Source organism: Streptomyces sp. NPDC005438 (genome assembly GCF_040606315.1).
GTDB lineage: Bacteria > Actinomycetota > Actinomycetes > Streptomycetales > Streptomycetaceae > Streptomyces.
This window is the reverse complement of record NZ_JBEXEP010000001.1, coordinates 459,157-516,827: the sequence shown is the minus strand read 5'-3', so window position 1 is coordinate 516,827 and position 57,671 is coordinate 459,157. Positions and strand designations below refer to the sequence as shown.

Here is a 57,671-nt window from a genome sequence, read left to right as displayed (position 1 = left end):
CGGCATACACCACCCGAAACCTTCCGGTTCCAGCACCAACGGCCACCGGGGAAGGCGACGGCCGGGGCGGTGCGGAGGTGACCCCTCCCACCAGCCGACCGAACCGCACCGGTTCCGCCCCGGACGCCGAGGGCGACCGCGCGCCGGGCCCGGCCGACGGCGGCGCCTACCTGCGCTTCCCCCACCTCCACGGCGACCTGCTGTGCTTCGCCTCCGAGGACGACCTGTGGGTGGCCCCCCTGCCCGAGGAGGGGGACGAACCCGGCCGGGCCTGGCGGCTGACCGTGGACCGCACCCGGATCGGGCACCCCCGGTTCTCCCCGGACGGCACCCGGGTCGCCTTCACCACCTGGCGCAGCCTCGACCCGGAGATCCACCTCGCCCCGGTGGAGGGCGGGCCGGCGGTACGGCTGAGCTACTGGGGCTCGCCGGACACCCGGGTGTGCGGCTGGACCCCGCCGGACGCCGAGGACCGGGCCGACATCCTGGCCGTCAGCTCGCACGGCCAGCCCTTCTCGTACTTCAGCTGGGCCTACCGGGTCGCCCCCGAGGGTGGCCCGGGGACCCGGCTGCCCTGGGGGCCCTGCTCGGGGGTGGCGATGCGGGAGGTGGACGGCCGGCGTCGCACCCTGCTGCTGACCGGTACGCCCCCGCACGAGCCGGCGGGCTGGAAGCGCTACCGGGGCGGCGCCATCGGGCGGCTGTGGCTGGACGGCGAACGGCTGCTGCCCGGCCTGTACGGACACCTGGACTGTCCGATGCTGGTGGCCGGACGCGTCGCCTTCCTCTCCGACCACGAGGGGGTGGGCAACCTCTACTCCTGCCGTACGGACGGTACCGACCTGCGCCGGCACACCGACCACGCCGACTTCTACGCCCGCCACGCGGCCACCGACGGCCACCGCGTCGTCTACCAGTGCGCCGGCGACCTGTGGCTGGTCGAGGACCTGTCCCCCACGGCCGTGCCGCGCAGGCTGCGGGTACGGCTGGGCGGCCCCCGGGCCGGGCGGCGGCGCTACCAGGTGCCGGCCGCCAACCACCTGGACTCCCTGGCCGTGGACACCACCGGCCGGGCCAGCGCGGTCTGCGTACGGGGCAGCCTCTACTGGCTCACCCACCGGGACGGGCCGTCACGCACCATCGCCGACACCCCCGGCGTACGGGTACGGCTGCCGGAGATGCTGGGGGACACCGGACGGATCGCCTACCTCACCGACGCCGAGGGCGAGGACGCCATCGAGGTGGCCTACCTCCCCCGCGCCTCGGGCCCGGGAACGCCCCGGCGGCTGGCGGCCGGACGGCTGGGCAGGGCACGGGAGTTGGTGGCCTCCCCGGACGGCCGCACCCTGGCGGTGGCCTCCCACGACGGGCGGCTGCTGCTGGTGGACGCCTCCGAGGAGGGCGAGGGGGAGGTCAGCGAGCTGATCGACTCGGTGAACGGCCCGGTGCACGACCTGGCGTTCTCCCCCGACTCCCAGTGGCTGGCCTGGGCCCACCCCGGAGTGGGTCGCTCGCTGAGCCAGATCAAGATCGCGAAGCTGAGCGACCCGCGCACGGCGGAGGGCGCCGCCTGTTCCTCCGTCCTGGACGTGACCAACGGCCGGTTCGAGGACGAGCAGCCGGTGTTCACCCAGGACGGCCGCTACCTGGCGTTCCTGTCCTGGCGCGGCTTCGACCCGGTGTACGACGTCCACACCGGCGACCTGTCCTTCCCCCTGGGCTGCCGGCCCTACCTGGTACCGCTGTCCTCGGCCACCCACTCCCCGTTCGCGCTGTCGGCCGAGGGCCGGCCGGCGGCGGGCGGGCTGGACCCGGACGACTCCGGTGGGGAGTACGGCATGGTGCTGGTGGAGGCGGAGGGGCTGGAGAACCGGGTCACCCCCTTCCCGGTCGCCGCCTCCAAGTACTCGGCCCTGCGCCCGGTGAGCGGGGGCGGACTGATCTGGCTGCGGTACCCGATCTCGGGCGCGCTCGGGGAGACCTTCGTCAACCCGGCCGACACCTCCGGCCGGCCCACCCTGGAGCACTTCGACCTCACCCGGGCCAAACGGACCGAACTCACCTCCGGGGTCGACTGGTTCGCGGTGAGCGGCGACGGCAGCCGGCTGGTGGTCAACGACGCCGGCAGTCTGCGGGTGGTCCCCGCCGACGAGCTGGCCGACCTGGACACCACCACCTCCATCGACCTGCGCCGCATCCAGCACGAGGTGGACCCGGCCGCCGAGTGGCGCCAGTCCTACGAGGAGGCCGGACGCCTGATCCGCGCCTACTTCTGGGACCCGGGCATGTGCGGGATCGACTGGGCGGCCGTACTGGACCAGTACCGCCCCCTGGTCGAACGGGTCGCCTCCCCCGAGGAGTTCGCCGACCTGCTGCGCGAGGTACTGGGCGAACTCGGCACCTCGCACGCCTACGTCACCCCGGCCCGGCGCAACGAGGGCCCGCCCCACTACCAGCGGGCGATCGGCCTGCTGGGCGCCGACCTCGACCGCGCCCCGGAGGGCTGGCGGCTGACCCGGGTGCTCCCCGGCAACTCCTCGGACTCCAAGGCCCGTTCGCCCCTGGCCGGTACCGGGGTGCGCGAGGGGGCCCTGCTCACCCACGTCGACGGCCGCCCGGTGGACCCGGTGGCCGGACCCGGTCCGCTGCTGGCCGGGGCGGCGGCCACCACCGTGGAACTGACCTTCGCCGGCGAACCGGACGCCGAGGGACGCCGCCCACCCCGAAGGGTGGCGGTGGTGCCGCTGGTGGACGAACGCCCCCTGCGGTACCAGGACTGGGTGGCCTCCCGCCGCGAGGTGGTGCGGGAACTGAGCGGGGGCCGCTGCGGCTACCTCCACATCCCCGACATGGGCGGCTCGGGGTGGGCCCAGTTCAACCGCGACCTGCGGATGGAGGTGTCCCGTCCGGCACTGATCGTCGACGTACGGGGCAACGCCGGCGGCCACATCAGCGAGTTGGTGATCGAGAAGCTGACCCGGACCATCCTGGGCTGGGACCTCACCCGCAACGCCCAGCCGGTCTCGTACGCCAGCAACGCCCCCCGGGGTCCGGTGGTGGCACTGGCCGACGAGGCCACCTCCTCGGACGGTGACATGATCACCGCCGCCTTCCAGCTGCTGGGGCTGGGGCCGGTGGTGGGCACCCGTACCTGGGGCGGCGTGGTCGGGGTGACCGGGCGGCACCGGCTGGGCGACGGTTCGGTGATCACGGTGCCGATGAACGCCGCCTGGTTCGACGCCTACGGCTGGAGTGTGGAGAACGAGGGGGTCAGCCCCGACCTGGAGGCCCTGCGCGGCCCCCTGGACTGGGCCGAGGGCCGCTACACGGTGCTGTCGGAGGCGGTACGCACCGTGCTCGGGCTCCTGGAACGCCATCCGGCGTCCACTCCTCCCGACTACAGCAAGGTGCCCGACCGCCGACGCCCCCGACTGCCGCCGCGCTGACCGGAGTTGGGCCAGGCGTTCCGGGGCGGAAAGCGGGACCGTAAAGCCCGGAATGCGGATGTTTTTCCCACATGCCAGGCTTGACGGGTCCAACCCACTCACGCACCCCTGGGAGACAGTCATGGGCCTCGGAGACAAGTTCAACGAGAAGAAGGAAGAGCTGAAGAACCGCGCACAGGAGCAGATGGGCGGCGGCGACCGGGACGACGACCAGCGGCGCGAGCAGAGGGAGCAGCGGGACGTCGGCCAGGGTGGCGAGATGGGCCAGGAGCAGGGCTCCCAGGACATGCGCCGTCAGGGCATGGACCAGGGCGGCGGCATGGGCGGAAGCGGTACCAGCGGTGACATGGGTGGCCGGTCCGACCGGGGCGGCATGGGTGGAAGCGGCTCGGGCGGCGGCTCCGGTGACATGGGCCAGTCCGACCGGGGCGGCATGAGCGGCGGCTCCGGCGACATGACCCGCGAGCAGCGCGAGATGGGCGACAGCGGCATGGCGGACGACATGGGCGGCCAGTCCGACCGGGACCGGCGCTCCGGCTCCGACGACCCGCAACGCTCCCGCCGAGGAAACATGGACGGGATGGACGAGGGGGACGACCGCCGAGGAGCCTGAGGACGCTCAAGCGATCCGGGCGGGAACGCGCCTCCCCCTCACACCGGGGGCACGCGTCCCCGCCCGTCGCCGTCCCCCGGGCCCGCTCAGCGCGCGGGGCCCGCCGTCCGGTCGGCCTCGTCGGCCGCTCCCCCGGCGCCCACCAGGCCGGTACGCACCCCCTGGGCGCGCAGCCGTGGCTCAAAGTTCCGCATCCTCCCCTTGCCGACCAGGGTGATCAGTGAGGGCAGGTAGGGGCGGACGCCCTGCATCCCCCGCAGCCACCACTGTCCGTAGACATGGGCCGACCTGCGGTGGACGCCGTCCACCAGCCGGTCCACCGAGGGCCCCAGCGGATAGGTCTTGTTGGCCGGCCAGGGAAGCTGCTGCCGCAGGTCCCGCATCACCTCGTCCTCGTCGGCCCCGCGCACCATGTCGGTGTCGGTCCAGCTGAGGTAGCCGACACCGACCCGTACGCCCTTGTGCGCGACCTCGGCCCGCAGGCAGTGGGCGAAGGCCTCGGTACCGGACTTGGAGGCGCAGTAGGCGCTCATCATCGGCGCCGGGGTCATCGCCGCCAGGGAGGCGATCTGGAGGAAGTACCCCCGGGAGTCGACCAGTTGGGGCAGGAAGGCCCGGGCGGTGACCGCGCCGCCGATGAGGTTGACCTCGATCACCCGGCGCCAGGAGTCGGGGTCCGAGTCGATCAGCGGCCCGCCGGTGGCCACCCCGGCGTTGGCGACCACCACGTCCACCCGGCCGAACCGCTCCTTCACCCCGGCCGCCACCTCGGCCATCCGGTCCGCGTCGGTGACGTCCGCGAACCAGTGGTCGGAGTCGGTGTCCAGGGCCGCGCTCACCTCCTTCAACGCCTCCCGCTCCAGCCCCACCAGGGCGATGCGGGCGCCCCGGGCGGCCAGCTTGCGGGCCAGCAACTCACCCACTCCCCGGGCCGCACCGGTCACCACCACGACCTGTCCGTCCAGCGTGCGTACGGTCATGCCGCGTCCCCCTCCACCGTGCTGGTCGCCTCCGCCGCGTCGGCTTCCCCGGGCGACAGGTACCGCCGCGCCAGGTCCACCAGCGCCTCGGTGACGGTGTCCGGTTCCTCCGTGGGCGTCATGTGGCCGCGCCCCGGCATCAGTTGGAGCCCGCCCTCGCAGCGCGGCAGCCAGTCGGCCAGCTCCGCCCCGTGCCGCTGCGGGGTCAGCTTGTCCGAGGTGCCGAACAACACCCGGGTGGGCTGGGTCAGATGGGGCACCTCCGCCGAGAGGTCCAGCCGGTTGAGCACCCGACCCCAGGCCGCGCGGGACCTGCGGTCGGTGGCCTGCACCACGGTGGCCGAGGCCCGCGCCTGCTCCCGGGTGGAGTCCGGGCCCATGATCGCGTACTTCAGCACGGCCTGGCTGACCGGAGTGACCGGGCCCATCGGCAGGCTGGAGTTCAGCAGCCTCCGTTGCAGCCAGGTACGCAGCCGGGGCCGGCCGAAGGGCACCACGGTGGCCTGCCCGACCAGCCGGTGCGCCCCGGTGCTGCACAGCATCAGGGCGGCGGCGTGCTCGGTGAACTGGGGCCGGCGGGCGGCGGCCATCAGGGTCATCGCGCCCATGGAGTGGCCGCCGAGGACCACCCGCTCACCCTCGTCGAGGGCGGCGTCCAGCACCGCGCACAGGTCGTCGGCCAGCACCGAGCTGCCGTACAGCCCGGAGTCGGGCAGGGGTGAACGGCCGTGACCCCGCTGGTCGTAGGCCACCACCCGGTGCCCCCGCGCGACCAGGTCCCGGATGACCGGCGCCCAGAACACCGTGGAGCAGCACCAGCCGTGCACCAGCACCACGGTGGGGTCGCCCTTGCGGCCGTGGGTCTGGACGTACAGCCGGGAGCCGTCGGCGGAGGTCGCCGTCAGCTCACCGGCCGGTACGGGTGGGGCGTACCGTCCCCGCAGCCTGCCGCCGTGTCCGCTCATACCGCCACCTCACTGTGCTCGCCGTGGTCCGCCGCCCTCGGGCGGGGTCGTTCCTGTCGCAACACCTCGTACTCCTCCAGGTCCACCTGCCGGGTGGCCCGCCGGAACTCGGCGGTGGTACCGGGCCAGACCGTGGTGTTGCGGCCGTTGGCGTCCAGGTACCAGCTGTCGCAGCCACCTGTGTTCCACACGGTGCGCTGCATCCGCCGCTGCACGTGGTCGTTCCAGCGGTCGACCGCTCCCCTGCGGGGGCTGAGCGCCACCCGGCCGCCCAGGGCGTCCAGTTGCCGCACGTAGTCGACCAGGTAGTTCAGCTGGGACTCGATCATCAGGATCATCGAGCTGTTGCCCAGGCCGGTGTTGGGGCCGATCACGGTGAGGAAGTTGGGGAAGTCGGCGGCGGTGCAGCCACGCAGCGCCTCCATGCCGTCCCGCCACTCCTCGGCCAGCGTCCGGCCGCTGGCGCCCTTGACCCGCTGGGCGATCGGCATGTCGGTGACGTGGAAGCCGGTGCCGAAGACGATCGCGTCCGCCTCGACCTCGGTACCGTCCGAGGCGACCAGGGTGTTGCCCCGCACCTCCCTCAGCCCGGAGGCGACCAGGTCCACGTTGGGCCGTGCCAGGGCCGGGTAGTAGCTGTTGGACAGCAGGATGCGCTTGCATCCGATGCGGTAGTCGGGGGTCAACCGCCGCCGCAGTTCCGGGTCCTTGACGGCCCGCCGCATGTGGGCCAGGGCCAGCTTCTCGGTGAGGCCCAGCTGTCCGGGGTGCTTGGTGAACGCCCCGACCTGGAGTTCCCGGATGCCCCACAGCAGCCCCCGCCGCAGCGAGCGGGTCACCGGCAGGTTGCGGTGCAGCCAGCGTTCGGCACCGCTGATCTCCCGGTCCATGCGGGGCATCACCCATGCCGGGGTGCGCTGGAAGAGGGTCAGCCGGCCGACCTGGGGCTGGATGGCGGGGACGATCTGGATGGCGGACGCCCCGGTGCCGATGACGGCGACCCGCTTGCCGGTCGGGTCGAAGTCGTGGTCCCACTGGGCGGAGTGGAAGACCTGGCCGGTGAACCCGTCCAGTCCGGGAATGTCGGGGACCTTGGGGTCGGACAGCGGTCCGGTGGCGGACACCACCACGTCGGCGAGGACGGTGCCCTGGGAGGTCTCCACCACCCAGCGCAGTTCCTCGGTGTCCCAGGTGAGTTGGGTGACCTCGTGGCGCAGGCGGATGTGCGGGCGCAGCCCGAAGGTGTCGGCGACCCGTTCCAGGTAGGCGCGGATGTGTTCCTGGCCGGAGAAGTTGCGGGGCCAGTCGGGGTTGGGTGCGAAGGAGAAGGAGTACAGGTGGGAGGGCACGTCGCAGGCACAGCCGGGGTAGCTGTTGTCCCGCCAGGTGCCGCCGACCGAGTCGCGCCGTTCCAGGACCACGAAGTCGGTCACGCCCGCGCGCCGTAGCCGAACGGCCGCGCCCAGTCCCCCGAAGCCGGATCCGATCACCGCCACGCGCACATGTTCGTGTTCGGCCATCTCGCACCTCCCGATTCACCCATCGCGCCAGCATTCACTGGCACAATGAGGAGGGTAGGTCAAGCCCATACTGATCGGTAGGGGTCACGCGGAAGAAAGTTACCGGCGGTTTAACGGCCGGCCCCGCGAAACCACCCGCCACCGCCCACCACCCGTACCGCGACCACCGCTCACCCCGCCCAACTCCCCCGCCCCCAGGGGTGGTTGACCGACCCCGCCGGCGGCCCCCGATCTGGGCACCGACCTCCTTCCCCGCTCCAGGCGACCCCCTCGAAGCGGTCACATAGTGTGGGCCCCGTGGCCGACAAGGAATCGCGTGACCGGGCGGACGCCCCTCGACGGGGGCGGGGCCCCGTCGACCCACCGGAACCGGCCGGAGCCGACGCCCCTCCCGCCCACCCGGAGTACCGGGCCGAGGAACTGGCCGCCAAGGCCGGCATCACCACCCGGACCCTGCGCTTCTACCGCGAACGCAGACTGCTGCCGCCACCCCGCCGGCAGGGCCGCATCGCCTGGTACGACGACCGCCACCTGTCCCGGCTGCGCACCATCACCACCCTGCTGGAACGCGGCCACACCCTCGGCGGCATCGCGGACCTGATCGGGGCCTTCGAGGAGGGCCGCGACTCCCGGGGAGCCGCCCAACTGCTGGGCCTGGAACCGACGGTCGACGTGCCCTTCTCCGAGGAGACCGAGGTACGCCTCAGCCCCGAGACCCTGGCCGAGTACTACGAGGACTCCGTCACCCCGGAGAACCTCACCGCCGCCCTGGAGATCGGCTACATCTCCGTGGACGGTGAGGAGTTCGTCCACGTCAGCCGCCGTCTGCTGGAGGCCTCGGCCGCCCTGGTACGCGAGGGGCTGCCCCTGGGAGCGGTGTTGGACGCCGGCCGCGAGGTGCGGGCCCACGCCGACGCCATCGCCGACGCACTGACCCGCGTCACCCGCGAACACCTGCTGCCGCCGCAGCTCACCCCGGAGAACGCCGAGGCGGTCGCCGAGTCCCTGGAACGCCTGCGCCCCCTGGCCAAGCAGGTACTGGAGGCCGAGGTGTCCCTCGCCCTGGACCGTCGGGTACGCGGCGAACTGGACCGACTGGGCGCGTCACCCCCCGACCCACCCCACGAGCCGGACTGACCCCCGACCGACGGGGACACCCCCAGGACCTCAGCCCTCGAAAGCCACCGTCACCGGCGCGTGGTCACTCCACCGATCAGCATGACTGGCGGCCCGCTCCACCTGCGCCTTGACCGCCCGCCCCGCCAACCCCGGCGACGCCACCTGGTAGTCGATCCGCCAGCCCGAGTCGTTGTCGAAAGCCCGCCCCCGATAGGACCACCACCGGACCGACTGGGCGCGTCACCCCCCGACCCACCCCACGAGCCGGACTGACCCCCGACCGACGGGGACACCCCCAGGCCCTCAACCCTCGAAAGCCACCGTCACCGGCGCGTGGTCACTCCACCGATCAGCATGACTGGCGGCCCGCTCCACCTGCGCCTTGACCGCCCGCCCCGCCAACCCCGGCGACGCCACCTGGTAGTCGATCCGCCAGCCCGAGTCGTTGTCGAAAGCCCGCCCCCGATAGGACCACCAGCTGTAGGGTCCCTCCACGTCGGGGTGCAGGGCACGGACCACGTCCACGTAGCCGGCCTCGTCGAACACCGAGGTCATCCACTGCCGCTCCTCGGGCAGGAAGCCCGAGGACTTCCGGTTGCCGCGCCAGTTCTTCAGGTCCGCCTCGCGGTGGGCGATGTTCCAGTCGCCGCACACCAGCACCTCGCGCCCCGACTCGGCGGCCCGCTGGCGCAGTTGGACCAGGTAGGGGAGGAAGCCGGCCATGAAGCGCTCCTTCTCCTCCTGCCGTTCGGTGCCGACCTCGCCCGAGGGAAGGTAGAGGCTGGCCACCGTAAGGCCGGGCAGGTCCACCTCCAGGTAGCGCCCCGACTCCTCGAACTCCGGCACGCCGAACCCCACTTGCACCCGCTCCGGCTCCCTGCGGGTGAGCACCGCCACCCCGGCCCGCCCCTTGAGGGAGGAGGGGGCGTAGAACGGGTACCAGCCCTCCGGCTCCCGTACCTCCCCGGTGAGCTGGTGGGACTCGGCACGCACCTCCTGGAGGCAGACCACGTCCGCTTCGGTGGTCGCCAACCACTCCAGGTAGCCCTTCTTGGCGGCGGCCCGCAGACCGTTCACGTTGACCGTCGTCACAGTGCGCATTCCGGCACCCTATCGACCTCCCCGGGCGGTCCCGTACCAGCCGTCCGTACCATGCCGATATGCGGATATCCCCGGTTCCCTACGACCACCCCGACGCCATCGCCCTGGACGAGTTGGTGCAGCGGGAGTACGTAGAACGCTACGGAGACGTCGACCTCACCCCCCTGGACCCCGCGATGTTCGTCCCCCCGCGAGGGCTGTACCTGCTGGTCCGCGACGAGGGACGCCCGGTCGCCACCGGCGGCTGGCGGGTCATCGAGGACGAGGCGGAGGGGTACTCCCCCGGAGACGCCGAGATCAAGCGGATGTTCGTCACCGCCGAGGCACGGGGGCGGGGGCTGGCCCGGCGACTGCTGGCCGCGCTGGAGGAGGACGCCCGCCGGGCCGGCCGTACCCGCATGGTGCTGGAGACCGGGCTGGAGCAACCCGAGGCGATCGCGCTGTACGAGTCCAGCGGCTACCAACCCACCAAGCCCTTCGGCTTCTACCGCGACTACGAGGACAGCCGCCACTACGCCAAGCCCCTGTGACCCCGGCGGCCCCGCGCGCCACTGAGTCCGGCCCGCCCGGCCGGTAGGCACCCCCGGCCGGAGACATAAGTCCCCCCGACCGCACGGATGGGCACCCCGGATAGGGCGCACTGCCGATGTACGGCGCCCCGCTCAGCCCCAGCCTTGCTCCCGGTTCCGACGAACGGGCGGGGGCGCCGCCGCCCCCGCGAAGGGGGCGGCGATGGGTGGGGCGACACGTCAGGTACTGGCCGACCGGACGGCCCGGCTCCTGCTGGGCGCGGTACTGGTGTCCGGCTTCGGCAGTTCCGCCATGGCCCTGGTCGCCGGAGTGTGGGCGAAGTCCCTCACCGGCTCCAGCTCGCTCGCCGCCCTGGCCACCTTCTGCGTCTGGGCACCCCTGCTCGTCGGGCCCTGGCTGGGCGCCCTCGCCGACCGCCAGCGTCGCCGCGCCCTGCTGATCCGGGTCCACCTCGCCCTGGCCCTGCTACTGCCCACCCTGTGCCTGGTGACCTCCGGCGCCTGGACACCCCTGCTGCTGCTCGTCCTGCTGGTGTACGGCTGCGCCTCGGTCCTGACCGACTCCGCCGAGGCCGCACTGGTGGCCCAGGCCGTACCGTCCGCGCTGCGCGGCCACTTCAACGGGCTGCGACTCACCGCCAACGAGGGCATGAAGGTCCTCGCCCCGGTCGTCGGCGCCCAGTTGTTCGTCCGGTTCGGCGGCCACGCGGTCGCCCTGCTGGACGCGGCCACCTTCGCCCTGGCCACCCTCGCCTTCGCCCTCATCCGGGACACCGAACCCACCCCCGCCCCCGAACGGCGCCCCTGGACGGCCCAGGCGACCGAGGGGGCACGGGAGTTGTGGCGCCACCCGGCGCCGCGCCGCCTGGTCACGGTCGCCGCCGTCACCCTGTTCCTCGCCGGCGTCAACGGCGCCGCCGTGTACGCCGTGATCGACGAGGGGCTGGGCCGCCGCCCCGAGTTCGCCGGCACCCTCTACGCGGTCCAGGGCGCCGGTTCGGCACTCAGTGGAACGCTGGCCGGGCCCCTGCTGCGACGGCTGCCGGAACACCTCTTCGCCGGCGCCGGAACGGTCACCTTCACCGTCGGCGTACTGCTACGTACGACCCCCTCCGTCGACCTCGCCCTCTGGGGCAGCGCCCTGGTCGGGCTGGGGCTGCCCTGCGCGCTGGTCGCCGCCCTCACCGCCGTGCAACGGGAGGTGCCCGAGCCCCTGTTGGGGCGGGCCTCGGCCACGGCCGGCTCCCTGGTCTTCGCCCCCAACGCCCTCGCCCTGGGGGCGGGCGCCGCCCTGCTGGGCGCGGTCGGCCACCGCCCGCTGCTGTGGGGGGCCAGTGCGCTGACCCTGCTCGCCCTCCCGTTCTGCCTCCATGGATCCGTCCACCGTGGCAGGGGCGTCCACGCAGGCCAGGATGGCGGCGCTCACCAAACTTGAGCATCAGCTTGTCAACTTTCCGGCCAGGAGGTATATAAGAAGGCACAGGGCATCGCACCAACCGCGCTACGGAAGGAGATGACGGTGATGCTTATGCGTACGGACCCGTTCCGGGAGATCGACCGCCTCACCCAGCAGGTCTTCGGCCCCCAGGCGGGCGCCCCCGGTATGCCCATGGACGCCTACCGCGACGGGGACGCCTTCGTGATCCACCTGGACCTGCCAGGCGTGGACCCGGACAGCGTGGACATCGACGTCGAGCGGAACGTGCTCACCATCAAGGCCGAGCGCCGCTCCCCCGCCCCCGAGAGCGCGGAGCGTGTCGCCAACGAACGCCCCGTCGGACAGTTCACCCGCCGCGTCTTCCTCGGCGACACCCTCGACACCGAGCGCATCGACGCCGGGTACGAGGCCGGTGTACTGACCCTGCGCATCCCGGTCGCCGAACGCGCCAAGCCCCGCAAGATCCAGATCAGCCAGGGCTCCGGCTCGGACCGCCAGCTGACCGGGAGCGTCACCGGGGGCTGACCCCGACGCCTTCCGTCCCCGCCCTTCCCCCGGGGCGGGGACGGAACCCGACACCACACGAGCGGGGAGGCGCGCCCCGGCCGTCGGCGAGGAAAACCAGTGGCGGTACCGGAGACCACGGGCGAGCATGACCCCATGAGCGGCGAACCCACACGATGGACCCAGGCGACCCGGTACACCGACATGTGGGTCGACCCTGACGACGACCCCCGGGACAGCGACAGCGCCAGCCCGGACGGCGAACTGCCCACCCTGCTCGACTTCCTCACCAGCTACCGCATGACCCTACGGATGAAGTGCGAGGGCCTCGACGCGGAGCAGATGGCCCGGCGCTCCGTTCCTCCCTCGACGATGTCGCTGCTCGGCCTGGTCCGGCACCTCGCCGAGGTGGAACGGGACTGGCGCAACTGGATCAGCCACGGCGACCCGCTGCCGACGCTCTACGACGAGAACGACGGCGACTTCAACGGAGCCGTCCCCGACCAGGCGGAGGTGGACGCCGCCTTCGCCGCGCTGGCCAGCGAACAGGCCGAGATCGACACCGCTCTGGCCCAACACCCGGACCTGGGCGAGCGGTTGGGCAGGCAGAACATCGCCGTCCGGGAACTCCTGGTCCACATGATCGAGGAGTACGCCCGTCACTGCGGCCACGCCGACCTCCTGCGGGAGTGCGTCGACGGACGAGTGGGACAGTAACGGCTACGGGTGAGCGGCAAGGCCGCAACCACCCGCCTCCAGCACGACAGAGCCCCCGACCGATCCTGAGATCGGTCGGGGGCTCTGACCTGCGGTGGACCTGAGGGGATTTGAACCCCTGACCCTCTCGTTGCGAACGAGATGCGCTACCAGACTGCGCTACAGGCCCTCGCGACGGTGGAAACCTTAGCATCCCGCCCAGGACGCCGGGAAATTGGTTGTCAGCGCGCCCACCAGGCCCGGGAAGGACTCACTCGTTGCTGGCCCGACGGTGGCCCTCTTCGGCCGTCCCCTCGGACCCGGGGTCGTCGTCGGCGCCGGCGTACTGGTCGAACAGCGGGGTGGACTCCCGGGGTGCACGTGGCGGGCGGGGGCGGCGCGAGCCTCGGGGTTGCCGGTCCTCGCCGTCGTCGACGCTGGTGGAGCGGGCCGAACTCCAGGTGTCCGGGCCGTCCAGGTCCACGCCCTCGGTGTTGCGGGGGGCGACCGGGGCGTTGACGTAGGTGGGCAGTGGTACCGGTACCGGCTCCCAGCCCTCCTCGCCGGGGCGCCGTCGGCTGTCGCGCTGCTGGTCGACCCACTCAGCGTGGTCGGTCTGTTCGACCACCGCCCGGCGCGAGGACTCCCGTCGGGCCGGCTTCCGGGGGGCGGGCGTCGGGTCGGCCGGGTGCTCCTCGCCATGGCCCCTGCGGGCCTTCAGCCGTCGAGCGGCCTCCTCGCCGCGCTGCCGGTCCATGGTGACGGCGAAGCGCCGTCGTTCGCTGGCCCGGAGGTGGGCGATGTAGGCGCTGAGGAGTACGGCGGGGACGGCGGGTGCCCACAGAAAGCGGATGCCCCCGACCGCCGCGACGACGGAGCCGAGGGTGAAGGCGAGGAAGAGCACCATGGTGGTGCGCCGGCGCCGGGCCAGCACCTGGGCCCGCTTGCCGCGCTCGGGAGTGGCGGCGGGTGCGGACGCCTCCTCCTCGTGCGGCTCCGGCTCCTCGGTCTCCTCCCGGTCCGCGAGTTCCTCGACGACCGGGGGGTCGACGGGCCGGCGGACGATCGTCTTGGGGCTGGCGTATCCCCTGAGGTCGACCTTGTCGATGCCGGCGCCCTCCGTGGAGGGTTCGGGGTCCTCGGCGACGGCACCAGCGGGAGGGAGTCCGTCGGCGGTGAGGGGAATGACCTGGCTCTCCTCACGGCGTTCGGCGTCCCGGTGGTAGCGCCGTTCCATGGCTCCCTTGCGGGACAGCAGACGGATCGCCGTGCTGAAACGTTCCGTCGGTCGGGCCTCGTTGAGTTCGTCCTGCCTGCGGAGCCACATCGGCACCAGATAGGCGGCCCACGCCCCGACGATGACTGCGTAGAAAAGGCCGCTGCTACTCACACGCCCCACCGTAGAGGCAACGCGTGGATCGCATCCGCCGATTGGCGTGGCGTGTCGCACGATCTGGCCGATAACTCAAGGTTTTTTCACCAAAGCGTCAGTTCCAGTGAACGAAATATGCTCAAGTGGCGCCATTTTCAAGGCCGTTCGCTGACTGTCGAACGTCTATTTCATTCCGCTCGTGTCGCCCCGGTTCACCTGCCGCCAGCGGCGCAGCAGCCCGTCCGGCACCTCCTCCGAGGTCAGCGCGAAGATCCGGTGGTCCCGCCAGGCACCGTCGATGTGCAGGTAGCGCGGGCGGAGGCCCTCGTCCCGGAAACCGAGCTTCTGCACCACGCGCAGGCTGGGGGCGTTCTCCGGGCGGATGCAGATCTCCACCCGATGCAGGCCCACCGTACGGAAGCAGTGGTCCACGCTCAGCGCCACCGCCGTGGGCATCACGCCCTGACCGGCGACCGCGCGGTCGATCCAGTAGCCGATGTGCGCCGAGCACATGGAGCCCCAGGTGATACCGGCGACGGTCAACTGGCCGACCAGGCGCCCCTGGTGGACCACCACGAACGGCATCATCCGCCCGGCCTGCCCCTCGGCCCGCAGGTGGCGGACCATCTGGCGGTAGCTGGGGCGGGAGGGGGTGGGCGTACCGACGAGGCCGGGGGGAATGGTGGCCTCCCAGGGGCGCAGCCAGTCGCGGTTGCGCTGGTTGACCTCCCGCCAGGCCTTGCCGTCGCGCACCCTGATGGGGCGGAGAGCCACCTCGCCGTCCGCCAACTCCACCGGCCAGACGGCGTTCAGGGGTGTGCTCCCCGGGAGTGGTCGCCGCCACGGATCTGGTCCACGGCATGGGGCAACAACGCGGCCAGTACCTCGATTCCGTCCCGTACCCCGCCGGTGGAGCCGGGGAGGTTGACGATCAGGGTGCCCTCGGCGACACCGGCCAGCCCACGGGAGAGGGCGGCGGTGGGGACCTTGCGCGTCCCGGCGGCGCGCAGGGCCTCGGGGATGCCGGGAATCTCGTGGTCGAGCACCCGGCGGGTCATCTCCGGGGTGAGGTCGGTGGGGGAGATACCGGTACCGCCGGTGGTGAGCACCACGTCGTAACGGGAGGCCACCGCCGCGCGCAGCACCTGCTCCACCGGTTCGCCGTCCGGCACGACGCTGGGCCCGTCGGTACGGAAGCCCCAGCTGTCGAGGGCCTCCACCAGCAGGGGGCCGCCCTGGTCGGCGTAGACGCCGTCGGCGGCGCGGTTGGAGACGGTCACCGCCAGGGCGCGGAGGGTGGGCTCGGTCATCCCTGACGCCTCCAGTCACCGGACTTGCCGCCGGTCTTCTCCTCCACCCGCACCTCGCTGATGACGGCGCCCTTGTCCACGGCCTTGACCATGTCGACCAGGGTCAGGGCGGCGACCGAGACGGCGGTGAGCGCCTCCATCTCCACTCCGGTGCGGTCGGTGGTCCGTACGGTGGCGGTGACGGCGACGGCGTCGGGCTCCAGGTCGAGGTCGACGGTGACCTGGGACAGCGCCAGCGGGTGGCACAGCGGGATCAGCTCGGAGGTCTTCTTGGCACCCATGATGCCCGCGATACGGGCGGTGGCCAGGGCGTCTCCCTTGGGCAGCGTCTGGTCGTCCTCGCCCCGCAGCAGGGCGAGGACCCGGGGGGAGACCCGGACCCGGCCGGTGGCCGTGGCGGTACGGGAGGTGACCTCCTTCGCGCTGACGTCGACCATCCGTGCCGTACCCCGCTCGTCGAGGTGCGTCAGTCGGTCCGGCTGGGTGCTCATGGGCAGCTACGGTACCGGGCCTCCCCCGGGGTCGGCAGCGCCAGCCCGGGGCGTCGTGGCCCGGGTCGCCCGGCTCAGTCCAGCGGGATGACGTCGACCTGCCTGCCGGGGGCCACCTCGCTGGTGTCCTCCGGCACCACGATCAGGGCGTTGGCCTGCGCGAGCGCGGCCACCAGGTGGGAGCTGGCGCCGCCGACCGGGGTGACCTCGCCGTCCCGGTGGGTGGCGCGGAGGTACTGCCGCTTCTCCTTGGGCGAGGTGAGGGGCCGGTCCGCGACCAGGCGGGCGATGACCGTCTCGCGGTACAGCGGGGTCTGTCCCATCAGAGCGCGGATGACCGGCCGGACGAACAGCTCGAAGGAGACGTAGGCGCTGACCGGGTTGCCGGGCAGGGCGAGCAGGGGGGTGCGGTCGACGCCGATCAGTCCGAAGCCCTGGGGTTTGCCCGGCTGCATGGCCAGCCGGCGGAAGTCCATGTACCCCTCGGCGTCGTCGATCTCGGCCAGGGCCTCCTTGACCACGTCGTAGGCGCCGACGCTCACCCCTCCGCTGGTGACCACCAGGTCGGCGCGGACCAGCTGGTCCTCGATGGTGGCGCGCAGGACGTCGGCGTCGTCGGAGACGGCGCCGACGCGGTAGGCGATGGCGCCGGCGGCGCGGGCGGCGGCGGTGAGGGCGAAGCTGTTGGCGTCGTGGATCTGGCCGTGCTCCAACTCGTCCCCGGGGGGCCTCAGTTCGCTGCCGGTGGAGAGCACCACGACCCGGGGGCGGGGGCGCACCCGTACGGTGGCCCGGCCGATGGCGGCGAGCAGGGCGATCTGCGGGGCGCCGAGCACGGTGCCGGCCTCCAGCGCGGTCGCGCCGGCGGTGACGTCGCTGCCCTGTTCCCGTACGTGTTGGCCGGCCGTGACCGGGCGGAAGACCCGGACCTCGCCCCGGGCGGCCTCAGGCGCCTCGGAGTGGGGGCGCATGGAGTCGGCGGGCCCCTCCCCCGTGCCGCCGTCGGTCCACTCCACCGGGACGACGGCCTCGGCGCCCTCGGGGAGGGGCGCACCGGTCATGATGCGTGCCGCCTCCCCGGGTTCGAGGGGCTGTCCGGGGCCGCTGCCGGCGGCGACGTCGTCGACCACCCGGAGGGTGGCCGGGTACTGCTCGTCGGCCTGTTCCACGTCGACCACCCGGACCGCGTAGCCGTCCATGGAACTGTTGTCGAAGGGGGGCAACGAGGTGGGGACGGTGACCCGCTCGACCAGCACGCATCCCTGGGCGTCCAGGATCTGCAGCTCGATGGGTTCCAGTGGGTGGACCGCCTCCAGGACGTCCCGCAGGTGCTCGTCCACGGACCAGGTACGTTCCACTGGCTCTCCCTCTCGCTGTCGATGCCGGTCGGCGGGCCTCCGGCGTACGACCTAGTCTTCCAGGGGACCCGCCATCTCCCCGGCCACATACTCGCGCAGCCAGGCCCTGAACTCCGGCCCCAGGTCCTCACGTTCACACGCGAGGCGGACGATCGCCCGCAGGTAGTCGCCACGGTCACCGGTGTCGTAGCGGCGGCCCCGGAAGACCACGCCGTGCACCGGCCCGCCGAGGGTGGGGTCGGCGGCCATGGCCTGGAGGGCGTCGGTGATCTGGATCTCGCCCCCGCGTCCGGGCTCGGTCTTGCGGAGCACCTCGAAGACACCGGGGTCCAGCACGTAGCGGCCGATGATCGCCAGGTTGCTGGGAGCCTCCGCCGGGGAGGGCTTCTCGACCAGGTCGGAGACCTGGACCACGTCGGGGGTGTGGGTGGGGGTGGCGGCGGCGCACCCGTAGAGGTGGATGCTGGCGGGCTCGACCTCCATCAGGGCGATCACGCTGCCCCCGCGCTCCTCCTGCACCCGCACCATGTGGGTCAGCAGGGGGTCGCGGGGGTCGATCAGGTCGTCACCGAGGAGTACGGCGAAGGGCTGGTCGCCGACGTGGGGGGCGGCGCACAGGATGGCGTGGCCCAGTCCCTTGGGGTCGCCCTGGCGCACGTAGTGCATGGTGGCCAGGTCGCTGGACTCCTGGACCCGGTCGAGCTTGTGGACGTCGCCCTTGCTGCGCAGGACCTCTTCGAGTTCGTAGTTGCGGTCGAAGTGGTCCTCCAGCGGGCGCTTGTTGCGCCCGGTGACCATGAGCACGTCGGGGAGGCCGGCGGTGACGGCCTCCTCGACCACGTACTGGATCGCGGGTTTGTCGACGACCGGCAGCATCTCCTTGGGGGTCGCCTTGGTCGCGGGCAGGAATCTGGTTCCCAGTCCCGCGGCGGGGATGACGGCCTTGCTGATCCGGGGTCGTGAGCTAGTCATGACCAGCACGATAGCGGCTGGGATTATGCGCAGGATAAGGGTCCGTGAAGAGTCGGAAACGTCCTGTGACAGGGCCGGCCGTCTCCCTGCCCGGGGGCGTGGGAGAAGCCGGGGAACGACGGAGGGGTGAACGTGACCGGGGCCGGACGCGACAAGCGGGAGTGGCGACGGGAGTTGCTGGCGGCCAGGTCCCGTCGGCCGGAGCGAGAGCGTGCCGAGGCGGGGCGGCTGCTGGCCCTGCGGGGGCGGGAACTGCCGGAACTGGCCGGGGCCGCCACGGTGGCCGCCTACGTCTCGGTGGGCGGCGAGCCCCCCACCGGGCCGTTGCTGGACGCGTTGTGGACAGACGGGGTGCGGGTGCTGCTGCCGGTGTTGCGGGGGGACGACGACCTGGACTGGGCGCCCTACGAGGGGCCGGACCGGCTGGCGCCCAGCCAGCTCCCGGGGCGTATGCGGTTGTGGGAGCCGGTGGGGCCACGGCTGGGTGTGGCGGCGGTGACCGGGGCGGAGGTGGTGCTGTTGCCGGGGCTGGCGGTGGACGGGGCGGGGCACCGGCTGGGTCGGGGCGGCGGCAGCTACGACCGGGTGCTGGCCCGGTTGGACGCGGCCGGGGTGGACCCGGCGCTGGTGGTGCTGCTGTACGACGAGGAGCTGCTCCCGGTCGTCCCCCACGAGCCCCATGACCGGCTGGTGCGGGCGGTGTTGACGCCCTCGGGGGTGCGCCGGCTGGAGGGCTGACCACCCCGGGGGCGGCCCGGGGTGGTCAGCGCGGGGTCAGGGGGTGAACGCCATCTTGTCCTCGGTGGAGCGTTCGACGGCGGACTCGGTGTAGGGGAAGGGGAGTAGCTCGCCCCGGGACCACTTGTCCGTCTGGTCGGTGTAGTGGCTGTGGTAGGCGTGGCCGGAGGCTCCGGTGAGGTTGATCCAGCGGGACCTGTCGAAGTCGTCGAGGTTGACGACCATCCTCATCGAGGGCACCCACACCACCTCGTAGCCGCCGGCGGCGTTCCAGCCGGTGGCGTTGACCGTGTCCTTACCGCCCTGGACGTTCCAGGGGCCGCGGTTCAGCAGGCGCTTGACGAGGCCGGGGCCTCCGGTGCCCAGGGTCTGGTTGCGCAGGGTCAGTTGGTGCAGCCGGCCCCAGGACCAGTCGTCGACGTCCTTGCCCAGTCGGGAGGTCAGCTCCCAGCGGGCTTCCTGCATGGCGTGGGCCAGCAGTTCGTCGCGGTTGCGGTCGCCCTTGTCGCGGCCCCGGTCGGCGGTCTTCCACCAGTCGTTGTCGGGGTCCTCCAGGAGGGTGCGCACCACCTCGAACCAGCGGTCGCCGCCGTCGGGTTGGGCGCTTTCGGGGTCGCGCTGGCCGCATTCGCGGACCAGTCGGCTGCCGCCGTCGAGGTCCTCGGGGGGCCCGGAGTCGTCGGTGGGCTTGACGGTGAGGCACTCGCCCTTGACCCGTACCTCCTTGGGCAGCTTGTTGCCGAAGGCGAGCTGGAGGAGGTTGCGCCAGACGGCGTTGAAGTAGGCGGCGGAGGAGGAGTCCGCGTTCTGCTGGTAGTCCCAGTCCTTCAGCAGTTCCTGGGCCTCGCGGACGTAGCCGTCCTTGACCTTGGTCTTGAGCAGGTAGGGCACCAGCAGGGCGGCGATCTCGCTGCGGTTGTCCATCTGCATGGACTGCATGTCGTCCATGGAGACCTTGCCGCCGTCCTTGATCTTCTCCCGGATCAGGGTGTCGATCCGTTGGCTGCGGGCGCCGTAGGACCAGTCGTCGGTGAGTTCGTGGGCGTAGTCGTCGCGGTCGATGACGGCCTGGTTGGCGGTGACGATGTAGCCGCGCTTGGGGTTGTACTCCCAGGGCAGCGCGGACTGGGGGATGTAGCCCTTCCAGCGGTAGTCGGGGTCCCAGCCGGGTGCCGGGTAGCGGCCGTCGCCCTTGCCCCGCACCGGGATCTTCCCGGGCGCCTGGTAGCCGATGTTGCCCTTGGTGTCGGCGTAGATGAGGTTCTGGGAGGGGACGGCGAAGTCCCTGGCGGCGGCCCGGAAGTCGGTGAAGTCGGCGGCGCGGTTGAGCTTGAACAGCGCGTCCACGGTGGTGGACGGTTGCAGGGCGGTCCACCGCAGGGAGACGGCGTACCCGTCGCCCCGGTCGGGCGCCGCGTTGCGCACCGGGGCCTCGTTGCCGACCTTGCCGAGTTCCTTGCTGCGGTCGGAGATGATCGGGCCGTTGTTGGTCTCGCGGACGGTGATGGTGCGGGACTTGCCGCCGGCGACCTTGATCACCTCCTCGCGGGTCCTGTACGGCACCTGCTTGTCGCCGTACTGGTACTTCCCGTCGCTGAGCTTCTGCAGGTACAGGTCGGTCACGTCGGCGCCGAGGTTGGTCAGCCCCCAGGAGATGTTCTGGTTGTGGCCGATGACCACCCCGGGCATCCCGGAGAAGGTGAACCCGGACACGTCGAAGGGGCAGGAGGCGCTGACGGTCCGGCAGTGCAGCCCCATCTGGTACCAGACGGAGGGCAGTTGGGGCGCCAGGTGCGGGTCGTTGGCCAGCAGGGGCTTGCCGGTGGTGGTGTGCGAGCCGGATACCACCCACGAGTTGGAGCCGATGCCCGAACCGTTGGGTCCCAGCCCGCCGGGGATCTTGTCGAGGGCCTGACTGACCCTGGACAGCTGCTTGTTGACCCGCTGGCCGGCCTGCTGGGCGTCGACGGTGCCGCCGTTGGCCCGGGGTGCCTTGGCCTGGCGGTCGAAGGTCTTGGAGCCGGCCCTGAGTCCGCCCTCCCGCACGATCGGCTTGTTCCGGTCGTACGGGTACGAGGGGTAGAGGTCCTCGACCTGGTCCTCGCTGAGCCGGCTGGTCAACAGGGAGCGGTCGATCTCCTGTTGCATGTTGCCGCGCAGGTCCCAGGCCATGGCCTTGAGCCAGGCGACGGAGTCGGCGGGGGCCCACTTGGCCGGCTCGTAGTCGTTGCTGAGGTCCAGCACCGCGTACTCCACGGAGGCGGCGGAGCCCTTGTGGTCGGCGAGGTAGGCGTTGACCCCGGCCGCGTAGCTCCTGAGGTACTGCTTGGTGGAGTCCGACAGCGAGGCGTACTCGCGCTCGGCGACCTTGCGCCAGCCGAGGGTGCGCAGGAAGGCGTCGGTCTCCACCTGCCCCTCACCGAACATCTCCGAGAGCCGACCGGCCGTCATGTGCCGTCGTACGTCCATCTCCCAGAAGCGGTCCTGCGCGTGCACGTACCCCTGGGCGAGGAACAGGTCCTTGGCGTTGTCGGCGTAGACCTGGGGCACGCCGCTCCCGTCCCGCTTGACGGTGACGGGATCTGACAGCCCCTCAACCTGTAGCGAGCCGGTGGTCTGCGGGAAGGAGTCGCGCACCGAGCTGATGCCCCAGAAGGTTCCGCCCCCGATCCCCGCGACGAGGACCAACACGACCACGATCACCAGGATTCGGGTACGAGGGGAACGCTTCTTGTCGGGCATCGCTGTCCTTCGAGACGTGGCGGATCCAGCATCCGGGCACCGGGGTCCGTGCTGAAGCCACCTTAGGACGACGCCACCGGGTGCCCGCAGCCAGCCGTCAGAGAAGTCCGATTTTCAAGCGATGGTAAATTTCCAGCCTCTCCCGACGACTCCGCCCGCCACCGTGAGCACCCGTGCTCGCCGAGCGAGAGGAACCAGCCCCTGAGTGTCGACCGTCTGAACGTGCTGATGCTGATCAGCGCCCTGGTGGTGCTGGTGGCCGTGGCCGCGGTGCGCGTCTCCAGTCGTAGCGGACTGCCCAGCCTGCTGATCTACCTGGGCATCGGTGTCGCCCTCGGGCAGGACGGCCTCGGCCTCAACTTCGACGACGCCGAACTCACCCGCGTCCTGGGGTACGCGGCCCTGGTGGTGATCCTCACCGAGGGCGGGCTGGGCACCCAGTGGCGCCACATCCGCACCGCCGTACCGGTGGCCGCCTCGCTGGCCACCGTCGGAGTGGCGGTCAGTGTCGGGGCGACCGCCGCGGCGGCCCACTACCTCATCGGCCTGGACTGGCAGACCTCACTGATCATGGGGGCGGTGGTGTCCCCCACCGACGCCGCCGCGGTCTTCTCGGTGCTGCGCAGGGTCCCGCTGCCGTCCCGGCTGACCGGTGTCCTGGAGGCCGAGTCGGGGTTCAACGACGCCCCCGTGGTGATCGTGGTCGTCGCCTTCTCCGCGCACACCTCCCACGTCTGGTACGTCCTGATCGGCGAGATCGCCCTGGAGTTGGCGATCGGCCTGCTGGTCGGGTTCGCGGTCGGCAAGTTCGGCGAGCTGTCCATGCGCAGGGTCGCCCTGCCGGCCTCCGGCCTCTACCCGATCGCGGTGATCACCTTCTGCACGCTGGCCTACTCCGGCGGCGCGCTCGCCCACGGCAGCGGCTTCCTCGCCGTGTACGTCGCGGCGGTGATCCTGGGCAACGCCAAGCTGCCGCACCGGCCGGCGACCCGGGGCTTCGCCGAGGGGCTGGCCTGGATCGCGCAGATCGGCCTGTTCGTCCTGCTGGGCCTACTGGTGTCCCCCCACGAACTGGCCGACGACTTCTGGCCGGCCATCGTGGTGGGCCTGGCCCTCACCCTGGTCGCCCGCCCGCTGTCGGTGCTGCTGAGCGTGGCCCCGTTCCGGCTGCCCTGGCGGGACGTGACCCTGCTGTCCTGGGCCGGGCTACGAGGAGCGGTGCCCATCGTGCTGGCCACCATCCCGGTGGTGGCCCAGGTGGAGTCCAGCAGCCGGGTGTTCAACATCGTCTTCGTCCTGGTGGTGGTGTTCACCCTGCTCCAGGGGCCCACCCTGCCGTGGCTCGCCCGCCGGCTCCATCTGAGCACCCGGGGCGCCGCGATGGACGTGGAGATCGAGTCCGCCCCGCTGGAACGGCTCCGTGGTCACCTGCTGTCCGTCGCCATCCCCGAGGGCTCGCGGATGCACGGGGTGGAGGTGCGCGAACTGCGGCTGCCCCCGGGGTCGGCGGTGACCCTGGTGGTGCGGGACGGCACGAGCTTCGTCCCCCAGGTGGACACCGCGCTCCGGCAGGGGGACGAACTGCTGGTGGTCGCCACCGACCAGGTTCGGGACGCCGCCGAACGCCGGCTGGTCGCGGTCGGCCGGGGCGGCAAGCTCGCCGGCTGGCTGGGCACCGGGGGCAGTACGGCCAGTGGCCCGGCCTGACGGCCACGACCCGCGCGGCCCCCTCTCCCCCAGCCCGTCCGACGTGGCAGGTCCGGGGTGTGAGCCATGTCGTACCGGCCCCGCGGCGGTGGACTACGGGCCGGAAATACTGCACGATAGGTCGTCGTTAGCACTCCCAAGGGAAGAGTGCCAGGAGGGAAAAGTGCCGACCTACCAGTACCAGTGCACCGAGTGCGGCGAGGGCCTTGAGGTGGTGCAGAAGTTCACCGAGGACTCGCTGACCGAGTGCCCCGCCTGCCAGGGCCGCCTGAAGAAGGTGTTCTCCGCGGTCGGCATCGTGTTCAAGGGCTCCGGGTTCTACCGCAACGACAGCCGCAGCGGCTCCAGCTCGTCCGGTTCCTCGGCGCCCTCCGCCTCCAAGGACTCCAAGGAATCGAAGGACTCCAGCTCCTCGGCCAAGAGCGAGAGCTCCTCCTCGGACAGCGGCAAGTCCTCCTCCGATTCGTCCGGTTCCTCGGGCTCCTCGGCTTCCAAGGACTCCGGCGGCAAGACCCCGGCCTCGACCTCCGCCTGATCCGACCCCGCCCCGCCGCCCTCGGCGGTGGGGCGCCCGGGTTCGTGGGAACCACCGCGCGGTCAGCGATCGGGTGGGCCGAGCCCCTGCCGGTGGCGGAGGGCTCCTCGTAGGGTGAGCCCATGAGCGAACAGGGCAGTCAGGCCAGGCAGGCACAGTCACCGACCGACGGTCACGCGGAGATCGGCGTCATCGGTGGTTCCGGCTTCTACTCCTTCCTCGACGACGTGACCGAGGTCCAGGTCGAGACGCCGTACGGCGACCCCAGCGACGTGCTGTTCCTGGGCGAGGTGTCCGGCCGGAGGGTCGCCTTCCTGCCCCGGCACGGGCGGGGGCACCACCTGCCGCCGCACCGCATCAACTACCGCGCCAACCTCTGGGCCCTGCGCTCGGTGGGCGTACGCCAGGTGCTCGCCCCCTGCGCCGTGGGCGGACTGCGCCCGGAGCACGGGCCCGGCACCCTGCTGGTGCCCGACCAGTTGGTGGACCGCACCAAGTCCCGTGTGCAGACCTACTTCGACGGCGAACCCCTCCCCGACGGCACGGTGCCCAAGGTGGCCCACGCCACCTTCGCCGACCCCTACTGCGAGACCGGTCGCCGCACCGTCCTCAAGGCCGCCGCCGGCCAGGACTGGGCGGCCGTGGACGGCGGCACCCTGGTGGTCGTCGAGGGCCCCCGCTTCTCCACCCGCGCCGAGTCCCTCTGGCACGCGGCACAGGGCTGGTCGGTGGTCGGGATGACCGGGCACCCCGAGGCGGTGCTGGCTCGGGAACTCGGCCTGTGCTACTCCGCGATCTCCCTGGTCACCGACCTGGACGCGGGTGCCGAGACGGGCGAGGGGGTCTCCCACGAGGAGGTCATGAGGGTCTTCTCGCAGAACGTCGACCGGCTGCGCGGGGTTCTCTTCGACGCCGTGGGCCAACTGCCCGGTGAACGTTCCTGTGGCTGCGCCGACGCCCTGGGGGGTATGGACACCGGGTTTCCCCTGCCGTAGCGGTTGCTGTCACGAGCCTCGGGGCCGGGGCGGCCGAACATCGGCTGCCCCGGCCCCGCTCCGTACGGCGGCCAGTGCAGAGCCCGGCGCCGCCGTACGGTGCGGATCAGCCGTCAGCTCTCCTGCGGGGGCGGCGTGGGTCGGACGGGCCTTCGACCCCGGTCGGGCCCCCACCGGTTTCGCGGTACGGGAGCGGGCGAACGGCACCGCTCCGGTGGGGTACGCGCGGTTGCCGACACGAGATGTGGCGCGCCGGGCCCGTACCAGCTGTCCTGCCGTCAACCCCCTCACGCGGCAAGGAACTTGACCTCCACGAGCTTCCGGCTCCCAGAGGGAAACCCTGCCCTGACGGTCAGTCACCCGGCGGCCCGTCAGCGTCCCGGTGCGCCTACGGACGGAGGGGCCTGCCCTGGGTTCGGCCGGGGTTATCCACAACCGGCGAGTTGTCCACAGGCCTCAGCGGGATCTGGTGATCGCGGGCAAGGTGTGCGTACGGGGGCCGTGGCGGTTCGTCAACGGGTCACGGATCCTCCGTCAACCACCCACCGCGCTTCCCCGCCCAGGACGGATGCCCCATGGCTCACCACCCCGACTCCCCCACCTGGCAGACCACTTCACCGACTGGCCCGCGCCCTCGGACCGGGGAGGCCGGCCACCCCGGGCGCCCGCCCAGAGGCACCGCCCCGAGGGGAGGACCCGGCCCACGGCCGGGCCAGCCACCGGCTCCGCCACGACACGGAACCCCTCCCCACCCCCGACCGCACCAGGCCCCGCCTCGCCCCTCCCCCAGCCCGCACGGCCACCCCGGCCGACCCTGGCACCCCGACGGTTCGCCGCCCCCTGGTGGTTCCCGGCCCCCTGGCGGGCAGCGCCCCACCACGAGTACGGGGCCACGGGGGCGCCCCGGATCGGCGTCCCCGCCCGACGGCACCCCCGGAGGCGGGCACGCCACCGACGTCGCACCTCCGGGGGTGAACCGTCCCGGGAGGGCACCGCACGGGCTCAACAGTTCGGCCAGCGACCCGAGTTCACCCCCTTCGAGGTTCAGCCCGGCACCCCCACCGTCCCGTGCGGTGCCGGAGTTCGCGGCGGTACGCGTCGGGGCGGGCCGCCACCGGTCACGGCGGGCGCACCGCCGTGGGCAACGGGCCTGGCGTGGCTGGGTGGTGGCCGGACTGGCCCTGTCCACCGGGGTCACGGCCACCCTCGCCGTCGACGGCTGGCGGCAGGACGGCCACCCGGGCAGGGCGGGAGGTGACCGTGGTGCGTGCGCCCAGGACTGAGCACCGGTACCGGGGGCGGTGCGTCCACCGCGAGGACGGTGCCGGATGTTCGAGGGGGTCGAACGGTGCGATGGTCGCGGCTGGACAATTCCGGCCGGCCTCAGGCAACGTTCCGCTGAACGTGTATCCGCACAGGGAGAGGCAGCCCAGTGAGCGAGGAGAAGCCCAGCGTGTGGTCCGGCTTCAGGGAATTCCTGTTGCGGGGCAACGTGGTCGAGCTGGCGGTGGCCGTCGTGGTCGGCACCGCGTTCAGCAAGATCGTCGACGCGGTGGTCAACGGACTGATCAATCCCCTGGTCGGTGCGATCGGCACCAAGGACCTGGACGGGTACGAACTCTGCTTGCGCGGCTGCGGCAAGTCCGACGGTGTGGCCGAGGTGACCCTGAAGTGGGGCCCGGTGCTCAGTGCCTCGATCACCTTCCTGTGCACGGCGGCCGTCGTCTACTTCCTCATGATCATGCCGATGAACAAGTACAAGGAGCGCAGGGCCGCCATGTCGCCGCCGGAGCCGCTGGCGCCCACCGAGGTGGAGTTGCTCACCGAGATCCGGGATCACCTGGTGGGCCAGCGTCAGCCGCAGGCGGTGGAGACGGCCGACGACACCGTGTCGTCCTCGCCGGGTGGCGGAGGCGTACCACCTCAGAAGTAGGGCCGGCTCACAGGTGGTGCGGCGGGCGGTCGTGGAGGAAGCGCGCCAGGTCCGCCGCACTGTCGTGGGTGGGACGTTCTCCCCAGCCGAAGTCCTGGTCGTCCGAGGCCTGTTGGCTCAGCGGATCGTCGAAGACCAGGCCGGCGCGAGGGGGCGCCGTGGCCCCGGTCGCGGATTCCGGCTCGGGTTCGGCCTCCGGTCTCGTGGCGCCCTCGGTGTCCGGGGCTTCCTCGGGGTCGGCGCGTTCGCTCATGGGCCCAGGGTACGGGCGGCCCGCCGGCCGCTCAGACCGTGCCGGTGGACGAGTTCGCCTCGTCGGCCGGCCGGCCCCCGCGCTGCCGGTGCCGTTCCCCGGTGAGCCGCGACTGCTTGAGCGGTACCACCAGGGCCGCCGCGACCAGCGTGCCCAGCCCGATGGCCAGCAGGCACAGCAGTGGCGAACCCATCAGGGGCAGGACGAAGACCCCTCCGTGGGGCGCCCGGAGGGTGCAGCCGAAGGCCATGGTCAGTCCCCCGGTCACGGCTCCCCCCACCATGGTGGACGGGATCACCCGCAGCGGGTCGCTGGCCGCGAAGGGAATGGCCCCCTCGGTGATGAACGAGGCGCCCAGCACCCAGGCGGCCTTGCCGTTCTCCCGCTCGGCGGGGGTGAACAGGGCGCTCCGCACCGTCGAGGCCAGGGCCATCGCGAGGGGCGGCACCATGCCCGCCGCCATCACGGCGGCCATCACCTGGAGAGCGCCCTCGCCGGGGTCTGCCGAGGCCACCTGGCCGGTGGCGAAGGCGTAGGCGACCTTGTTCACGGGACCGCCGAGGTCGAAGCACATCATCATGCCCAACAGGGCGCCGAGCAGCAGCGCGTTGGTGCCGGTGAGGTCCCCCAGCCAGTCGGTCATCCCCCGCTGGGCACGGGCGATGGGCTTGCCCACCACGACGAACATCAACAGTCCGACGACGGCCGAGGACAACAGGGGGATCACCGCGACGGGCATCACACCGCGCAGCGCGGCGGGCACCGACACCCGTTGGATCACGCGCACGACCGCCCCGGCCAACAGGCCGGCCGCCAGTCCTCCGAGGAAACCGGCGTCGACGGTGGTGGCGATCGCCCCACCCACGAACCCCGGCACCAGCCCCGGGCGGTCCGCCATGCCGTACGCGATGTAGCCGGCGAGCACCGGAATCAGGAAGCCGAAGGCCAGGTCGCCGGTCTGGAAGAACAGCGCGGCCCAGCTGGTCAGTTCGCCCCAACCGAAGTGTTTGGCGACCGAGGGCGCCTCGTTGATCTCGTATCCGCCCATGGCGAAGGCCAGGGCGATCAGCAGTCCGCCCGCCGCGACGAAGGGCACCATGTGGCTGACCCCGGTCATCAGCCAGACCCGCAGTTGGCTGGCGTACCCCTCGCCGGGGCGCCCGGAACGCTCCATCGGTGGGGGTTCCCCGGAGGCGGTGCCCGCCGGTGCCACCCCGGTCTCCGGCGCCGCCGCGACGAGGGCGCCCAGTTCGGCCACCAGCGACTCGGGGCGGTTGATGGCCGCCTTCACCCCCACCTCGACGGTCGGTTTGCCGGCGAACCGCTGCCGGTCCCTGACCTCCACGTCGTGGGCGAGGATCACCCCGTCCGCCGCGGCCACCACCTCGGGGTCGAGCGGGGTGAAGCCCCCGGATCCCTGCGGCTCCACGTCCAGGTGGTGTCCGGCCTCCGTCGCGGCCCGGCTCAGGGCCTCGGCGGCCATGTAGGTGTGGGCGATCCCCGTGGGGCAGGAGGTGACAGCCACCAGGCGCAGTCGGCGCTCCGGTTCCCCGTCACCACGCTCTGCGGGGCCTCCCTCGCCGGGGTCGCCATCCGAGGGAGGTGGTCCGGGCGGCTTCTCGTCCCCGGCCGGGGTGCTCCCCGGGGCGCCCTCGGGGCTCCCGGATCGGGCGTCGTCCGGCCCCTCCGGCCGCTCCGGCTCGTCGGCGGCAGGGGGCGCGGAGCCAGAGGAGCCCCCGGAGGTCTCGACGTCTTCGACGGGTTCCGGGGGCTCCAGCAGGGCGACCAGCCGTTGTGGGTCGTCGGTGGCGCGGAGGGCGGCGACATGGTCCGGGTCGAGCAACCGGCGGGCCAGCCCGGAGAGGATGGCGAGGTGGTCGGCGTCACCGCCAGTAGGAGCCGCGATCAGGAAGATCAGGTCGGCCGGCCCGTCCGGGGCGCCGAAGTCCACGGGGGTGCGGGCCCGTCCGAAGGCGAGGGTGGGGCGTACGACGTGGTCACTGCGACAGTGCGGGATACCGATTCCGCCTTCGAGCCCGGTGGGCATCTGGGCCTCACGCGCGGCCACGTCAGCGAGGAACCCCTCCAGGTCGGTGACCCGGCCGGCGGCCACCATCCGCTCGGCCAACGACCTGGTGGCCTGCTCCCGGGTGTCGGCGGTCAGATCCGGGTCGACGAGTCGCGGGGTGACCAGCCCGCTCATGTCACCGCGCCCCTGACCAGCTGGCTCAGGGAATGGTCGACGGGCACCTCGGAGGTGACGGTCACCGCGTCGCGGAACAGGTCGCTGGGGGCGGGCATCGCGCTTCCCGGGAGCCGTACGGCCGCCGCCCCGTGGGCGAGGGCTCCCGCCAGGGCGTCCTGTCCCAGTCCCCCGCTCAGCACGAAGCCGGCCAACGAGGCGTCCCCCGCCCCGACGTTGCTCACCACCGCGTCCACCGGGGCGTGGCCGAAGTACTCCCCGGTGCGGTCGACCAGCAGTTGCCCGTCCGGGCCGAGGGTGACCAGTACGGAGGCGGCACCCCACTCGCGCATCTCCCGGGCGGCCTCCACCACCTCGCCGACCGTGTGCAGGGGCCGGCCCACCGCCTCGGACAGCTCCCCCACGTTGGGTTTGACCACGTCCGGCCGTTCGGCGAGGGCGAGCCGCAGGGGCGGGCCCGAGGTGTCCAGGGCGATACGGACCTTCGCCGCGCGGGCTCGGGCGACCAACTCGGCGTACCAGTCCGGCGCCAGCCCTCTGGGGAGGCTGCCGCAGCAGGCTATCCAGCTGACCCCCCGGGCGTGCCCCATCACCGCGTCCTGGAGCGCGCGCGCCTCGCCCAGGCTGAGTTCGGGTCCCATGGAGTTGATCTTGGTGACGGTGCCGTCCGACTCGGTGAGGGCGAGGTTGACCCGGGTCGGCCCCTGTACCGGTACGCCGGCGACCGCGATGCGCCGCTCCTCCAGCAGACGGGCCAGCCGCGTTCCCTCCAGCCCACCCAGGGGGAGCACCGCGAGGGTACGGGCGCCGTGCGCGGCCACCGCGCGGGAGACGTTCACCCCCTTGCCCCCGGGGTCGATGCGGTCCGTCATCGAACGCAGCACCTCGCCCCGCCCCAGGTGGGGTATGGCGTAGGAGCGGTCCAGGCTGGGGTTGGGGGTCACGGTCAGAAAGGTCATACGCGGGCCACCTCCACGCCCTGCCGTTCCACGGACTCCGCGCTCTCCTCGCTGAGCCCCACATCGGTGATCAGCAGGTCGAGTTGGGCCACTCCTCCGAACCGTGCGAAGTGGTCCTGCTCGAACTTGCTGGAGTCGGCGAGCAGCACCACCCGCCGTGCGGCCGAGATGATCTCCCTCTTGACCGCCGACTCCGCGAGGTCGGGGGTGGTGAGCCCGCCCTCCACGGAGAACCCGTTGGTCGCCAGGAACACCACGTCGGCGTTGATCTCCGCGTAGGTACGCAGCGCCCAGGAGTCGACAGCGGCCCGGGTACGGTGCCGTACCCGCCCGCCCACCAGGTGCAGGTCGATCCCGGGGTACTCGGCAAGTCGCGCGGCGAGCGGAAGCGCGTGGGTGACCACGGTCACCGTGGCGTCCAGCGGGAAGGCGGCCACCAGTCGGCCGGTGGTGGAACCGGCGTCCAGGATGACGCTGCCCCCGTTGGGGATCTCGGCGAGGGCCGCCTTGGCGATGCGCTCCTTGGCCTCGGCCTGGGTGGTCTCGCGCTCCGCGAGGTCCGGCTCGAAGGCGAGGCTGCCGGCGGGGATGGCGCCCCCGTGGACGCGGCGGATCACGCCGCCCCGGTCGAGGGTCTTCAGGTCCCGCCGCACGGTCTCCGGTGTGACCTGGAACTCCTCGGCCAACGACAGCACTTCCACCCGGCCCCGCTCCCGAGCGAGGCGGAGGATCTCCTGCTGGCGCTCCGCTGCGTACATGTGAGTTTGGGTCCGTTTCGTTCCCGGATAGGTGAGTTCTTGGCACGGTACGCAGCGGCCACCGAGAAGTAAACAGACTCGGACCCTATTCGGGCGCTATCTCACATCAAACAGAAAGGAACGGAAGATCAGAGCGGACCTGGGCCTCCCGGCAGGGGCAGTCGGGACCTTCGTTCGGGAAGGAGGCCAGGTTCGCCCGTGGGGGCTGAGACACCGGCGGCGCTCGCCCGCGACCGGCCGGCGGACCCAGGGCTGAGCCGTGTCAGGGCAGCCCGAGGCGGCGTCCCGAGCCCACCTCCGGGGCGAGGGCAAGGGGCCGTTCCGGGGCCGGACATGGACCCGGGCCGGACATGAGAGAGCCCCAGCGCTCGGGGGAGTGCGCCGGGGCTCGTTCGGGGAAGTGGCCGTCGGGCCAGGCTTCGCGGTCCTCGCCTGAAGTCAGGCCGCCGCGTCGAACCCGGTGTCCCGAGCCAGCTTCTTCAACTCCAACAGTGCGTGCTTCTCGATCTGGCGGATGCGCTCACGGGTCAGCCCGTGCTGCTTGCCCACCTCGGTGAGCGTGCGCTCCCGGCCGTCCACCATGCCGTACCGCGCCTTGATGATGGAGGCGGTGCGCTGGTCCAACCGTCCGATGAGGCCCTCGAGTTCCTCCCGCCGCAGCAGGGTCAGGACCGAGTCCTCCGGGGAGTCGGCCGAGGTGTCCTCCAGCAGGTCACCGAACTGGGTCTCCCCCTCGTCGTCCACCGACATGTTGAGGCTGACCGGGTCGCGGGCCCAGTCCAGCACGTCGGTGACCCGCTCCGGGGTGGAGCCCAGCTCCTGGGCGATCTCCTCCGGCTCCGCCTCGCGTCCGAACTCGCGGTTGAACTCCCGCTGCGCCCGCCGGATCCGCCCCAGCTCCTCCACCAGGTGGACCGGGAGGCGGATGGTGCGGGACTGGTCGGCGATGGAACGGGTGATGGCCTGACGGATCCACCAGGTCGCGTAGGTGGAGAACTTGAAGCCCTTGGCGTAGTCGAACTTCTCGACCGCGCGCACCAGTCCGGCGTTGCCCTCCTGGATCAGGTCGAGCAACGGCAGTCCACTGCGCGGGTAACGCCGGGCGACGGCGACCACCAGACGCAGGTTGGACCGGATGAAGACGTCCTTGGCCCGTTCGCCCTCGGCGACGAGCGCCTCCAGCTCCTCACGGGTGGCCGTGGCGCTGGGCGAGTCCTCGGAAGGGCTCTTCTCCCCCTCCAGGATGCGCTGGGCGTAGACCCCGGCCTCGATGGCCAGCGAGAGGTCGACCTCCTTGGCGGCGTCCAGCAGGGGCGTACGGGCGATTTCGTCGAGATACATGCCGACCAGGTCGCGGTCGGCGACTTCGCCGCCCGAGGCGCGAACACTGCTTGCCTCGTCAGCGGTCCCGGTAGCGGCGGACTGCCGACGGGCGACGGCACGGGTTGCCATGCGTGCTCCCTTACGAGTGGTGACAACTGGTCGGTGAGGCGGGCTCTGACGTGTACCCGCGTTCGAGGGAATCAACGACGGGAATCAGGACAGAATTCCCAACTCGCGCATCATTTTTCGGATCTTGCAGTACCCTGCCCGCCCACACCATGGGCGTACGCGACAGAAGGGCTGGTCACAGGGGCGACCTCAGGGATTCCCCGCTCGCACACAGGACGAACGAGCTGCACACGGAGGTCGGCGGCCTGCCGCCGTCCGTCTCGACATGTGGTCCACCCGAGATCCATCTGTCCTCCCCCACGCGCCTCCCCAGACGCTCTAGCCCTGTAGACGGTCTGACCCGGCGATTGGTTGCGCGGTCCAACCCCACGGGCAACCTCGCTTACCCCTCCGAGGGGCCCGCACACCCCCGATAACAAGCCAGCGGAGTGGTGTCGCCGGCCCCCGGAACACCTCTGGCCCCCTCCCGGAAGCGGAGGGGGCCAGAGGTGCGGAACGCGGGAACCGTCAGTGCGTCAGCGCGGGCGGCGCCTGGGCCGCCGGCTCCTCGCCGTCACCCTTGGCGACCGGCTTGGCCGGCCCACCCGGACCCTTGGCGTTGACCAGTACGAAGCTCACCACGGCGGCGAGCGTCATGATGCCGACCGCCCAGCTGAGGCCGACGCCGTAGCCGTGCACCATCGCCTCCAGCCGCATCCGCGCGCCCGACTCGGGGCCGGTGACCTCCGAACGGTGGGAGGTGGCGTACGCGGTGGTGGCACTGGCGGCGAAGGTGTTCAGCAGCGCCGTACCGATCGCGCCCCCGACCTGCTGCGAGGTGTTCACCATGGCCGAGGCCACCCCGGAGTCGGCCGGACGCACCCCGGTGGTCGCTAGGGACATCGCGGTCATGAACGCGGTACCCATGCCCAGGCCCATCAGGATCTCGGCCGGCAACAGCAGCGCCACGTACGAGGTGTCCAGGTCGATGCGGGACATCAGCAGCAGCCCCATGGCTCCGACCAGCAGTCCGGGCCCCATCAGGAACCGGGGCGGCACACGGGTCATCAGCCGGGCGCCGATCTGGGTGGACCCGGTGACCATGGAGGCGACCATCGGCAGGAAGGCCAGTCCGGTGCGGACCGGGGAGTAGCCCTTGACGACCTGGAGGTAGTAGGTGAGGAACAGGAAGGTGCCGAACATGCCCACCACCGCCAGGCCCAGGGCGAGGTAGACCCCGCCCCGGTTGCGGTCGGTGATCACCCGCAGCGGCAGCAGCGGTGCGCGCACCCTGGACTCCACCGCCACGAAGCCGGCCAACGAGACCACGCTGAGCACGAAGAAGGTCAGCGTGAGCCCCTCGGTCCAGCCCTCGGCCTCGGCGCGGGTGAAGCCGTAGACCAGCGAGACCAGACCGACGGTGGACAGCAGCACGCCGGGCACGTCCAGGGGCGAGCGGTTGCGGGCCCCGCCCGGCTCGCGGATCACGGTGAGCGCACCCAGGGCGGCCACCACGGCGATGGGGATGTTGACGTAGAAGGTCCAGCGCCAGTCCAGGTACTCGGTGAGGAACCCTCCGAGCAAGAGGCCGATGGCGCCGCCACCGCCGGCCAGGGCGCCGTAGACGCCGAAGGCCTTGGCCCGTTCCTTGGCGTCGGTGAACATCACGGAGAGCAGCGACAGGGCGGCCGGGGCGAGCAGCGCCCCGAACACCCCCTGTAGAGCGCGCGCGCCCAGCAGCAGTCCGGCCGTGGTGGCGGCACCGCCGAGGGCGGAGGCCAGGGCGAAGCCGCCGAGCCCGGCGAGGAAGGTACGCCGCCGCCCCCACAGGTCGGCGATCCGGCCGCCGAACAGCAACAGGCCGCCGAAGGCCAGGGCGTAGGCGGTGATGACCCACTGCCGGTTGCCGTCCGAGATGTGCAGGTCGGCCTGGGCCGAGGGAAGGGCGATGTTCACGATGGTGGCGTCCAGGACCACCATCAGCTGGGCGAGGGCGATGAAGATCAGGGCGCGCCAGCGGGCCGGGTCTCCTCCGGGAGGGGCCTTGTCGCTGGCGACGGGTGAACTGGTCTGTGACATGAGTGGGTTTCAGCCTCAACTGACGTAGTGGTGGGTGTGGGCGAGGCGGAGGTCACCGGCCGGTCCCGGGAGGGCTGGCCGGCGTTCGTCAGCTCTGACGCAGGGTCTCCAGGGTCGGAGGTGCGCCGGGGAGGTCGGACGGCGTCGGGGTGCGCAGCCCGTCGAGCAGAAGTCGGATGTGGCGGGCGACCATGTGGTCGAAGGGGGAGCAGGGCGCTCCGGGCAGGGGCCGGGTGAGCAGGGTGATGGCGAGCATCAGGTCGCCGACCGCCACGTCCGGCCGGATCTCTCCCGCCGCCCGGGCACGGTCCAGGAGTTCCTCCACCAGGTTCTCCAACTGCTGGCGGGAGTCATGGAGTTGGTGGTCCTCCAGCTTCACGCGCGGGGAGATCATGGCGCACAGCGCTCCGATACGCTCCCGGATCGCCTCGTGGACGAAGTGCTCCACGGCCTCGAAGCCCCGGTGGTCGGCGAGCGCCTCCCGGGCGCACTGCGCGATCCGTTCGGAGACCTCCAGCATCACCTCCCGGATCAGTGCGTCCCGGTCGGCGAAGTGCCGGTAGACGGTGGCGTTGCCCACCCCGGCACGGCGGGCGATCTCGTCCAGCGGAAACTCGGCCCCCTGGTCCACGAAGGCCTCGCGGGCGGCCGTCACGATGCGCTGCCGGTTGCGCGCGGCGTCCACGCGGAGTGGGGCGGGGCTGAGTGCCATGCTTCCCCCCTCCTTTCGGTCCACGGGACGGTCGGGTGCGGTCCGCCGGTCACCGTCGTGGTCTGAATGCGGGGAGTGACTCCCCGTTTTCTCCGCACGGAAAGCTAAACGGGGAGAGCCTCCCCGGTTATTTCCCGACCGCGATGTGAACCGGCTCACAAGTACCAGTACAGCGGCCACATCCACTGGTAGGGACCTCTGGCGTATCGCGCGGTGTCTGGTGGTTGACCCTCCTGTACTGCCACGATGTGCCCTCACCGGGCCCATCAGGTCGCGTACACGTCAGTTCAGTACCGCCTCGTCCGCCGGCCCCGACCACGCCGCGAGGAGAGTTCTATGAGCCACCCCACCACCCGTAGACAGGCGATCGCCACCGGATTGTTGGGCACCACCGCCGTGGCGCTGGCCAGCACCGGGCTGGGCTCCAGCGCCTCCGCCCAGGGCGTACGGACGCGGGCCACGGCTCTGTTGAAGCGGATGTCGCTTGAGCAGAAGGTGGGCCAGCTGTTCGTGCTGGAGGTCAACGGCCACCACGCCACCAAGGTGGACGACGAGGCCGCGGCGCGTAACCAGGAACTGTTCGGGGTGTCCACCCCGGCCGAGGTGGTCGCCAAGTACCAGCCGGGCGGAGTCATCTACTTCGACGCCCGACGCGGCTCGGACAACCTGCGCTCCCCCGACCAGATCGCCACCCTCTCCAACGGGCTCCAGCGTGCCGCGCTCCGCAAGGGCGCGAAGATTCCGCTGCTGATCTCCATCGACCAGGAGGGCGGCGCGGTGGTGTACCGGCTGGAGGAGCCGGCCACCATGCTGCCGGGCTCCATGGCCCTGGCCGCCAGCCGCTCCACCGAGTACGCCGAGCGTTCGGCCCGGGTGATCGGCACCGAACTGGCCGCCATGGGCATCAACCAGAACTACGCCCCGGTCGCCGACGTCAACATCAACCCCGCCAACCCGGTCATCGGCGTACGGTCCTTCGGCTCCGACCCCGAACTGTGTTCGCGGCTGGTGTCCGCCTCGGTACGCGGCTACCACCACGCCGACGTCACCTCGGCCGCCAAGCACTTCCCCGGACACGGCGACACCGACACCGACAGCCACACCGGGCTGCCCGAGATCACCCACAGCCGCGAGGAGCTGGAGCGGATCGACCTGCCCCCCTTCCGGGCGGCGATCAAGCGCGGCGTGGACACCATCATGACCGCCCACATCGTGGTCCCGGCCCTGGACGACTCCAAGGTCCCGGCCACCATGTCCAAGCCCATCGTCACCGGGCTGCTGCGCGAGGAGCTGGGGTTCGAGGGGCTGATCGTCACCGACGCCCTGGACATGGCCGGCGCCTCCGACCAGTTCCCGGACGACGTCGCTCCGGTACGCGCCCTCCAGGCGGGCTGTGACCAGCTGGTGCTGCCGCCCGACATGGACGTCGCCTTCAAGGCCGTACTGGACGCGGTGAAGTCCGGCGAGATCTCCGAGAAGAGGGTGGACGCCTCGGTACGCCGGGTACTGGAGCACAAGCTCCGGGGCGGCCTCTTCCCGCGCCCCTACGTGGACCCGGACCGCGCGGAGCGGGTCGTCGGGAACAAGAAGCACCGCAAGGTGGCCCAGGCCATCACCGACCGCACGGTGACCCTGGTGCGCAACGAGAGCGCCGGCCAGCGGACCGCCGCCCTGCCGTTGGACTCCTCGGCGCGCAAGCTGCTGGTCGCCGGCTGGGACTCCGCCGCCGAGGAACTGGCCGAACTGGTCGGCGCCCGGGACGGGCAGACCGTGAAGACCGCGAAGACCGGCGCGGAGCCGGACCAGAAGGCGATCGACGCGGCGGTGGCCACGGCCCAGGACCAGGACGTGGTCCTGGTCGTCACCAACGCGGCGGCCGGCAGCGACAAGGGCGCCGCCCAGGCCAAGCTGGTCAAGGCGCTGCTGGCGACCGGCAAGCCGGTGGTCGCCCTCGCGGTGCGCAACCCGTACGACATCCAACTGTTCCCCGAGGTCACGGCCTACCTGGCCAGCTACACCTACGGCACCCCCTCCCTGATCTCCCTGGACCGGGCCCTCTACGGGGAGGTGAACCCCGGCGGCAAGCTCCCGGTGGCCGTCTCCACCGCCGACGACCCGGACCAGGAGCTGTACCCCTTCGGTCACGGTCTGCGGTACTGACCCCGTCGACGCCGACCCTCAACGGCGGTGGCACCCCGAAGTCGGGGTGCCACCGCCGTTTCCGTGGCCGCGCGGCTCCGACTCCCCACGAGTCCCGGCCACTCCCCGGGTCCTCCTCGGGCCTTCCCCCGGGGCGGAGAACGGTGCGACAGGCGGAGCTATCCTCGGGCGTCCGTCACCACCACGCCCCGGGAGGCCCCGATCCGTACGCCCTCGGACCCCACCGGCCCCCGCGCGCCCGGGCTGAGCCCGCGGTGGCGTACGGTCCACGCGAAACGTTCGGTTCTGGGCGTCATTCACAACGTCACCTCGGCGACCCGGCTGCTCGATATTCTGGCGGTTTTCGACGGCGACCAGAGAATAGACCTGCATTTCACCTGCACCGGCTCCTCACCCTTCGAACGCGGAATAGCGAGTTTCGTCGAGGAACGCCAACTCCCCTTCCTCCCCTGGGAAATGGCACTGGAAAAGGAATTCCATCTCGCGATCACCACGAGTCGCGGTGGGGAAATTCACAGAATTTCCGCCCCCGTTATTGGAACCCCTCACGGCGCCGGCTACAATAAGAAACTCAGCAGCACGGAGCACGGAGCACGGAGCACGGAGCACGGAGCACGGAGCACGGAGCATTCGGGCTGACCGCTGAATGGCTCACCCACGACGGCGAACTGATCCCCTCGGCGATCGTGCTGTCCCACGAGGAACAGTACGTAAGGCTCGCCGACGGATTCCCGGAAGCCCTCAGCCGCGCGGAGGTCATCGGCGATTCCGTGGCAGACGAGATCAGCGCCTCACGCCCCTTTCGGGACATGTACCGGAGGGAACTCGGAGTCGGCCCGCACCAGAAACTCGTCCTCATCACCTCGACCTGGGGCGGCCTTTCCGCACTGGGCGGCGCCCCCGACCTCTTCCGCCGCGCCATGGCGGAGCTGCCCCGTGACGAGTACCGGGTACTCGCCGCGATCCACCCCAACGCCTGGCACGGCCACGGGGGTTGGCAGCTCACCCACTGGCTACGGCCGCATCTGGACGCGGGGCTGCTGCTCCCCGACCCGGCCGGCGACACCTGGAAGGCGGCGGTCTGCGCGGCGGACGTGTTCCTGGGCGACCACGGTTCGCTCACCCTCTACGCCGCCGACCAGGGGGTGCCCGGCCTGCTGGGCTCCTTCGACGACGACCGGGTGGCCCCCGGCTCCCCCATGGAACGGATCGGCCGCCAACTGCCCCGGGTGTCCGCCGTACGCCCCCTGGAACCCCAGCTGCGGGCGGCGTCCACCGTCGCGGAGGCCGGCGACCTGGTGACCTCCCACCCGGGGGAGGCGCTGCGCCGACTGCGGGCGCTGAGCTACCGGCGGCTGGAACTGCCCGAGCCCCCATGGCCGATCGCCCCACGGGCGGTGCCCCTGCCCCTCCGGTTGCCTACCGTCCGGCGCAGCCCGGCGACCCCCGCGCACCTGGTGACCGCCCGGGTCGACGGCGACACGGTACGGCTGCGGCGCTACCCCGCGCACCACCAGCGGCACCAGGACGCGCATCTGCGGGGCGCCCACCTGGTGGCCGAGGACGGTGACCCGGACACCCAGGTCCGGGACCGGGCCCGGGTGTTGGTCACCCGTCGCGCCGACCCCGAGAAGCTGTTCCGGGGACGGCCGGACCTCCGGGTGGTGGCCCGGCCGCTCCCCGAGGGCTGCGAGGTCACCGTCCAGGACGGGCCGCGCCTGGTCGTACGGGCGGCCGAGGAGGACCCGGACCCCATGCTCGTGGGCGCGACCGTACTGGCCCTGCTCGACCAGGGGGCCGGTCAGAGGCCGCCGCCGCCCGAGGTGACCGTGGACCTCGGCGCCGCGCGCTCAGCGCTCCGGCTGGTCCCCCTCGTCGAGGAGGGCCCGAACCTCGCTGACGCCGACTTCGCTGCGCAGTCCCTGGTACAGGACGAGGGCTGACGTCCAGGACTCCTGCGGGTCCCGCCCCAGCAGGCGCAGCGCGCGCCCCTGTTCGCACAGGGCCTTGGCCCGGTCCATGCCGGCCGCCCTGGGGCTGAGCCGCTCCAGCGCCCCGTCCAGGGCGGTGAGCGCCTCCTCCACCTGGCCCTGCTCCAACCGGGCCTGGGCGTAACGGAGTTGGCACTTGCCCTGGTTGTAGTCCTCCCCCCGCAACTCGGCGAACCGGGCGCGGGCCTCCTGGTAGAGCGCGGCGGCCCGTTCCGGGTCGCGCCCGCGCAGGGCGGCCGTACCGCGGTGGAGGCTCAACAGCGCCCGCCCCCGGGCGTGGTCGACCCCCTCCAGGGCGTCCTCCGCCTCGGTCAGCAGCGTCTGGGCCCGGGCGGGGTCGTCTTCCTTGAGCGCCAGCAGTCCCAACCCCTCCAGTACGGAGGAGCGGGTACGGGCGTGACCGATCCGCTCGGCGATCTCCAGGGACCGCTGGTAGTGGTGGTACGCCGCCTCCCGGTCCTCCTCCAGCCAGCGGTTGCCGTGGGCGAAGGCCAGCTCGAAGTGCGCGCGGGCCAGCCACAGCCGGTCGCTGATGTGCTCGGCCGCCGACACCGCGAGGCCACCGACCCTGATCCACAGTCCGTGCTGCTGGCGGCGCTCGCAGAAGCCCCGCAGCCCCTCGGCGAACTCCACCACCGAGTGGAAGTGGCCGTTGTCGTGGGCGAGTTCGATCACTCCGGCCAGGTTGTCCCGGTCGGCTTCGAGTGCGCCCAGGGCCTGTTCCCGGCTCTCGAAGATCCCGCTCAGCTTCTCCTTCTCCCTGAGGGTGGGGCCCAGACACCACCGCTGGGACAGCCACCGCTCGGTCGCCGCGACCCGGGACAGGTACCAGCGCACCAGCACGGCCACCACCCGCGTCCGGTCCTCCTCGGTGGCCAGCGAGGAGGCGTAGTCGTGCAGCACCGCGTTGAGCCGGTAGCGGTCGGTGCCCGCCTCCTCCAGCAGGTGGAGCCGCAGCAGGCCGCGCGCCACCTGGTTCCGGCCGTCCGCCAGGTGGCGTACCAGGTCGTGCGGGACCTCCTGACCGGGATGGACACCCAGCGCGCGGAAGACGGAGGCGGAGAGTGCGTCCAACCGCTCGTAGGACAGGTCCAGTTGGGGGTCCAGGGAGATGTCCTCCTCCTCAAGGGCTCGCAGCATCGAACGGTGGCGCTCCACTTCCCGGGAGAAGGGCACTATGCCGCCGTAGTACGCGGCCGACGCGCAGGCGCCGGCCATCTTCACCATCTGCGGCAGTCCCTCGCACTGCGATATCACCGCCCGCATGGCCTCCCGCTCCTCCTCGGTGAGGTGCGTGGACGGGCCGAGCGTGTGCAGGAACAACTCGGTGCAGAAGTCCTCCTCCAGGCGTGCCATGCGATAGGTCGACAGGTCGAGGTCGCCGACCTGCCAGGCCAGGGGCTCGTCCCGGCTGGTGACGACCACCAGGCTCTCCGGGTGCCCGGGGAGCAGGTGGCGGATCGACTGCTGGCTCACCGCCCCGTCCAGGAACACCAGTACCGGCTGCTGCCGGGTACGGGAGCGGAAGCAGGAGGCCCGTTCCTCCAGAGAGTTGGGGAACTCCTCGGCCCGCACTCCCAGTTCGCGCAGGAAGGTCGCCAGGATGTCCCCGGGCTCCGGCAGGTGGTGCAGTCCGCGAGGGCTGAGGGGGGCGTAGAGGGTGCCCCGGGGGAACCAGTCCCGGCCCTCGCGCTCGGCCGCGCGTTCCCGGTCCGCGATCCAGTGGCTCACCGCCCCGGTCTTGCCCACGAAGACGCCCCCGGTGACCCAGGCCACCCGGGGTGCCCGCCGCTCGTGGAGGTCCTCCTTCTGCTGGTCCAGCCAGTCGAGCAGCGCCCCGCGGTTGACCAGCGTCGCCGGCGCGGTGGGCTGCATCCGGGGAATGACGGCCGGGGCGGTCGCGTAGTAGTGGTGGTGCTGGTCGCGCATCTGCTGAAGGGTGCCGTCGTATACCGCGCCGACACTGTTGGTCACGTCGCCACTGCTGTTGACCTTGTCCACTGGGGCCGCTCTCCCTCGTACGCTCGGCCCCGACAGTTTCTCAGCCACCCGTGCGGCTGTCCCCGGTTTCCCCTCAACTCCCCCCACCCTCACCCCCGCTGGCGTGAACAGCCCGGTACCAGTCCGGGGGCCAGGCCGGCTCTAACCCCACCGACCCCCGGGTCACCCTCCGCCCGGCGCCCTCACCCGCCCGGGGAACCCGTTGCCCCCTCGCCCCGCGAACCCGGTACGCTAGCCCCGGCCGTCGGTACACCACGGTCAGGCCTCCGTAGCTCAGGGGATAGAGCACCGCTCTCCTAAAGCGGGTGTCGCAGGTTCGAATCCTGCCGGGGGCACAGCAGAAACAGCAGGTCAGGAGCCCTTTCGTCCAGCGGACGCGAGGGCTCCTACGCTTGCGGCACCTGGTGGATCACCGGGGCCGGAGCGGTCCGGCCTCCGGCCCGGTACGGGGCCACCCGACCGCCTCCGGGGTGAGGACCACCCAGCGGCTACGCGGCATGTGGCAGGCCTCCATCACACTGCGCGACGTCCGACCTCCGGCCTCCGAGAGGAGTCACCGCCGCCGACCCCTCTGCGTCAAACACCGCTCGCCGGCGAGGCGGACGTGGTGTTTCCGTCCCGCCGACCGGTCTGACGACGCAGATCGATGGTCCGCAAGGTGGTGGGGAGGTCTGCCCGGTAGGGAATCAGGCCAAGGCGCCGATGCCTGAGAGTGGCCGCCACCGTCACCTGGGCGTGGACGGGAGCACCGGCGGTGGCCTTGACGATCAGCGTGAAGGTCTCGTCACCGATCAGGGGCTGACGGCTGGTCGCCTGGATACGCCATTCTGGATCGCTGTCCCTCTCGCCCATTCCGATGACGAAAAGCTCCTCCCGCCCTTGGCCCGGGGTGAGTTCGAGGGTGGACTCGACGATCGCGAGCTTGGCGCTGAGTCCGATGGTGGCTGGCCTCTCCACCGGGTGGGAGCGCTTCCTGGGGGAGATCGACCAAGCGATCGGCTGTCGTTCCGCGGGCTCACCGGGGGACTCCAGGAGGACGCCGACGGCGGCGTCGGCGAACGGGGCGCCGTTCGCCGGCGGGCGGAACGCGCACGTGAGACTGAGGAGGAGATAGTCGCTGTGCGGCGCCTCCTCGGTCAGGAAGCCGAGCCATTCCGCCTCGCCCGCGGCTGCCTCCTCCGCGGTCAGCGGGTGCACGACGGCGGTGCTGAGCGATACCCGCCCTTCGATGCGGGGCTGGGAGGCAGGCGACTGCAGTCGGGGCACCTCCACCAGGTCGATCTCGTGGAGCGGGGTCAGGGGCAGTTCCAGAGGGGTCACGAGGCAGCTCCGTGGTTCGAATCCGAATGGCGCCAGTCGCCGATGAAGCAGAACGAGCCCCAGTCCCGGAATGCCGGAAAGCGGCTGCGGACGGCCAACTGCGCGGCGTGGAAGGCGGCCCGTCGGTCGGGGGTCCGCGCGAGACGCTCGTAGAGCGTTCCGAAGAAGTCCGTGGCCACGTCCGGGTGGACCGGCCACAGGCAACCGACGACGGCCGAGGCGCCGGCGGACAGGAACGCGGCGGGCAGGCCGCGCAGATTGTCGTTGGCGTCGAACCGGCCCAGCGCGGATTCGCAGGAACTCATCGTCACGAGTTCGACGCTCCTCAGGTCGGCCCGGAGGATGTCGTGCGCGAAGAGACGACCGTCGTTGTCCGCGTCCGGCGACAGGTACAGGCACTGGTACCACGACGCCCACGCGTTGTGCGCCCCGTGTGCTGCCACGTGGGCATAACGCGCGTCGGCGAGTTCGCCGAGCAGTCGCCGCGGTGTCGCGCTGGATCCCAGCACCGCGTGACCCCCCATCGCCGTCGCGACCTGGTCGGCGTGTGTTTCCAGGGCGTCCTGGGCGTGGAGCCCGTGATCGGTGCCGCCGCCCCCGGAGGCGAAGGCGACGAGTCCGCGTGGGGACGGACGGTGGGGAGCGGGCGCCGGGCTACGGAGGAAGCCCAGGCTCGGTACCTGCGTGACGGTCCAGTCCTCGGCGAGGGGACGGCCGCCGACCTCCAGCAGGTGGTACGGGAGGTAGTGCAGTGGCCCGTTGGGCCAGATGCACAGATGCCGCTTCCCCTGGGCCCGCCAGTCGTCCAGCGAGGCGGTGAAGCCCGCCAGGTGAGCGACGCTGTCCTCCCTGAGCTGCTCTTGTGCCTCACGACTGACGGTCCGGTGCAGCGGGTCCGCGACGACGGCCCGTCGTAGGCCGGCGACGTGAAACGCCACCGGATGGGCGGAGAGAGAGTGTTCCGCGCGCGTGAAGCGGATGAGTCCGGCGTCGAAGTGCGGCAGGAGCACGGTGTGGTGCTCCGTGTGGTCGCGGGTCACCGCCATGCCGGACAGAGAGGTCACCGGCGTCTCGCTTCCGTCCCGGCGCGCATGGCCGAGATACAGCGAGAGCAGCACCGTGTCCTCGGTCAGGAGCGCCTGCAACTCGTCGGGGAGCATGGGTAGGCGGTCCGTGCGGCCGGCGGCGAGGAGTTCCTGACTGATCCACCGGTCCGCGGCGCGCTGCGTGTTGCGGTGCTCCGTTTCGGCGTCGGTTCCGGGTTCGGACTCGCCGGTGCCCACGTAGAACAGCATCCCCTCTTCGGGGCTCGGCAGTTCGGGCTCGCTCAGCGGTCCGGCCAATCGGGCATCGTCCACCCGGACCCGGTCCAGCAGTCGCGAGAGCCTCGCAGAGGGGGTGAACGGGCCGGGCCTTTCGATGACGGCCGTGAAGTCAACTCCCTTGGCAGCCTGGTGAATTGCCGTCATCAGGCCGTGCGAGACCGTGGGTCCGCTCAGTTGGAGGACCAGTTGTTGGTACAGGTCCCGGAGCTTCCAGCCGATGACCTCGTCGAGGCTTCCCCGTAGCCATACGGCGGTGGGAATCAGTGCCGCCACGGCCGGACCGACGTTCCTCTCGTCGGTTGCCCGCACACTGCGCAACGCGGCATCGAGGCTGTTCAGTGCCATGTCGACCTGGCCGCACCGGGCGTACGCGGCGAGCGCTTCGGCGAAGTGGCGTACGGCGAGACCCTCCTGCCCGGTCCCCGACACCCGCAGCCCCCTCTCGTACGAGAGGGTGCCGTCGAGGTAGGCCAGCGCGGGACCGCACCGGCGGCACAGCTCCGGGGCCAGCTCCCGCGCCGCCTCTGTCAGCGCGAGGCCGAGGTGTTCCTCCCCGTTTCCACGGGCGTGCGCGGCGAGGTGGACGAGGGTCGCCGCCCGCTCCTCGGCAGACCAGCCCTCCGCGTCCGCGCGGGTGCGTACCTGCCCTGCGGCTTCCTCCACTCGGATCAGCCCCGCGAAGCATCCCAGGCGGTTGTCTGCCAGGCAGTGCACCTCACTGGTCCAGCGTCGACGACGGTGGGAGTCCGCGGGCATGTCCGGGAGTTCGCGGTCCGCTGCCTCGATCAGCTGGAGTTCGAGGTCGGGCCGGCAGGCTTCCTCCGCGAGTTCGAGCGCCTCGGCGAGGACACTCGCGGCCTCCCGTGCCCCTTGTCGGTCCCGGATCGCGGACAGCGGCAGAGGCAGGACGTGCTGAAGGTCGCCGGGTAGCGCCAGCTCACCCAGCGAGCACAGGACCCTCAGCAGGTACAGATGGGTGAGGGGATCCCGGAACGCGTCCAGCAGGTCGAACGCCTCACGGGCGACCGCCCGGACCTCCTCGGCGTACGACTCCTGTCGGAGACCGGCGACCATGGACAGGGCCTCGACCAACGTCCTGAGCACGCGCCCTCGTTCGTGCCCGCGCGACACGTGGGCGGCCTCGCGCAGGTACCGGACCGCCTCCTCGGCGGCGGCCAGCGGAGGGGGCATCTCCGCGGTCTCCGAAGCGACGGAGTCGTCGGGGTGTACGGAGCGGTGCCGAGCCTGGCGTGCCCGCCACAGATCATGTGCCGACTCGAATGTCAACCCCGACATGTTCCCCACGTACGGGCTGACCCGCAGCAGCCCCGCGGCGAACAGTGTCTCGCCAAGTTCGGCGACGTCCTCGGGGCGGGCGCCGTCACGCAGAACGGCGATCTGTTCGTCCGCCACCGCACAGGCGCGACGGAAGAGCAGCCCGTCGGCCGACTCGATCAGTGCGAGCCGTCCTGTTTCGACGTAGGCGTCAGCCGCCCACCACCAGGGCGTTCCCTGTTCGGCGGCCCAACGGGAGCGCGCGGCCTCCAGGGTGAGGGTCAGCGTCGGCACCGCATCGCCCGGCGTACCGGCCCGCACGAGGCGTAAGGCCCAGAGCACCACGGAGCCCACGGCGTCCTCCGAGAGCACGAGGGACGGGTCCTTCACGCGGCGGAGGGCTTCTTCCTCGGTCAACACCCGTGCCGAGAGCTGTCCGCCGAGACCGACCAGTGTTTCGGCCTGGCGCCTTGCCTCGGGGTCTTCCGTACGGGCGGCTGCGCCGTCCTCGCGCACCACGACGTCACTGGACGACGAGACCTCCCGGATTCCCCTGGCTCGGGAAGTCCGCTCCAGAAGAACCCTCGTGACCCCGCTCAGGTTGGCCAGGTACGCCTCGCGCTGGCCGCCGTTCGTCAGGTCGACCCCCTGGCGCAGCCACCTGACCGCTTCCCGCAGCACGGGTACCGCGTCGTCCCCTCCACCGAACGTCGCTTCCGCCGCTTCCACCCGACGGCCGAGAACCGAACCGAGCCCGGCCGCTGCACGGGCGTACGTGAAGTCGTCTTCGGCGGCGTCCGCGAGCGCCTCCCTGTAGACGGTCGCGGCTCGGCTGAGGTCCCTGATGTCCCCCGCCACCTCGAAACGCCGTACGAGGGCTTCAGCGAGGGAGGTTCGGCGGCTCGCGCGTCGTAGGGCGGCCGGTTCCGGGAGAGCGGCCACACCGCCCATCAGCTCCACCGCGGCATCGGCGTCGGCTCGCCGCTCCTCCGCGGCACGGTCGGGACGGGCCGCGCGTTGGTACAGCGCGAGGCCGTGGACGGTGTCCCGGTACGCGTGGTCCTCGCCGTCCGTGACGCCCTCGATCAGGCTGACGGCCTGGTCGAGGGCGGCGGGGTCGCCCTCCTCCTCAGCGTCGAGGAGCAGGTCCGCCGCCTGTGCCAACGGGTTGCTCCACGGGTCGTACCCGGTCTCACCGGTGAGCCGGGGCCACAACTCACGTGGCACTCGGCGGTGATCGACCAGGTAGAGCAGGCCGAACACACCGATCGCCGTCTCAAGATCCCGGGCCGCGAGGGCGTCACCCTCGTGTGCCAGGGAGCGAGCCCAGTAGAACGCGGCAACGCCGTGAAGGACATCCGGGTCGGCCTCCTCGGGCCGCCCGCCCACCGACGCGAAGAGTTCCGCCGCGACGGCCAAGGCCTCGTCTTCGAGCACGCTCCGTGGATCTCCGCCCTCGCCGAACTCGCGTACGCGAGCAGCCAGCTCGCCAAGAAGCGCGTCCTCCACGAATCCCCCACCCGTTGGAGTACTCATCGTAGTGAAGGCGACACGAGCGCCCCGGACAAACCGTGGATCTGCACGAGGGCAGCCCCTGGGCACTCTCCCGAGAGCCGATCCGTAAACCCGACGGCGACGTCGATCCCATCCGGCCGCGTGGCCGCGCGGTCCACGTGCAAGAGCCGGGTCGGCACCCACCCGGCAAGGGTTGCCGGGTGGGTGGGGTCCTGCCCGCGGTTGAGCCCCGGACTTCGTTGGGCTTCCACACCGCGGCAAAGGCGAACGCGTAAATTGTCATCGGGGACGAGGGCGGACTAGCCCGCTTACCGAGACGACCTGAAGACAGAAAATCGCCCTCAGAACGATGATTCCTTTGTCACGGGAAAACCGCTTTGCCACGGCCATCGCGAATCACCACGGGACACCAATTCGCCACCCGAAAGCAATGCAAGAACCTTCATGCCACCACGCAGCGCAAACCCGTATTCCCATCGCGTCCATTCAGTCGTCAGGTAATGAACCGACTGAACCGCGACGAAGACGTCAGCACCGACTAGCGCATCGACCACTACTTGAACCCTGTCGACCTCGAGACCATGGCACTCCAAGTCATCCACGTATACGTGGCCCACGTTACCCAGATTCGCTCTTATCTCACGCAGTCGCTCGATGCCGTTGTCGCGCCTTGCATAACTCACGAAGTAGCGCACCCGGCAGCACCCTATCCATCAAGCCAACCAATCGCGTAGGCGCCTGCCGCCAAGGCGAACAGCACGCCAAGGATCAGATAGTACGTCATCGAGGCATTGAAGGCCGCACGCCAGACGCTCACCGCCCCGGACGCCGGAATGACCGGAGGGTCGTCGACGTCGGGGACGCAACGCCTCGCCCTTCTCCGTAATATAACAATCATCTCCCCCCTAATTTTTCGCTGGTAGTAGTAACTGAAGCCGTCGGCGACCCAGAATCCCGCGATCACCAGGAAACCGGCCAAGAAAAGTGATCCCCCTGGCCTTTTGTCCCCGAAGGAAGTGATCACCGTTCCGGCCGGAACAAGTACAAGTGCACACAGTTTCTTCAGCTCAAGGCAAGCTTCAGACGCCTTCAGTGTTGCCGCGTGAAGCTGGTCCAGTTGATCCCTGTCCAGTTCATCTGGTGTGGGAATGCTCATGCTTCTGCCATCCACGAAAGTTGGTGACGGGATCCGGTTGGCCACGGGTCAACCACCGCAGGTTGCACCATGGTCAACCCCGCCGTGTGCAGGCAATCAACTATGCAGTGCCTCCAGTGGGCTTTCTGAGAGTGTCACGCGCGCCACACCGGTCTGCGGTCCGCGAAGTGACGCGCCGCCGACTCTCGATCGACGCCTCGTCAACCCCTCACTGAGTCGCTCAGCGGCAGTGATTGACGGCGACCTAGTAGGCACCCGCCGCCTACAGGAACTTCCACGAACTCGTTGCAGAGCGTCGAGAGAGACAAGCTCTAGACAAGCGGTTCACGCGCGGGCTCCTCCGTCTACGCGGAGGACGGTGCCGGTGACGTAGGAGGAGCGGTCGCTGAGCAGCCAGGCGGCGGCCTGGGCGATCTCGTCCGGGGTGGCCGGACGGCCCAGCGGGGTCTGGCTGTTGAGGCGTTCGATGACGCCGGGCGAGGCCTCCTCCCACTCGTGGATCATCTCGGTGAGGGTGGTGCCCGGGGCGATGGCGTTGACGCGGATGTTCTCGGGGCCGTAGGTGACGGCGGCCGTCTCGGTGAGGCTGTTGACCGCCCGCTTCATCGCGCCGTAGGCGGGCAGTTCGGGGTTGCTTCCCAGGCTGCCGACGCTGGTGTTGTTGACGATGGCGCCCCGCCCGCTGGTGGCGCGGATGGCGGCGACCTGGGCGGTCATGGCCAGCCACGGGCCCCGGAGGTTGACCGCGTAGAGGTGGTCGAAGTGTTCGGGGCGTACCTGGTCCAGGGGGCCGGGCGGGGTCAGGGTGGCGCCGTTGTTGAAGGCGACGTCGAGTCGTCCGAACCGTTCCACGGCGCGGTCGACGGCGGCGCGCACCCCGGCGGCGTCGGCCAGGTCGCACACCACGTACGCGGCGCGGTCAGCGCCGCCGCCGGCCTCCCGTACCTCTTCGGTCACCGCCTGGAGCTGGGCCTCGGTACGGGCGGCGAGCATGACCCGGGCGCCCTCGGCGGCGAACAGCCGGGCCGCTGCGGCGCCGATGCCACGGCCGGCGCCGGTGACGAAGGCGACCTTGCCGGCCAGCAGGCCGGCGGGAGTGTGTCGGGGTTGCTCGGGGGCGGGGGTGTCGTCCACTGCGTTGTCCATGCGGCGAGCGTGGACCGGGGCTCCGGGCCCATCCAGGCACCGGCGGTACCTGGCTACGGGTGGGCGACCGGCCCACACTGGGCTCGTGGACCGAAGGGAACTGGGCGCCTTCCTGCGCAGCAGGCGCGAGCGGATCACCCCGGCTCAGGTGGGGCTTCCGGCCGGCCCCCGACGCCGGACGCCGGGGCTGCGACGGGAGGAGGTGGCGCAGCTGGCGTACGTCTCGACGGAGCACTACACGCGGCTGGAACAGGCCCGGGGGCCGCGCCCGTCCCGGGACGTGCTGACCGGACTGGCCCGTGCGCTGCGCCTGTCGGACCCCGAGCGGGAACACCTGCACCATCTGGCCGGGTTGCCCCCGGGCCCGCTGCCGGGGCCCTCCCGCGAGGTACGGCGCGGCGTCCTGGACCTGCTCCAGCGGCTGCCGATGGCGCCCGCGATCGTACTGTCGGCGGCCTACGAGGTGATCGCCTGGAACGCGCTGGCCACCGCGCTGATGGAGGACTTCTCCACGCTGTCCCGGCGGGACCGCAACCTGGTGCGACGGGCCTTCCTCGGTCCCCACCGGGAGGGGCGGCGGTTGTACGGGGTGTCGGACGTGGAGGAGTTCGCCCACACCTCGGCCCGGCAACTGCGCGCCGCCTCGGCCCGCTACCCCGACGACCCCGAACTGGCCGGGCTGGTGACCGAACTCCGGGCGGGCAGCCAGGAGTTCGCGCGACTGTGGGCCTCGCACGACGTGTGCGCCCGCCCGACCCCGTGCAGGACCTTCCGGCATCCGCTGGTCGGCCCGGTCTCGGTGGACTGCGACGTGCTGGACATCACCGACCGGGACCAGCGGGTGGTGATCTACACCGCCGCCCCGGGCTCGCCCTCCGAGGAGGCGTTGCGGCTGCTGTCAGTGGCCGGCCCCCAGCGCGTCGGCCTCACCCCCTGATCCGCACCGGGCGACCGGGCAGGGGCCGGCGGCCAGACCAAGGAACGGTGCCCCCCCTTTCCCCGGGCTTCGGGGCCCCGGCCTCCCCCACCCCCAGGCCGGGGCCCCCGAAGCCCGGCACCCCGTACGAGCCAGAACCGGCCCGACCCACGCCCCCCACCCCAGGCGCCACCGCCAACCACCCACCGGCCAGGAGCCCGAGGACCCAGAGGGCGACCACCACCCCACGGACCCGGGGCCCGGCACCCCGCACAGACCGGAACCAACCCCACCCACACACGGCCGCAAGCACCCCACAGGCCGGGGCGCCGAGGCCCAGGGCCCGGGCGCAAGAGGGCCCCCGCCCCCAGCGCGCACCGCACTCCGTCGGGTGTCCGCGCCGGGGCGGCACCGGCGTTCGGGCGCACGCCAGGGGTCGGGGTTACTCGGCCGACTCGACGTGGGGCGCGGTGTCCCCCAGGGCCTCCAGTACCGGCTGGATCAGGGGGTGTTCCTCGGCCCCGGAGCGTACGGCGGCGAACACCCGGCGGGTGGGGGCGGCGCCGTCGACGGGGCGGACCACCACGCCGGCCAGGTCCATGCCGCGCAGGGCGGAGCGGGGTACGAGGGCGACGCCGGCACCGGCGGAGGCCAGGGCCACCACGGCGCGGAAGTCGTCGGAGTGGTGTTCCAGACCGGGTGAGAAGCCGTCGCGTTCGCAGGCGAGGACGACCACGTCGTGGCAGGGGTTGCCGGGGTAGGGGCCGATCCAGGGCTCCTCGGCGAGCGCGGACAGCCGTACCCGGCCGGTGGCGGCGAGGTGGTGGCCGGCGGGGACGACGGCGTCGAAGGGTTCGGCGTACAGCGGTACCCGGGTCAGCCGGGGGTCGCCGGGAGCCCCCCGGTACTCCACGGCGACGGCCACGTCGACCTGGCGGTCCAGGATCATCGGCAGGCTGGCGTCACCCTCGGCGTCCTGGACCCGTACCCGGATGCCGGGGGCGGTACGAGCCAGCCGTACCAGGGCGGGGGCGACCACCAGGTCGATGCCGGTGGCGAAGGCGGCGAGGGTGACGGTGCCGGCCGACCCGGAACCGTAGGCCGCCAACTCGGCCTCGGCGCGCTCCAGTTGGGCCAGGACGGTGTTGGCGTGCTGGAGCAGGATCTCCCCGGCGGGGGTGAGCCGCACCCCCCGGGCGTGGCGTTCCACCAGCCGGTGACCGGTCTCCTGCTCCAGCGCGCTCAGCTGCTGGGAGACGGCGGAGGGGGTGAGGTAGAGGGCGGCGGCAGCGGCGGTGACCGTGCGGTGGTCCGCCACCGCACGGAGGATGTGCAGCCGCCGCGCCTCGATCACCCGGCCGATTCTCGCAGGGTCTCCCCCTCCATCTGGGTACGCGCGGCCACGAAGGCGTCCACGGCGCGGTTGACGTCCTCGGTGGAGTGGGCGGCGGAGAGCTGGACCCGGATGCGGGCCTGCCCCTGGGGCACCACGGGGTAGGAGAAGCCGATGACGTAGACGCCGCGCTCCAGCAGCAGTTCCGCCATCCGTGCCGCCTCGGCGGCGTCGCCGATCATCACCGGGGCGATGGCGTGCTCCCCGGGCAGGACGTCGAAGCCCTCCTCGGTCATCCGGCCCCGGAACAGCGCGGTGTTGGCGTTGAGCCGTTCCCGCAGGTCGTCGGCCGACTCCAGCAGGTCGAGCACCTTCAGGGAGGCGGCGGCGATGACCGGGGCGAGGGTGTTGGAGAAGAGGTAGGGGCGGGAGCGCTGGCGCAGCAGGGCGACGATCTCGGCGCGGGCGGCGACGTAGCCGCCGGAGGCGCCGCCGAGGGCCTTGCCCAGGGTGCCGGTGATGATGTCGACCCGGTCCATCACTCCGTGGAGTTCGGGGGTGCCGCGTCCGCCGGGGCCCACGAAGCCGACGGCGTGGGAGTCGTCGACCATGACCATGGCGTCGTAGCGGTCGGCCAGGTCGCAGATCTCCCGCAGGGGGGCGAGGTACCCGTCCATGGAGAACACGCCGTCGGTGACGATCAGTCGGCGGCGGGCGTCGGCGGACTCCTTGAGCCGGGCCTCCAATTCGGCCAGGTCACGGTTGGCGTAGCGCAGGCGGCGGGCCTTGGACAGCCGGATGCCGTCGATGATGGAGGCGTGGTTGAGGGCGTCGGAGATCACCGCGTCCTCGGGGCCGAGGAGGGTCTCGAAGACTCCGCCGTTGGCGTCGAAGCAGGAGGAGTACAGGATGGTGTCCTCCTGGCCGAGGAACGCCGACAGCCGGCCCTCCAGTTCCTTGTGCACCTCCTGGGTGCCGCAGATGAACCGTACCGAGGCCATGCCGTAGCCCCAGCGGTCCAGGGCGGTGTGGGCGGCGGCGACGACCTCGGGGTGGTCGGCGAGGCCGAGGTAGTTGTTGGCGCAGAAGTTGAGGACCTCGCCGGGGCGTCCGCCGGCGGTGACGTTGACGGTGGCCGACTGGGGGGTGTCGATGACGCGTTCGGGCTTGTGCAGCCCGGCCTGGCGGATCTCTTCGAGGGTGGCGCGCAGGTCCTCGCGTACGGTGTCGAACACGGTGCCTTCCTAGGGGTCGAAGGGGGCGTCGAGGGGGCGGAACCCTTACGGGCGGGTCCAGTCGAGGATCACCTTGCCGCCGGTGCCGCTGCCGGCGTCGGCGAAGGCGGCCTCGAAGTCGCGGTGGTGGTAGCGGCCGGTGATGACGGGGCTGAGGTCCAGTCCGCCTTCGAGGAGTACGGACATGGCGTACCAGGTCTCGAACATCTCCCGGCCGTAGATGCCCTTGATGGTGATCATCGAGGTGACCACCCTGGCCCAGTCGACGGCGAACTCCTCGGCCGGCAGTCCGAGCATGGCGATCCGGCCGCCGTGCGTCATGTTGCCGATCATGTCGCGCATCGCCTCGGGGCGGCCGGACATCTCCAGGCCGATGTCGAAGCCCTCGCGCAGGCCGAGCCGCTGGCCGCCCTCGGCGATGGTGGACTGCCGTACGTCGAGGGCCAGGCTGACGCCGAGCTTGCGGGCGAGTTCCAGCCGTTCGGGGCTGACGTCGGTGATGACCACGTTGCGGGCTCCGGCGTGGCGGACGACGCTCGCGGCCATCAGCCCGATGGGGCCGGCGCCGGTGATCAGTACGTCCTCGCCGACGGCGGGGAAGGACAGGGCGGTGTGCACCGCGTTGCCGAACGGGTCGAAGATGGCGGCCACGTCGAGGTCGACGGGGGCGCGGTGGACCCACACGTTGGAGGCGGGCAGGGCGACGTACTCGGCGAAGGCGCCGTCGCGGCCCACGCCCAGGCCGACGGTGGCCCGGCACAGGTGGCGCCGTCCGGCGCGGCAGTTGCGGCAGCGGCCACACACCAGGTGTCCCTCGCCGCTGACCAGGTCGCCCTCGTTGACCTCGGTGACGTCGCGGCCGACGTCGACCACGGTGCCCACGAACTCGTGGCCCACCACCAGGGGGGTGTCGACGGCCTGCTGGGCCCAGCCGTCCCAGGCGTGGATGTGCAGGTCGGTGCCGCAGATCCCGGTGCGCTGCACCTTGATCAGTACGTCCTTGGGGCCGATGCTCGGTTCCGGTACCTCGGCGAGCCACAGTCCGGGCTCGGCTTTCTCCTTGACCAACGCCAGCACGAACAGCTCCTGTACCTGGCCGCGCCCGGCGGGGGCACGGCCGCGAGAGGGTGGGTCCCGAGAAACGGTGGGGTCGGGGGACCTGTGGGACTCGGGGTGCGGGTGTGCGCCGTGAACACGGTGAGTGCCGTGAGCGCTGTGAGCACTGTGTGTTCCGTGTGCACGGTGAACCCCAATGTGCCGTAAGACAAACTTCAGGTCCATCGAGGATTTCTTAAGCGGAGCTACAGCCGCTCTTCACACCCGCCCTCTCCTGGAACGGGGGCCGGCCCAACCGCCTCCCCCTCCAGGGGTGTTGACCTGCCTCCGGGGTGGTACCGCCCGGAGGTACGGCGATACCACCCTCGACCGAACCTCACCCTCAGGAGGGACGGACCTCCCCCAACAACTGGTCGAAGGGCACCGGGTCGGCGAACGGGTCGGGAGCCGGCGCGGCGGGGCGTCCGGTGACCAGTTCGGCGAACTCCCCGGCCGCGCGGGCGATCCGCTGGCCGAGCCCGGCGTCCTGGCCCCAGTCGGCGCTGGCCGCGTAGACGGCGGTGGGTACCACCAGTGCCCGGAGGTACGCCAGCAGGGGCCGCATGGCGTGCTCCAGCATCAGCGAGTGCCGTTCGGTGCCGCCGGTGGCGGCGAGCAGCACCGGTTTGCCTCGCAGCGCGTCCGGGTCCACCAGGTCCATGAAGGACTTGAACAGGCCGCTGTAGGACCCGGCGAAGGTGGGGGTCACCAGGATCAGCCCGTCGGCGGCGGCGAGCCGGTCCAGTACCTCGCCCAGCCGCTGGCCGGGGAAGCCGGTGAGCAGGTGGTCGGTGATCTGGTGGGCCAGTTCGCGCAGTTCGACGGTCTCCAGGCCGGTGCCCTCGCCCAGTTCCTCCCGGGTGGCGGCGGCCAACCGGTCGGCCAGCAGCCGGGTGCTGGAGGGTTGGGAGAGGCCGGCGGAGACGACGAGGATCTCGCTCATGCGGGGGACGCCTCCTTCCGGGCGCGCAGCAGTGAGGCGTGGGTGGGCGCCTCGGGGACCCCGGCCGGGCGGGAGCGGGCGAACTCCTTCCGCAGGACCGGTACGACCTGTTCGCCGAGCATCTCGATCTGCTCCAGCACGGTCTTCAGCGGCAGCCCGGCGTGGTCCACCAGGAACAGCTGCCGCTGGTAGTCGCCGACGTAGTCGCGGAAGGACAGGGTGCGCTCGATGACCTGGTCGGGGGTGCCGACGGTCAACGGGGTCTCGGCGGCGAACTGTTCCAGGGAGGGGCCGCCGCCGTACACCGGGGCGCGGTCGAAGTACGGGCGGAACTCCCGTACCGCGTCCTGGGAGTTGGGGCGCATGAACACGTGCCCGCCCAGTCCGACGAGGGCCTGCTCGGCGGTGCCGTGGCCGTGGTGCTCGTAGCGTCGGCGGTAGAGGTCCACCATCCGCTGGGTGTGCTCCTTGGGCCAGAAGATGTTGTTGTGGAAGAAGCCGTCGCCGTAGTACGCGGCCTGCTCGGCGATCTCCGGGCTGCGGATGGAGCCGTGCCAGACGAAGGGCGGCACCCCGTCGAGGGGGCGGGGGGTGGAGGTGAAGCCCTGGAGCGGGGTGCGGAACCGGCCCTCCCAGTCGACCACGTCCTCCCGCCACAGCCGGTGCAGCAGCCGGTAGTTGTCGATGGCCAGCGGTATGCCCTGGCGGATGTCCTGCCCGAACCAGGGGTAGACCGGCGCGGTGTTGCCCCGGCCCAGCATCACGTCCACCCTGCCGTCGGCCAGGTGCTGGAGCATCGCGAAGTCCTCCGCGATCTTCACCGGGTCGTTGGTGGTGATCAGGGTGGTCGCGGTGGACAGGATGAGCCGCTCGGTGCGGGCGGCGACGTAGCCGAGCATGGTGGTCGGAGAGGAGGGGACGAACGGCGGGTTGTGGTGCTCCCCGGTGGCGAACACGTCGAGCCCGACCTCCTCGGCCTTCAGGGCGATGGCCACCATCGCCTTGACGCGTTCGTGCTCGCTCGGGGTCCGACCGGTGGTGGGGTCCGGGGTGAGGTCACCGACGGAGAAGATTCCGAACTGCATGGCAGGTCCTTCGCTTCTTGTTGAATGTTCAACCACTTCGGCAACGGCGAGCCCGGAACCCTTATTCCCACCCGCCCCGACGGACGGGCCCCGCCACCACGGCCACCGTCCCCCATGGTCGAGCGCCCCGTCCACCCGGGGCCCACCCGGACCGGACCGGCGCCCCCGTCAGGCGGGGCGAGCCGCGCCCCTCAGCCGGCCGAGGCGGCGGCCACCAACCCGGCCATCACCCTGGCGTCCTGCCCCATCTCGGGGTGCCACTGCACCCCCAACACCCAGCGTTCGCCCGGGAGTTCCACCGCCTCCACGGTGCCGTCCTCGGCGTGGGCGGAGGCCACCAGCCCCCGCCCCAGCCGGTCCACGCACTGGTGGTGGTAGGTCGGCACGGGGCAGGGCTCGGGGGCCAGGGAGGCGTACCGGGTGCCGGGGACCGGAACCACCAGGTGCTCACCGAACACCCCCACGTCCTTGCGGTGCCCCTCCAGGTGCTGGCGCAGGGTGCCCCCGAGGGCCACGTTCAGCACCTGGGCCCCCCGACAGATCCCCAACAGCGGGGTGCCGGACGCCAACGCGGCCTCCATCAGGGCCAGCTCCCAGGCGTCCCGCTGGGGGGCGGGCGGACCGGTGCGGGGGTCCCGCTCGGCCTCGTACCGGCGGGGGTCCACGTCCGGGCCGCCGGCCACCACCACCGCGTCCAGCCGGTCCACCACCCGCGCGGCGTCGTCGGGGTCGGTGGGCGGCAGCAGCACCGGGAGCCCTCCGGCGACCTCCACCAGCCGGGGGTAGCCCTGGGGCAGCAGCACGGCCGGCAACTGCCAGTCGCCCCAACGGGCGGTGGGCTCCAGATAGGTGCTGACACCGATCAGGGGCTTCACCTGGTCCTCCTCACGTACGGCGCCTCGCGCCCGGTCGTCGACAGGGCCTCACCGCCCATGGTCCCCCAGCCGCTCAGTCGGGCCGGTGCGGCTCCCGGCTCAGTTCGGCCTCGGCCTCGGCCAGGGCGGCGAACTCCTCCTCGGGGGCGGCGGCGACCAGGCGGTGGCGGCTGTAGAAGGCGAAGTAGGCCAGCGCGATGACGTAGACACCCAGGGCGATCAGGGCGGCGGTCTGGTCCACCAGGAAGGTGGCCACCAGCGCGGACAGGGCCAGCACGAAGGCGACCGAGGAGGTGAGCATCCCTCCGGGGGTGCGGTAGGGGCGCTCCAGTCCGGGTTCGCGGCGGCGCAGCACGATGTGGGAGAGCGCCATCAGGGAGTAGGAGATGGTGGCGCCGAACACCGCGACGTTGAGCATCCGGGCGCCGTCGCCGCTGCCGGCGGCCAGGGCGAAGCCGATGCCCCCGGGGATCAGCAGGCCCAGGTACGGGGCCTTGCGGCGGCTGGTGAGGGACAGCACCCGGGGCAGGTAGCCGGCCCTGGAGAGGGCGAACAGCTGCCGGGAGGCCGCGTAGATCAGGGAGAAGAAGGAGGCCACCAGGCCGGCCAGGCCGGCGTAGTTGACGAAGCGGGACAGCCAGGTGGGGTCGCCGTCGCCCTCCAGGGCGACGATCAGCGGGTTGCCCACCTCCTTGATGGCGTTGGCGCCCTGGGCCCCGGTGGCGGCGAAGAAGGTGACCAGGGCGAGGAGCACCAGGATGCCCATGGACAGGGCCAGCGCGCGGGGCATGGAGCGCACCGGGTCCTTGGCCTCCTCGGCGGCCAGCGGCACGCCCTCCA

Annotated in this window: 47 protein-coding genes, 2 tRNA genes and 1 pseudogene (1 of these 50 running past the window's edge); 17 read left to right on the top strand and 33 right to left on the bottom strand. The window is 71.7% G+C overall.

The window, feature by feature from the left end; genetic code table 11:
• Nucleotides 1-170: 170 nt before the first annotated feature.
• Nucleotides 171-3,446 (top strand): S41 family peptidase, encoded by a 3,276-nt coding sequence (locus ABZT14_RS02075; protein ID WP_356296999.1) that lies wholly within the window; start codon nt 171-173, stop codon nt 3,444-3,446.
• A 121-nt stretch (nt 3,447-3,567) separates the two neighbouring features.
• On the top strand, nt 3,568-4,059 hold the full coding sequence (locus tag ABZT14_RS02070; RefSeq protein WP_356295534.1) for a hypothetical protein: 492 nt from the start codon (nt 3,568-3,570) through the stop codon (nt 4,057-4,059).
• 86 nt (nt 4,060-4,145) lie between these two features.
• Here the strand turns inward: ABZT14_RS02070 and ABZT14_RS02065 are convergent, their stop codons facing one another.
• From ABZT14_RS02065 to ABZT14_RS02055, 3 genes are read right to left on the bottom strand one after another with little or no spacing between them, the layout of a single operon-like run.
• Nucleotides 4,146-5,039 (bottom strand): SDR family oxidoreductase, encoded by an 894-nt coding sequence (locus tag ABZT14_RS02065; protein WP_356295531.1) that lies wholly within the window; start codon nt 5,037-5,039, stop codon nt 4,146-4,148.
• Nucleotides 5,036-6,004 carry an alpha/beta hydrolase gene (locus tag ABZT14_RS02060; protein ID WP_356295528.1) on the bottom strand — a complete coding sequence of 323 codons (969 nt, stop codon included), beginning with the start codon at nt 6,002-6,004 and terminating at the stop codon, nt 5,036-5,038. Before ABZT14_RS02060 ends, ABZT14_RS02065 begins: the two co-directional genes overlap by 4 nt.
• A complete protein-coding gene (locus ABZT14_RS02055; RefSeq protein ID WP_356295525.1) occupies nt 6,001-7,524 on the bottom strand; it encodes an NAD(P)/FAD-dependent oxidoreductase in 1,524 nt (507 codons plus the stop codon). The genes ABZT14_RS02060 and ABZT14_RS02055 overlap by 4 nt, the downstream gene beginning before the upstream one ends.
• A gap of 297 nt (nt 7,525-7,821) precedes the next feature.
• On the opposite strand from ABZT14_RS02055, the gene ABZT14_RS02050 reads away from it, so the two are divergent.
• The gene (locus tag ABZT14_RS02050) at nt 7,822-8,661 is read left to right on the top strand and encodes a MerR family transcriptional regulator (protein ID WP_356295523.1); all 840 of its coding nucleotides are present in this window, start codon (nt 7,822-7,824) and stop codon (nt 8,659-8,661) included.
• Between the two features lie 30 nt (nt 8,662-8,691).
• On the opposite strand, the pseudogene ABZT14_RS02045 reads toward ABZT14_RS02050, so the two are convergent.
• Nucleotides 8,692-8,865, bottom strand: a pseudogene (locus tag ABZT14_RS02045) (exodeoxyribonuclease III); the annotation flags it as partial.
• An 81-nt stretch (nt 8,866-8,946) separates the two neighbouring features.
• Nucleotides 8,947-9,744: an exodeoxyribonuclease III gene (locus ABZT14_RS02040; RefSeq protein ID WP_356295520.1), complete on the bottom strand. Its 798-nt coding sequence runs from the start codon at nt 9,742-9,744 to the stop codon at nt 8,947-8,949.
• A 59-nt stretch (nt 9,745-9,803) separates the two neighbouring features.
• Between ABZT14_RS02040 and ABZT14_RS02035 the strand changes: the two genes are divergently transcribed.
• The 4 genes from ABZT14_RS02035 to ABZT14_RS02020 all read left to right on the top strand — a co-directional run bounded on the left by ABZT14_RS02035 (nt 9,804) and on the right by ABZT14_RS02020 (nt 12,933).
• Nucleotides 9,804-10,274 carry a GNAT family N-acetyltransferase gene (locus tag ABZT14_RS02035; RefSeq protein ID WP_356295517.1) on the top strand — a complete coding sequence of 157 codons (471 nt, stop codon included), beginning with the start codon at nt 9,804-9,806 and terminating at the stop codon, nt 10,272-10,274.
• A gap of 202 nt (nt 10,275-10,476) precedes the next feature.
• Complete coding sequence (locus ABZT14_RS02030) at nt 10,477-11,709, top strand: MFS transporter (protein WP_356295514.1); 1,233 nt, start codon at nt 10,477-10,479, stop codon at nt 11,707-11,709.
• A gap of 87 nt (nt 11,710-11,796) precedes the next feature.
• Entirely contained in the window at nt 11,797-12,237 is a 441-nt protein-coding gene (locus ABZT14_RS02025; protein ID WP_356296996.1) for an Hsp20/alpha crystallin family protein, read from the top strand.
• 135 nt (nt 12,238-12,372) lie between these two features.
• Nucleotides 12,373-12,933: a DinB family protein gene (locus ABZT14_RS02020; RefSeq protein WP_356295512.1), complete on the top strand. Its 561-nt coding sequence runs from the start codon at nt 12,373-12,375 to the stop codon at nt 12,931-12,933.
• Between the two features lie 95 nt (nt 12,934-13,028).
• Here the strand turns inward: ABZT14_RS02020 and ABZT14_RS02015 are convergent.
• The 7 genes from ABZT14_RS02015 to galU all read right to left on the bottom strand — a co-directional run bounded on the left by ABZT14_RS02015 (nt 13,029) and on the right by galU (nt 18,415).
• Nucleotides 13,029-13,102, bottom strand: a tRNA-Ala gene (locus tag ABZT14_RS02015).
• 81 nt (nt 13,103-13,183) lie between these two features.
• Complete coding sequence (gene glpR, locus ABZT14_RS02010; protein WP_356295509.1) at nt 13,184-14,302, bottom strand: gephyrin-like molybdotransferase receptor GlpR; 1,119 nt, start codon at nt 14,300-14,302, stop codon at nt 13,184-13,186.
• Between the two features lie 165 nt (nt 14,303-14,467).
• Nucleotides 14,468-15,079 carry a GNAT family protein gene (locus ABZT14_RS02005; RefSeq protein ID WP_356295506.1) on the bottom strand — a complete coding sequence of 204 codons (612 nt, stop codon included), beginning with the start codon at nt 15,077-15,079 and terminating at the stop codon, nt 14,468-14,470.
• Between the two features lie 14 nt (nt 15,080-15,093).
• Nucleotides 15,094-15,594, bottom strand: coding sequence for a MogA/MoaB family molybdenum cofactor biosynthesis protein (locus ABZT14_RS02000; protein WP_356295503.1), 501 nt, complete (start codon nt 15,592-15,594; stop codon nt 15,094-15,096).
• Entirely contained in the window at nt 15,591-16,085 is a 495-nt protein-coding gene (gene moaC / locus ABZT14_RS01995) for a cyclic pyranopterin monophosphate synthase MoaC (RefSeq protein ID WP_356295500.1), read from the bottom strand. The genes ABZT14_RS02000 and moaC overlap by 4 nt, the downstream gene beginning before the upstream one ends.
• A 74-nt stretch (nt 16,086-16,159) precedes the next feature.
• Nucleotides 16,160-17,443, bottom strand: a complete 1,284-nt coding sequence (gene glp / locus ABZT14_RS01990; protein WP_356295497.1) for a gephyrin-like molybdotransferase Glp — start codon at nt 17,441-17,443, stop codon at nt 16,160-16,162.
• Between the two features lie 51 nt (nt 17,444-17,494).
• Nucleotides 17,495-18,415, bottom strand: a complete 921-nt coding sequence (gene galU, locus ABZT14_RS01985) for a UTP--glucose-1-phosphate uridylyltransferase GalU (RefSeq protein WP_356295494.1) — start codon at nt 18,413-18,415, stop codon at nt 17,495-17,497.
• Nucleotides 18,416-18,541: 126 nt separating this feature from the next.
• On the opposite strand from galU, the gene ABZT14_RS01980 reads away from it, so the two are divergent.
• A complete protein-coding gene (locus ABZT14_RS01980) occupies nt 18,542-19,153 on the top strand; it encodes a 5-formyltetrahydrofolate cyclo-ligase (protein ID WP_356295490.1) in 612 nt (203 codons plus the stop codon).
• Nucleotides 19,154-19,189: 36 nt separating this feature from the next.
• On the opposite strand, the gene ABZT14_RS01975 is transcribed toward ABZT14_RS01980, so the two are convergent.
• Nucleotides 19,190-21,895 carry a penicillin acylase family protein gene (locus ABZT14_RS01975; protein WP_356295487.1) on the bottom strand — a complete coding sequence of 902 codons (2,706 nt, stop codon included), beginning with the start codon at nt 21,893-21,895 and terminating at the stop codon, nt 19,190-19,192.
• Nucleotides 21,896-22,123: 228 nt separating this feature from the next.
• Between ABZT14_RS01975 and ABZT14_RS01970 the strand changes: the two genes are divergently transcribed.
• The 5 genes from ABZT14_RS01970 to mscL all read left to right on the top strand — a co-directional run bounded on the left by ABZT14_RS01970 (nt 22,124) and on the right by mscL (nt 27,065).
• Nucleotides 22,124-23,602 carry a potassium/proton antiporter gene (locus ABZT14_RS01970; RefSeq protein WP_356296994.1) on the top strand — a complete coding sequence of 493 codons (1,479 nt, stop codon included), beginning with the start codon at nt 22,124-22,126 and terminating at the stop codon, nt 23,600-23,602.
• A 163-nt stretch (nt 23,603-23,765) separates the two neighbouring features.
• A complete protein-coding gene (locus tag ABZT14_RS01965; RefSeq protein ID WP_356295485.1) occupies nt 23,766-24,137 on the top strand; it encodes an FmdB family zinc ribbon protein in 372 nt (123 codons plus the stop codon).
• 122 nt (nt 24,138-24,259) lie between these two features.
• Nucleotides 24,260-25,132 carry an S-methyl-5'-thioadenosine phosphorylase gene (locus ABZT14_RS01960; protein ID WP_356295482.1) on the top strand — a complete coding sequence of 291 codons (873 nt, stop codon included), beginning with the start codon at nt 24,260-24,262 and terminating at the stop codon, nt 25,130-25,132.
• A gap of 1,073 nt (nt 25,133-26,205) precedes the next feature.
• Complete coding sequence (locus ABZT14_RS01955) at nt 26,206-26,415, top strand: hypothetical protein (protein ID WP_356295478.1); 210 nt, start codon at nt 26,206-26,208, stop codon at nt 26,413-26,415.
• Nucleotides 26,416-26,564: 149 nt separating this feature from the next.
• Nucleotides 26,565-27,065 carry a large conductance mechanosensitive channel protein MscL gene (gene mscL / locus ABZT14_RS01950; RefSeq protein ID WP_356295475.1) on the top strand — a complete coding sequence of 167 codons (501 nt, stop codon included), beginning with the start codon at nt 26,565-26,567 and terminating at the stop codon, nt 27,063-27,065.
• A 7-nt stretch (nt 27,066-27,072) separates the two neighbouring features.
• Here the strand turns inward: mscL and ABZT14_RS01945 are convergent, their stop codons facing one another.
• The 7 genes from ABZT14_RS01945 to ABZT14_RS01915 form a co-directional block, all read right to left on the bottom strand.
• Nucleotides 27,073-27,318, bottom strand: a complete 246-nt coding sequence (locus ABZT14_RS01945; RefSeq protein WP_356295472.1) for a hypothetical protein — start codon at nt 27,316-27,318, stop codon at nt 27,073-27,075.
• A 31-nt stretch (nt 27,319-27,349) separates the two neighbouring features.
• Nucleotides 27,350-29,521: a fructose-specific PTS transporter subunit EIIC gene (locus ABZT14_RS01940; protein WP_356295469.1), complete on the bottom strand. Its 2,172-nt coding sequence runs from the start codon at nt 29,519-29,521 to the stop codon at nt 27,350-27,352.
• Nucleotides 29,518-30,480, bottom strand: a complete 963-nt coding sequence (gene pfkB, locus ABZT14_RS01935) for a 1-phosphofructokinase (protein WP_356295466.1) — start codon at nt 30,478-30,480, stop codon at nt 29,518-29,520. The genes ABZT14_RS01940 and pfkB overlap by 4 nt, the downstream gene beginning before the upstream one ends.
• Nucleotides 30,477-31,238, bottom strand: a complete 762-nt coding sequence (locus ABZT14_RS01930; protein WP_356295463.1) for a DeoR/GlpR family DNA-binding transcription regulator — start codon at nt 31,236-31,238, stop codon at nt 30,477-30,479. Before ABZT14_RS01930 ends, pfkB begins: the two co-directional genes overlap by 4 nt.
• A 438-nt stretch (nt 31,239-31,676) precedes the next feature.
• Nucleotides 31,677-32,690 (bottom strand): sigma-70 family RNA polymerase sigma factor, encoded by a 1,014-nt coding sequence (locus tag ABZT14_RS01925; RefSeq protein ID WP_356295460.1) that lies wholly within the window; start codon nt 32,688-32,690, stop codon nt 31,677-31,679.
• Between the two features lie 507 nt (nt 32,691-33,197).
• Nucleotides 33,198-34,748: an MFS transporter gene (locus tag ABZT14_RS01920; RefSeq protein ID WP_356295457.1), complete on the bottom strand. Its 1,551-nt coding sequence runs from the start codon at nt 34,746-34,748 to the stop codon at nt 33,198-33,200.
• Between the two features lie 88 nt (nt 34,749-34,836).
• Nucleotides 34,837-35,460, bottom strand: a complete 624-nt coding sequence (locus ABZT14_RS01915; RefSeq protein WP_356295454.1) for a TetR/AcrR family transcriptional regulator — start codon at nt 35,458-35,460, stop codon at nt 34,837-34,839.
• 336 nt (nt 35,461-35,796) lie between these two features.
• Here ABZT14_RS01915 and ABZT14_RS01910 point away from each other — a divergent pair, with 336 nt between their 5' ends.
• Together ABZT14_RS01910 and ABZT14_RS01905 are read left to right on the top strand one after the other, a co-directional pair.
• A complete protein-coding gene (locus tag ABZT14_RS01910; RefSeq protein WP_356295451.1) occupies nt 35,797-37,620 on the top strand; it encodes a glycoside hydrolase family 3 protein in 1,824 nt (607 codons plus the stop codon).
• 686 nt (nt 37,621-38,306) lie between these two features.
• Nucleotides 38,307-39,563: a hypothetical protein gene (locus ABZT14_RS01905; RefSeq protein ID WP_356295449.1), complete on the top strand. Its 1,257-nt coding sequence runs from the start codon at nt 38,307-38,309 to the stop codon at nt 39,561-39,563.
• On the opposite strand, the gene ABZT14_RS01900 is transcribed toward ABZT14_RS01905, so the two are convergent.
• Entirely contained in the window at nt 39,471-41,612 is a 2,142-nt protein-coding gene (locus ABZT14_RS01900; RefSeq protein WP_356295446.1) for an NB-ARC domain-containing protein, read from the bottom strand. The two genes, ABZT14_RS01905 and ABZT14_RS01900, sit on opposite strands and share 93 nt — an antisense overlap.
• Nucleotides 41,613-41,874: 262 nt before the next feature.
• On the opposite strand from ABZT14_RS01900, the gene ABZT14_RS01895 reads away from it, so the two are divergent.
• Nucleotides 41,875-41,947, top strand: a tRNA-Arg gene (locus tag ABZT14_RS01895).
• 241 nt (nt 41,948-42,188) lie between these two features.
• Here ABZT14_RS01895 and ABZT14_RS01890 read toward each other — a convergent pair.
• The 5 genes from ABZT14_RS01890 to ABZT14_RS01870 form a co-directional block, all read right to left on the bottom strand.
• Entirely contained in the window at nt 42,189-42,932 is a 744-nt protein-coding gene (locus tag ABZT14_RS01890; RefSeq protein WP_356295443.1) for a hypothetical protein, read from the bottom strand.
• On the bottom strand, nt 42,929-47,068 hold the full coding sequence (locus ABZT14_RS01885; protein WP_356295440.1) for a CHAT domain-containing protein: 4,140 nt from the start codon (nt 47,066-47,068) through the stop codon (nt 42,929-42,931). Before ABZT14_RS01885 ends, ABZT14_RS01890 begins: the two co-directional genes overlap by 4 nt.
• 320 nt (nt 47,069-47,388) lie before the next feature.
• Nucleotides 47,389-47,742 (bottom strand): TIR domain-containing protein, encoded by a 354-nt coding sequence (locus ABZT14_RS01880; RefSeq protein ID WP_356295437.1) that lies wholly within the window; start codon nt 47,740-47,742, stop codon nt 47,389-47,391.
• Between the two features lie 11 nt (nt 47,743-47,753).
• Nucleotides 47,754-48,203, bottom strand: a complete 450-nt coding sequence (locus tag ABZT14_RS01875) for a hypothetical protein (RefSeq protein ID WP_356295434.1) — start codon at nt 48,201-48,203, stop codon at nt 47,754-47,756.
• 324 nt (nt 48,204-48,527) lie between these two features.
• Nucleotides 48,528-49,349: a glucose 1-dehydrogenase gene (locus ABZT14_RS01870; protein ID WP_356295432.1), complete on the bottom strand. Its 822-nt coding sequence runs from the start codon at nt 49,347-49,349 to the stop codon at nt 48,528-48,530.
• Between the two features lie 85 nt (nt 49,350-49,434).
• On the opposite strand from ABZT14_RS01870, the gene ABZT14_RS01865 reads away from it, so the two are divergent.
• Nucleotides 49,435-50,286 carry a helix-turn-helix transcriptional regulator gene (locus ABZT14_RS01865; protein ID WP_356295429.1) on the top strand — a complete coding sequence of 284 codons (852 nt, stop codon included), beginning with the start codon at nt 49,435-49,437 and terminating at the stop codon, nt 50,284-50,286.
• A 421-nt stretch (nt 50,287-50,707) separates the two neighbouring features.
• On the opposite strand, the gene ABZT14_RS01860 is transcribed toward ABZT14_RS01865, so the two are convergent.
• The 7 genes from ABZT14_RS01860 to eat form a co-directional block, all read right to left on the bottom strand.
• Entirely contained in the window at nt 50,708-51,619 is a 912-nt protein-coding gene (locus ABZT14_RS01860; protein ID WP_356295426.1) for a LysR family transcriptional regulator, read from the bottom strand.
• Nucleotides 51,616-52,833 carry a glycine C-acetyltransferase gene (locus ABZT14_RS01855; protein ID WP_356295423.1) on the bottom strand — a complete coding sequence of 406 codons (1,218 nt, stop codon included), beginning with the start codon at nt 52,831-52,833 and terminating at the stop codon, nt 51,616-51,618. Before ABZT14_RS01855 ends, ABZT14_RS01860 begins: the two co-directional genes overlap by 4 nt.
• Before the next feature lie 45 nt (nt 52,834-52,878).
• A complete protein-coding gene (gene tdh / locus ABZT14_RS01850) occupies nt 52,879-53,910 on the bottom strand; it encodes an L-threonine 3-dehydrogenase (protein WP_356295420.1) in 1,032 nt (343 codons plus the stop codon).
• A 361-nt stretch (nt 53,911-54,271) separates the two neighbouring features.
• Nucleotides 54,272-54,871, bottom strand: coding sequence for an FMN reductase (locus ABZT14_RS01845; protein ID WP_356295417.1), 600 nt, complete (start codon nt 54,869-54,871; stop codon nt 54,272-54,274).
• Complete coding sequence (locus tag ABZT14_RS01840; RefSeq protein ID WP_356295414.1) at nt 54,868-55,956, bottom strand: LLM class flavin-dependent oxidoreductase; 1,089 nt, start codon at nt 55,954-55,956, stop codon at nt 54,868-54,870. Before ABZT14_RS01840 ends, ABZT14_RS01845 begins: the two co-directional genes overlap by 4 nt.
• A gap of 191 nt (nt 55,957-56,147) precedes the next feature.
• Nucleotides 56,148-56,831 carry a gamma-glutamyl-gamma-aminobutyrate hydrolase family protein gene (locus tag ABZT14_RS01835; protein ID WP_356295411.1) on the bottom strand — a complete coding sequence of 228 codons (684 nt, stop codon included), beginning with the start codon at nt 56,829-56,831 and terminating at the stop codon, nt 56,148-56,150.
• A gap of 73 nt (nt 56,832-56,904) precedes the next feature.
• Nucleotides 56,905-57,671 carry the 3' portion of an ethanolamine permease gene (eat, locus tag ABZT14_RS01830; RefSeq protein ID WP_356296991.1) on the bottom strand. The gene runs 730 nt beyond the window's last position, so only the last 767 of its 1,497 coding nucleotides appear in the window; its start codon lies off the right edge, out of view; its stop codon occupies nt 56,905-56,907.

Excerpts from the sequence above, each read along its gene's own strand:
- ABZT14_RS02070 (WP_356295534.1), top strand. The coding sequence starts at position 3,568 with ATGGGCCTCGGAGACAAGTTCAACGAGAAGAAGGAAGAGCTGAAGAAC.
- ABZT14_RS02065 (WP_356295531.1), bottom strand. The coding sequence starts at position 5,039 with ATGACCGTACGCACGCTGGACGGACAGGTCGTGGTGGTGACCGGTGCG.
- ABZT14_RS02060 (WP_356295528.1), bottom strand. The coding sequence starts at position 6,004 with ATGAGCGGACACGGCGGCAGGCTGCGGGGACGGTACGCCCCACCCGTA.
- ABZT14_RS02055 (WP_356295525.1), bottom strand. The coding sequence starts at position 7,524 with ATGGCCGAACACGAACATGTGCGCGTGGCGGTGATCGGATCCGGCTTC.
- ABZT14_RS02040 (WP_356295520.1), bottom strand. The coding sequence starts at position 9,744 with ATGCGCACTGTGACGACGGTCAACGTGAACGGTCTGCGGGCCGCCGCC.
- ABZT14_RS02035 (WP_356295517.1), top strand. The coding sequence starts at position 9,804 with ATGCGGATATCCCCGGTTCCCTACGACCACCCCGACGCCATCGCCCTG.
- ABZT14_RS02030 (WP_356295514.1), top strand. The coding sequence starts at position 10,477 with ATGGGTGGGGCGACACGTCAGGTACTGGCCGACCGGACGGCCCGGCTC.
- ABZT14_RS02025 (WP_356296996.1), top strand. The coding sequence starts at position 11,797 with ATGCTTATGCGTACGGACCCGTTCCGGGAGATCGACCGCCTCACCCAG.
- ABZT14_RS02020 (WP_356295512.1), top strand. The coding sequence starts at position 12,373 with ATGAGCGGCGAACCCACACGATGGACCCAGGCGACCCGGTACACCGAC.
- ABZT14_RS02000 (WP_356295503.1), bottom strand. The coding sequence starts at position 15,594 with ATGACCGAGCCCACCCTCCGCGCCCTGGCGGTGACCGTCTCCAACCGC.
- moaC (WP_356295500.1), bottom strand. The coding sequence starts at position 16,085 with ATGAGCACCCAGCCGGACCGACTGACGCACCTCGACGAGCGGGGTACG.
- galU (WP_356295494.1), bottom strand. The coding sequence starts at position 18,415 with ATGACTAGCTCACGACCCCGGATCAGCAAGGCCGTCATCCCCGCCGCG.
- ABZT14_RS01975 (WP_356295487.1), bottom strand. The coding sequence starts at position 21,895 with ATGCCCGACAAGAAGCGTTCCCCTCGTACCCGAATCCTGGTGATCGTG.
- ABZT14_RS01970 (WP_356296994.1), top strand. The coding sequence starts at position 22,124 with ATGCTGATCAGCGCCCTGGTGGTGCTGGTGGCCGTGGCCGCGGTGCGC.
- ABZT14_RS01960 (WP_356295482.1), top strand. The coding sequence starts at position 24,260 with ATGAGCGAACAGGGCAGTCAGGCCAGGCAGGCACAGTCACCGACCGAC.
- ABZT14_RS01945 (WP_356295472.1), bottom strand. The coding sequence starts at position 27,318 with ATGAGCGAACGCGCCGACCCCGAGGAAGCCCCGGACACCGAGGGCGCC.
- ABZT14_RS01940 (WP_356295469.1), bottom strand. The coding sequence starts at position 29,521 with ATGAGCGGGCTGGTCACCCCGCGACTCGTCGACCCGGATCTGACCGCC.
- pfkB (WP_356295466.1), bottom strand. The coding sequence starts at position 30,480 with ATGACCTTTCTGACCGTGACCCCCAACCCCAGCCTGGACCGCTCCTAC.
- ABZT14_RS01930 (WP_356295463.1), bottom strand. The coding sequence starts at position 31,238 with ATGTACGCAGCGGAGCGCCAGCAGGAGATCCTCCGCCTCGCTCGGGAG.
- ABZT14_RS01925 (WP_356295460.1), bottom strand. The coding sequence starts at position 32,690 with ATGGCAACCCGTGCCGTCGCCCGTCGGCAGTCCGCCGCTACCGGGACC.
- ABZT14_RS01920 (WP_356295457.1), bottom strand. The coding sequence starts at position 34,748 with ATGTCACAGACCAGTTCACCCGTCGCCAGCGACAAGGCCCCTCCCGGA.
- ABZT14_RS01915 (WP_356295454.1), bottom strand. The coding sequence starts at position 35,460 with ATGGCACTCAGCCCCGCCCCACTCCGCGTGGACGCCGCGCGCAACCGG.
- ABZT14_RS01910 (WP_356295451.1), top strand. The coding sequence starts at position 35,797 with ATGAGCCACCCCACCACCCGTAGACAGGCGATCGCCACCGGATTGTTG.
- ABZT14_RS01885 (WP_356295440.1), bottom strand. The coding sequence starts at position 47,068 with ATGAGTACTCCAACGGGTGGGGGATTCGTGGAGGACGCGCTTCTTGGC.
- ABZT14_RS01875 (WP_356295434.1), bottom strand. The coding sequence starts at position 48,203 with ATGAGCATTCCCACACCAGATGAACTGGACAGGGATCAACTGGACCAG.
- ABZT14_RS01870 (WP_356295432.1), bottom strand. The coding sequence starts at position 49,349 with ATGGACAACGCAGTGGACGACACCCCCGCCCCCGAGCAACCCCGACAC.
- ABZT14_RS01845 (WP_356295417.1), bottom strand. The coding sequence starts at position 54,871 with ATGAGCGAGATCCTCGTCGTCTCCGCCGGCCTCTCCCAACCCTCCAGC.
- ABZT14_RS01840 (WP_356295414.1), bottom strand. The coding sequence starts at position 55,956 with ATGCAGTTCGGAATCTTCTCCGTCGGTGACCTCACCCCGGACCCCACC.